Genomic DNA, 56,825 nt, shown 5'->3' on the forward strand with positions numbered 1-56,825 from the left:
GCTTCATCCGGTAGAGCAGCGACAGGATCATGGTGTTGATCGCCACCGACTTGCCGGAGCCGGTGGTGCCCGCCACCAGCAGGTGGGGCATCCGCGCCAGATCGGCGATGATCGGCTCGCCGCCGATGTTCTTGCCGAGGCAAAGCGCAAGGCTCTGCTTGGTCTCGGCGAAATCGGTAGAGGCGAGGAGTTCGCGAAGGTACACGGTCTCGCGCCGGGCATTCGGCAATTCGATGCCGATGGCGTTGCGGCCGGGGACCACGGCGACGCGGGCCGAGACCGCCGACATCGAACGGGCGATGTCGTCGGCCAGAGAGATCACCCGGCTCGACTTGGTGCCGGGCGCCGGCTCGAGTTCGTAGAGCGTCACCACGGGACCGGGGCGCACCGCGAGGATGTCGCCACGCACGCCGAAATCGCTGAGGGTGGCCTCGAGCAGCGTCGCGTTCTGCTCCAGGGCCTCCGAGGAAACCTGCGCCGAGGGCAATGGCCGCGGCGCCTCGGCCAGGAGTTCGAGGGCGGGAAGCCGATAATTCTCGGAATCAAGAGCGGCCGGCGCTCGGCGCGGGGCAGCCGGAGACGGTGTCTGGACCGGGGGCGCCACGCGTGAGCGCACCGGCGGCAGAACCGGCTCCTGACGATCGGTATCGTCGACGGAAGCGGCGCTTTCGTCGATCTCGTCGTCATGCACCACCGGCGCTGGGCGACGCTGGGGCGAAGCGGGCCGTGGCGCAGGCTCGGCCGGGTCTGTGTCGAAGACGGGTTCGCGCCGGCCGTCACCGGCGGGGATCCCGCGCGGGTCCGGCGCCTGCGTCGCCCAGGGGGCATCGTCCTCGGCCGCGAAGGCGCGCTTGGCGGCGAGCGCCGGGGAGGCTCCGGCATAGGCCAAGGCGGTGGCGGACGCGGCACGCTCCGCACGCCAGTCGGCGATCCGCGCCGCGAGGGCGGCACGACCGCCCATCAGGACCTGCGCCATGGTTCCGAGGGAGACGATGCCGAGGCTCGGCTCGTCGTCTTCGTAGCGCCCGTCATGGCTCGTCGACACTGCGCGGTTGCGGGTCGGCTGGACCGGCGGCGCGTAGGCATCCTCCTCCTCAATCCCCTCGCCGATCCGGCAGGCGCCGGTGAGGCACAGGATCGCGATGCCCGCGAAGACGAATCCGATGAGTCCGGTGAGCGGTGAGGCGACGATGCCGACCATGGTGCGCGCACCCTGCATCAGCGCATCTCCGGCGACCCCGCCAAGGCCCGTCGGCAGCGGCCAGCGGGCGGTGGATGGCAGGGCGCTGGCCACGGCGCTGGCCGCGAAGAAGCCCATGATCCACAAGGTGAGGCGCAGCCCGCCGCGCGGCAGGTCGCGTGAGCGCATGAGCTGGACGCCCCACAAGGCGGGGGGCAGCACGAAGGCCAGGGAGCCGAGGCCGAGAAGCTGCATCGCCAAATCCGACACCACGGCGCCCCCGGTCCCGAGCACGTTGTGCGCGGCATGGTCGGTGGCGTGGTTGAGGCTGGGATCGTCGATGGACCACGTCGCCAAGGCGACGGTGAGCGCAGTGGCTCCGGCAAACAGGACGAGACCGCCCAACTCCGTCATCCGCTTGGCCATGAAGGGGCGAAAGCTGTCGATGAAAGTGTCGTAGGGCGATGCGGAACGGCGGAGCGAGCGCATACGGGACCAGACGCGTTGGGAACGGTCCGGTAACGCTAACGGTCCTGAGGTTAATGGCGGTTTAAGTCACCGCCGAACCGGCTTCGCATCTGCGCCACAGCGCTGAAAATACAAGAAGACGGCGATGGTTACCCATCGCCGTCTTCTTGCAACGTGATCAGGATTTCCTGCCGTCATGCGGCCGGGGACGAGGGCAGGATCAGAAGGTGATACCCGTCTCGACCATGTAGCGCTCCTGCGAGGTCTTCAGGCCGGTGCGGCCGAAGCCGAGGCCGGGCGTGATGTCGTAGAGCTGCACGGTGGAGAACTCGCCGCGGAGGAAGTAGCGGTCGAAGGTGAAGGTCGGCGTGACCGTGAAGGACAGTGCCGAGCTGCCGGCTCCGTAGAGCAGGGAGGTCTGACCGAACGGGTTCCCGCGGTTGCCGCTCTGGGAGATGTATTCGAAGCGGCCGGCCAGGGCGAAGTTGTCGGTGAAGGAGTAGCTGGCGAGAAGCGCGCCGCCGAAGGTCTCGGCTCCGGCGAGGCCGAGCACGGCGTTGCTCTCGACGTTGGTGTACTGAATGTACGGCGTCACGATCCAGGGGCCGTCAGCGTAGGTATAGTTGGCGCTGACGATGCTGCTGTTCTGGAGCGCTGCAGGCGTGGCGAACTGGAAGCGAAGGCCGCGCGACGTGGTCGAGTCGAAGTTGGTGTAGCTGGTGAAATGGGTTCCACCGTTGATGCCGATCGTGTTGGCGGCGTCGATCTTATAGGTGATCGCGCCGGTGACCCAATTGATCTCGCCGGAATAGAATCCGTCGGTGGCGGCGAACGAGGCAGCCCAGGGGCCATCGGCCCAGTTCACCTGCACACCCTGGTTGATCACGTTCTCCTGGTTGAAGAGGAGGCCGCGGGAGATGTTGAGGTTCTGGAAGGTGAAGGGCGCCTCGGAGCCGATGAGCGTCGGCATACGGCCGCCCTGGATCGACCAATTGTCGTTGAACACGTACTTCCCGAACACGATCGGGATCGGCGAGTAGAGCAGGTCGGTCTGGTCGAAGCTGCTGTAGACCGGCAGGCCGAGGCCCGGGATCGTGTAGGCGCCGAAGGCTGCGTAGAACTGGAACGCGCCGTCTGCCTTCTGGATCGTGCCCATCAGGTTCGAGAAATCGACGCGGCCTGCCCGGTCGGCGGGAATGCCGGGAGGGGCGAAGGCGCCGGAGAACTGGTTGGTCTGGCTGTAAGCGTAACCGGTGACGGCACCGCCCACGTAGATGTCGCCGAAGGCGCCGAGGGTGAGGCAGGCCGGGTTCGGGTTCTGCTTGATGACGCCGCCCATGGCCGGGAAGCTGATGGCCGCCTTGCAGGCTTCCGGAACGGGGACGGGCGCGACGAGCTTCGACGGCATGTCGGCCGCGAACGCCTGGCTGGTGGCCAGCGTCGCGATCGTCGCCGCGGCAGCCAACGATGTCAGTCTGATGGTCATCTAGGTCAACCCCTGTTTGTCTTCTGGTTCCAAGGTGCCGAAGAGGTTCCACATGCGCAAAACCAAGTTTCGTGCATTTGCCTAATCCTTATGCAAAAACGGCCAAGCTCAGTCGTTACTGCCGCATTGTTGCTTCGGCGCCACATTTTGGTCGCTGCATTGCGAACGCAATGAGGCTGGGCGCATGGTTAATTTCTCATGAAAAAGGCCCCCGTTTCCGAAGAAACAGGAGCCTTTCCATTTGGTCACTCGCACCGGCAGTCTCCCGGCTCATCCGTGAAGGACGAGCCGGACCACCGCCGGGCCAAGTCTCTTAGTAGTTGTAGGCGCGCTCGCCGTGATCGGCGATGTCGAGGCCTTCGCGCTCCTCGTCCTGCGTGACGCGCAGGCCAATGGTGAGATCGACGACCTTGTACAGAATCGCCGAGCCGATGCCCGACCACAGGATGGTGAAGCCCACCGCCTTGGCCTGGGACAGCATCGCGGCCGCCATGTCGTAGGTACCGACGGCGAGTTCACCGGGCTTCGTGGAGTAGTCCGGCAGGCCGACGCCGCCGAAATCGACGTTCACCAGGATGCCGGTCGCCAGGGCGCCGATGATGCCGCCGATGCAGTGGACACCGAACACGTCGAGCGAGTCGTCGTAGCCGATGGCGTTCTTCACCGTGGAGCACATGATGAAGCAGACGGCGCCGGCGACGAGGCCGAGGACGATGGAGCCCATCGGGCCGGCGAAGCCCGAAGCCGGGGTGATCGCCACGAGACCGGCGATGGCACCGGACAGCATGCCGAGCAGCGACGGCTTGCCCTTCAGCACCCACTCGACGAACAGCCACGACAGGGCGGCGGCGGCGGTGGCGACGAAGGTGTTGAGCATCGTGAGGGCCGCAGTGCCGTTCGCCTCGAGGTTCGAGCCGGCGTTGAAGCCGAACCAACCGACCCACAGCAGCGAGGCGCCGATGGTGGTCATGGTCAGCGAGTGCGGGGCGAGCAGGTCACGGCCGTAGCCGATGCGCTTGCCGAGCATCAGGCAGCCGACGAAGCCGGCGATACCCGCATTGATGTGCACCACGGTGCCGCCGGCGAAGTCGAGGGCGCCCCACTTGAACATCAGGCCTGCATCGGCATTGACCGCGTCGAGAGCCGCCTGGGCGGTCGCCTTCGAGGCGTCGTCGGTGGCGGCAGCCAGCGCCTTGGCGGCGTTGCCGACCGCATCCGGGCCACCCCAATACCAGACCATGTGGGCCATCGGGAAGTAGATCAGCGTGACCCACAGAACCATGAACACCACCAGGGCGGAGAACTTCATCCGCTCGGCGAAGGCGCCGACGATGAGGGCCGGGGTGATCATCGCGAACGTCATCTGGAAGCAGATGTAGACGTATTCGGGAATCACGACGCCGTTGGAGAAGGTCGCAGCGGTGGAATTCGGATCGACGCCCTTGAGGAACGCCTTCGAGAAGCCGCCGACGAAGTCGTTGAGACCGCCGCCGTTGGTGAAGGACAGGCTGTAGCCGTAGAGCACGTAGAGAATGCAGACGAGGCAGGCGATGGCGAAGACCTGGGTCAGCACCGAGAGCATGTTCTTGGTGCGTACGAGGCCGCCGTAGAACAGGGCGAGGCCCGGCACGATCATCAACAGCACCAGGGCACTGGAGATGAGCATCCAGGCGGTGTCGCCCTTGTTCGGAACCGGCGCGACCACGGCCGCGGCCGGTGCGGCCTCAACGGTCGGCGTCTGCGCGAGGGATGGCTCGATGAACAGAAGGGCCAGGGCGGCGCCTCCCATCCCGAGCGCCAGGGCATTGCGAAGTTTCATGGAAACGGGACTCCCGATCGCGGTGCGGTGCTGATGTGAAGGAACTGGAGTGGGAGCAGCCGGGCGACGCCCGACCGGCATTGGAGCGCGGGGCTGGACCTAGAGCGCGTCTGCGTCGGTCTCGCCGGTGCGGATGCGGACGGCCTTCTCGAGGGGAAGGACGAAGATCTTGCCGTCACCGATCTGTCCGGTGCGGGCGGCCGCCGCGATGGCGTCGATCACGCTGCCGGTGAGATCGGCGGCGACAGCCACCTCGATCTTGAGCTTGGGCAGGAAGCTCACGGCGTATTCGGCGCCGCGGTAGATCTCGGTGTGGCCCTTCTGGCGGCCGTAGCCCTTGACCTCGGTGACGGTGAGACCGTGCACGCCGATACCGGTCAGCGCGTCGCGGACCTCCTCCAGCTTGAACGGCTTGATGATAGCCATCACGATTTTCATGGGCGGCGCCCCCTTGTACGATTGAAGACCTTGCGGACGGCGCGCTCTGCGTCGCGACCCGACCAGCGGGCGCGGATCGGAATGATCCCCGCGCTCGACCGCCTCATTCAAGGACTATGCCAAAGGGAACTTTTTCTCGCGGCGCCTACCTGCTCAGAAAGTGGCCGACCACTGATGCGCGCGAAGGCGTAATTACTGCCAAGTTTGCATCAACTCCGCGCATGATGGCGCGAAATTAATCATCTTGCGGCGTCCCTGAGCAACATCCAGACACGATGGGAAGGCCGCGTCGTCAGGCCTCGACCCGACGCGGGCGGATCATCCCCTCCTGCGCGACGGACGCCACCAGGATCCCGTCACGGGTGAAGATCTGGCCGCGGGCAAAGCCCCTGGCGCCCCCGGCACTGGGGGTATCCTGGGCATAGAGCAGCCACTCGTCGGCGCGGAAAGGCCGGTGAAACCACAGCGCATGGTCGAGGCTCGCCGACTGGATTTCGCCGTCGAACACCGTCTGGCCGTGGGGGACCAGGGTCGCATCGAGGAGCGTCATGTCGGAGGCGTAAGCGAGGACCGCGCGATGGATCGCCGGATCGTCCGGTAGACGGTCGACCGCACGCAGCCAGACATGGAAGCGCGGTTCAAGCGGCGCCCGCCGCAAGTAGCGTTCGATTTCTACCGGGCGCAGTTCGATCGGCCGCTGCCGCCCGAAATACGACAGGATCGGCGCAGGAATCACCGCGCCGCCCTGAACGGCGCGCGCGGCTGCCGCCGGAGCCTCGGCGACGTCCTCGGGAGCGGGCACGTCGGGCATCTCCGCCTGGTGGGAGACCCCGTCCTCGGCATCATGATAGGACACCGACATCGCGAAGATCGCGCGGCCATGCTGTTCGGCGACCACCCGACGGGTGGAGAAGCTGCGCCCGTCGCGAATTCGCTCCACCGCGTAGTCGATCGGCGCATTCGGGTCGCCACCGAGGAGGAAATAGGCATGCAGGGAGTGCGGTGGCCGGCTGTCCGGCACCGTGCGCGAGGCCGCCACCAGGGCCTGGGCGACGACCTGGCCGCCGAAGACCCGGAACCAGCCGGTCTGCAGGCTCTGCCCCCTGAACCGGTCCTGATCGAGACCGCTGAGATCGAGGACGTCGAGGAGTTCGGCGACGATGGCTGCCATGCGGTCTCTCTGACGTCGTTCGAGGTAGATCACTGCGCCAGTGTCGAGGGAGATTCGGACTGGCGAAGCCCGATACCGAAACCTGATGGCGTTCGGCCAACCGCCTTAGCAAGCCTGCTTTGGGCAAGTCCATCGGCGCACAAGCCCATCCACGTCCCATCGCCGAAGAGCCGCCAAACCGGTTCGCCGCGCCCTGCGGCGACGCGGTTCACCGCGGGCATCCGAGCGCGCGTTGCCCCGGACGGCGGGGAGTGGCACTCCGGCACGGAATGCAGCGTGAGGGGGTGTCAACCATGGGCGGATCGAAAGCGCATTTGGGTCGCCGCAGCGTGCGCATCGCGGGGGCGGGCATTCCCGGCCTGAGCCTGGCGCTCGCCCTGAAACAGGCCCATGGGGCCTCCCTCGACGTGACCGTGTGCGATCCCGGCATCGCCGAAAAGGGTGGCCGCCACCGCGGGCGGGCCTATGCCGTTGCCGCCGGGGGGCGCCGGATGCTGTCGCGATTGAGGGTTTGGGACACGGTCCTGCCCGCGGCCCAACCAATCCACGACATGGCGATCAGCGACAGCCGGCTTGCCGACCCGGTGCGGCCGGTCTTCCTGACCTTCAAAGCCGATCGAGACACCCGCGCGGACGGCGACGGCATCGACGCCCCCTTCGCCCATATGGTCGAGGCGCAGGAGCTGGTCGACGCCCTGATCGCCGCGAACGCGGCCAGTGGCGTCGTGCTCGATCCCACCGGCATCGCGCAAGCCCTCCCCGAGGGCAACGCCATAGCGGTGCGGATGGCCGATGGTCGAGAGACCCGCGATTCGCTTCTCGTGGCCGCGGACGGTGCCCGCTCGCGCCTACGCGAGGCCGCCCATATCGGCTGGGTCGGGTGGTCGTATCCGCAATCCGGCATCGTTGCGACCATCGGGCACGAACGCGATCACGGCGGCCGCGCCTATGAACACTTCCTGCCGAGCGGGCCGTTCGCGGTGCTGCCGTTGGTCGACGGCGGGGCGCTCGGCCACCGCTCGTCCATCGTCTGGACCGAGCGCGCCGCCGACGTGGCTGCGCTCCTGGGTGGCGACCCAAGCCAGACCCTGGCCGAGATCGAACGGCGCTTTGGGCTCGCCCTGGGCAAGCTGGTGCTGGAACGCGGTCCGAGCGCGCATCCCCTCGCCTTCGGCATCGCGCGCAGCTTCCGCGCCGAGCGCCTGGCGCTGCTCGGCGACGCGGCTCACGTCATCCACCCCATCGCCGGCCAGGGGCTGAATCTCGGGCTTGCCGACGCGGCGTCCCTCGCCGAAGCCGTGACCGATGCCCTCCGCCTCGGGCTCGATCCGGGTGCGACGGATGTCCTGCGCAGCTACGAGCGCAGCCGCCGCTTCGACACCCTGGCGATGGGTGCCGCCACCGACGGGCTCAATCGCCTGTTCTCCAACGACGCCTTGCCGGTGCGACTGGCCCGCGACCTCGGCCTCGGCCTCGTCGACCGATTGCCGGCGCTCAAGCGCTTGTTCATCGGCGAGGCGGCGGGGAACCGGGCAACGCCACGGCTGATGCGAGGCGAGGCACTGTGACGACAAAAGGCCCTCCCGTTTCCGGAAGGGCCTTCTGAACCGACTGGCGGTCTCGCGACCCGATACCGACCCTACTTGGCCTTGGCCGCCTTCTCGCGCTCGATCCCCTCGAGGATCAGGCGGTGGGCCTCGGCCTTGTCGCCCCAGCGCTTGATCTTGACCCACTTGCCGGGCTCGAGGTCCTTGTAGTGCTCGAAGAAGTGCTGGATCTGGTGGATCGTGATGTCGGGCAGGTCGGTATAGTTCTCGATCCGGTCGTAGCGCATGGTCAGATGGCGCGACGGCACGGCGATGATCTTCTCGTCCTCACCGGCATTGTCCTCCATTACAAGGACACCGACCGGGCGCACGCTCATGATGGCACCGGGTGCCACGGCGCGGGTATTGGCGACGAGCACGTCGCACGGATCGCCGTCACCCGAGAGGGTATGCGGGATGAAGCCGTAATTTCCCGGGTAATGCATCGCCGTATAGAGGAAACGGTCGACGACCAGGGCGCCGGCATCCTTGTCCATCTCGTACTTGATCGGCTCGCCACCGAGCGGCACTTCGATGATGACATTCACATCGTCGGGTGGATTCTTACCGATCGAGACCGCATCGATAATCATTGGGCTTGTCTCCCGCACAGCGTGGACCGTTCGATCCCGTTGCCGCGTGTCTTAGAACTCAATGCCCACGAAGGAAATCGGCAGGAACCACCGACCGCAACGTTTGGGCGAAAATGTCGTGCACTGTGCCTCGCGGTCTTGCCGCCTCCTCCGACGCGCCGTCGCAAGCGTTCCACACCGCGCTGCGGCAGCTTGCCGCTCGGACGCGCCACACGCGCACCCCAAACCTTGGGCCCACCCGTCAGGGTGCCCGTTCCATTAGATCGCGACCCCGACATGCGGGATCACGCGCATTGATGATTGGGAATAGGCGGCCCGGCACGGGCGCGGCAGACGATCACTCGAAGCGATATCCCACCTTCGGCAGGACCGATCCGGCAATGCGGTCGACGGACCGACCGGTGAGAACGCCGCCGAGCCCGGCATAGAAGTCACGGGCGCGGTCGTTCTCCTCCAGCGCCCACACCCCGATGCGGGCAAGGCCGTGGTCGTGCATGTCGTTGCTCACCGCCCGGAACAGGCGCCGCCCGAGCCCGAGGCCCTGGTGCGAGGGCAGGATGTAGAGTTCATCGATCTCGCCCGCCGCCTTCAGCGACCGGGCGCGGGCTGCTCCGTAGACCGCGTAGCCCACCACCCCGTCGCCGGTCTCCACCACCACCAGCGGACGGCTGCGCTGCGTGGCGCCGAGCCACCATTGAGAGCTGCGCTGAGAGATCATCCGCTCCAGCGACACCCCCGGGATGATCCCGCGATAGGCTTCGCGCCAAGCCGCGTCGAACACATCGCTGAGCGTGTCGGCATCCGTGCTGCGGGCGCGGCGAATACTGGTGGTGCTCGTGCTCATGACGGGTCCCCGCGCTCGTCTGTCGACTGGTGATCAGGTTCGGTAAACGTCCAGGTCAGGGTAACGGTGTCGGAAGCGCCATCGAAGATGACGATCCAGGCGGAGACAAGGCAAATGGGATGCCGATTTTCGGGGCCCTGTTTCGCTCCACCGGTTTGCCGCCGGTTCCCACGATGTTAGAGCCCGCAGATCGTCGTCCGCCACACCTTGCCAAGAGCGCCCGTGTTCAACCGCTTCCTCAAGCCAGAGACCCGCTACGCGCGGCGCATGGCGCGCATCGCCCGCTTCGAGCGGCCGATCGCCGGGACGGTCTCGCGCGCCAAGGCGTGGGCGAACATGCTGCTGGTGGACCACGGGGTCTTCCGTCTCGCCTATCTCAACCGACACCGGGTGGGTCAGGGCAAGCTGTGGCGCTCGGCCCAGCCGACCCCGCATCAGCTCGCCTGGTTCCGGCGCCAGGGCGTGCGCACGATCATCTCCCTGCGCGGCGGGCGCGAGCATGGCTCGTGGCCGCTCCAGCGCGAAGCCTGCGAGCGCCAGGGCCTCCACCTCGTCGAGTTCGTGCTGCGCTCGCGCGAAGCGCCCTCGCGGGAGACGATCCTGTCCGCCAAGGCGTTTTTCGATTCCGTCGCGTACCCGGCGATGATGCACTGCAAGTCGGGGGCGGACCGGGCCGGCCTCGGCGCGGTGCTCTACCTGATCCTGCACGAAGGAAGACCGGTGCGGGAGGCCATGAGCCAGCTCTCGGCCCGTTACGGCCATTTCCGCTTCGCCAAGACCGGCATCCTCGATGCGTTCTTCGACCTCTACCTGCGCGAAGGCGAAGCCCGCGGCCTCGATTTCCTGACCTGGGTCGAGACCGTTTACGATCCCGATGCGCTCAGGCGCGACTTCCGGCCGGGCTTCTGGTCCGACCTCGTCGTCGACCGGATCATCAAGCGCGAGTAGCGCGCGCCCGCATCATCGCGTCGCGAACTTGATGCTGATCGCCGCCTTGGCCACCAGCCCCGGGTTGGGAAGCGCGTTGAGATACTGGGTGTAGCGCTTGTCGAAGGCGTTCTGCAGGATGAAATCCGCCTTGATCCGGTCGTTGACGCGGTAAGACGCGAAGAAATCCACCAGGGCGTAGGCCTTGGTCGCCAGGATAGTGGCGCCGGTCGGCAGATCGGTGCGGGCCTCGACGAGGTTGAGGCGGCTGCCCACGGTGAGGCGGTCGTCGAGGAAGCGCAGGCCGAGGGTCGTGCTGATCCGGTCCGGCGGGACGGTGATCAGGCTTTGGCGGGTGGCCTTGTCGCGCCCTTCGGTGTGGGTGGCGGCGACCGACAGGAAGCCGCGGCCCCAATCGTAGGCGCCTTCCAGTTCCACGCCGGACAGCTCTGCCTGAGCGATGTTGAGGTACTGGAACGACTGGACCGGGATGACGCAGGGGAAGCGCCCCGGAATGCTGGCGCAGATCGAGGCCGGGATGCCGGCGATGGCCGGCACGAAATAGGTCGGGCCCACGGTCTGGATGTTGATGAAGTCGTCGATCTCGTTCTGGAAGACGTTGAGCTTGGCGCGGAACGCGTCGCCAGGCACGAAGACCTCGTTGTACTTCAGGTTAATTCCGCCCTCGACGGTGCGGGCCACCTCCGGGCGCAGGGTCGGGTTCGGCAGGATGTTGAAGGCCGGAAACGGGTGGATTCCCTGCACCAGGGTCTCGGTGATGGACGGCGCCCGGTAGCCCTCCGCATAGGTGCCGTAGAACTCGATTCCGGCGAAGGGCGAGATACCGACCGTGATCTTGGGTGAGACCCGGTCGCCGCTGGAGCGATAGACCCCGCCCGAGAGGTCGTAGCTGTCGTAGCGCAACGCGCCGATCACCCGAAGCCAGCTCGCGTAGCGGATTTCGTCCTGCACGAAGGCACCGGCGAGGCTGCGCTGGCCCGAGGGCGTGAACGCGCCGCCGAATCCGCCGGCATTGTCGGTGGTGCGCACGCTGTTCTGGACGAAATCACCCCCCACGGTCAGCGCGTGGCTCAGCGCCCAGGTGTCGAAACGGGCGGTGTTGTGGACGTCGAAGCCCGTGGTCTCGATGTCGTAGGTGAGCCGGCTGCCCGCCCGCGTGCCGAGGCGGCCGTAGAGCCCGCTCGCGGTATCCTGCAGGAAGGTCAGGTCATTATGCGTGGTGGTGTAATAGCCCTTGATGCTGAAATCGATCAGCGGCACGTCCGGTCGGGCAAAACGATAGCCCAGCGTGTAGGTGTCGGCCTGCACCGCGTTGGCGAACCGCGCCCCGGCATTGCTGGTGCCGGAATTGGCGAAATCGAAGCGCTGCAACAGCGCGGTGCCGCTGAACTCGTGCCCATCGGCGGGCCGGACGTTGAACTTGGCGAGGCCCGAGGTCAGTTCATTGCCGGTGTCGCGCACCGTCGTGCCGAGACCGTCGCGATACGGACCGTTGTTGCGGAAGACGAACTGGCCGAACACGTCCGCCGCCGTGCCGATGCGCGCGCCGAGCGCGGTGGAGTTGATGAACTTCTGGCCGTTGGTGCCGAAGCCCTGCTTCTGCACGGCGCCGGCGGTCTCGTCGGGCGCGAGAATGTCATCGATGGAGCGGGTGCGGAACGCGGCCACGCCACCGATGGCGCCCGAGCCGTAGATGGTCGCGGTCGGCCCGCGTGTGATGTCGACGCCGCCGACGAGTTCGGGATCGAGATAGAAGACCCCGTTGGCGCTGTGGCCCGAGGTTTGGAAGTCCTGGCGGGCGCCGTCGACCAGCACGTTGACGCGGCCGAAATCCTGCAGGCCGCGGATGTTGATCGCCTGGGCCGGATCGTTCTGATTCTCCTGCGTGGTGACGCCGGGGACATCGCGCAGAACGTCGGAGAGCCGACTGGGCTGGAGCCGCTCGATCTGCTCGGCGGTGATCACGCTGGTGCCCGACAGGGCATCGACCGCGGCACCCGGAGTCTTGGTCGAGGTGACCGAGATAGTGTCGAGGCTGATATCGGTATCGGCCGGCACCGGGCGCGCCGGTGGCGGCGTTTGCGCCATGGCGGCGGTGAGCGCCAGGAACGAGACGCCGAGCGCCAGACCGGCGCGACGAGACAGATAAGACATGGACGCAATCCACCAAGAGCACAGTCGATCGATTGGCTGGCTGGCAGAGGGCTGGCTGGCTGATCCTCACGTGCTCCGGTGGGCGCCGTGGGGTCAACAGCCCATAAATCGTTCCAGATTATTGCGATTCCGATCTGCCTTCACGGATTGTTGAAGTGCTTCCAGGCTACGGATTCACGGCCTTCGCCTGTGGCTCAACCGCAACGGTTCGTCGTGGCAGCAGGAAGGCCTGGCCGGCCTCCGGAACCCGTCCGACCGGCCAGGAGACTTGGAAGACACGCGCGATCAGGTCGTCACGCAACACCATCGCGGGTGGTCCGTCCGCCACCAGGCGGCCCGAATCCATCACCAGCAGCGTATCCGCATAGGCGGCGGCGAGGTTGAGGTCGTGCAGGATCGCCACCACGCCGACGCCGTCCCGGGACAGCGCGGCGGCGGCATCGAGCAGGGAGGCTTGGTGGCGCAGGTCGAGACTCGCGGTCGGCTCATCGAGGAACAGAACCTGCCGCCCGGCGATGGTCCGGCCGGCCGCCAATTGGCACAGCACGCGCGCGAATTGAACACGCGCCTGCTCGCCCCCCGAAAGGGTCTGGTAGGCGCGCTCGGCCAGATGCGCCACATCGGCTTGTTCGAGGGTGCGTGCGAGAATCGCGCTCCGATCCCGGCGCGTCAGGCCACGACCGATCCCGTCGAGGCCGATCCGGGCGACATCGGCGACCGAGAACGGAAAAGCGAGGCGCGCGGCCTGGGGCAACACCGCCCGCATGCCGGCGAGCCGCCAGGGCGGGATACTGGCGATCGGCTCCACACCGTAGGCCACCGAGCCACGGCTCGGATGGATCTCGCCGCAGAGCAGTCTCAGCAGGGTCGACTTGCCGGCGCCGTTCGGACCGACGATCACCTGAAGCGTACCGGGCGCCACCGTCAGAGAGACGTCGCGCACGAGGTCGCGTCCGGCGACCGTGTAGGTGAGGTCCGACGCAGTGAGAAGCGACTCAGGCATCGGCGAGCCGCGCCCGGCCAAGCAGCAGCCACAGGAATACCGGTGCGCCGACCATGGCGGTGACGATCCCGATCGGCAGTTCGGCTGGGGCCGCGACGATGCGGGCGATCACGTCGGCGAGGACGAGGAGTGCACCGCCGAGCAGAGCAGAGGCCGGCAGCAGCAGCCGGTGTTCGGGTCCGACCAGCAGGCGCAGGGCATGCGGCACTACGAGGCCGACGAAGCCAATGACGCCGGCCGCCGCCACGCCTGCGCCGACGGCGACCGCCACCAGCAGGATACAGGCGCGCTTGAGCCGCTCCACCGACACCCCGAGGTGGAAGGCTTCGGCCTCTCCGAGCACCAGGGCGTTGAGCCCGCGCCCCAAGAACGGCACCGCGACGAGCATGGGCAGGATCAGCGGGGCGCTGGACAGGACCTTGGTCCAGGTGGCGCCGCCGAGGCTGCCGAGCGACCAGAAGGTGAGATCGCGTAATTGCCTGTCGTCGCTGGCATAGACCAGCAGGCCGGTCAGCGCTCCGCTGAGCGCACCGAGCGCAATGCCGGCGAGCAGCATGGTCGCCACTGAGGTTCGGCCGGAGCGGGTCGCCAAACCATAGAGAACCAGCGTTGCCGTCAGGCCGCCGAGGAAGGCCCCGACGGGGAGGATCGCATACGGCACCGGGCCGGGCATGCCGAAATGGGCGATGAGCCGGTCGCCGAGGACGATCACGCTGGCTGCGGCGAGCCCGGCCCCCGCCGAGACCCCGACCAGAGCCGGATCGGCCAGGGGATTGCGAAACAGCCCCTGCATCAAGGCGCCCGATACGGCGAGCCCGGCGCCGACCATCAGTCCGAGCAGCGTGCGCGGCAGGCGGATGTTGAGGATGACCGTCGCGTCGCGGGCGAGCGCGGGGTCTTGTCCACCGAGGAGAACGTCGAGGACGCGCCCCGGAGGAATACGGATCGCTCCCATGCCGAGGGAGAGCAGCGCCACACCCAGCATCAATACCGCGAGCCCCGCGAGCACGAGCGCGCCCGACCGCTCGTGCTCACCCACGCGGCAGATCCGGATAGATCGCCCGCATCAGCTCACCCGCCGCTTCCGGCGTGCGCGGCCCGAAGCCGAGGAGGTAGAGGCCGTCCATGGTGACGAGGGATCGGCGGCCGGCAGCGGGTGTCCGACCCAACGCCGTCTCGGGGGCGAACACCGCCTCGGCTGTCGGCGGCTCGGCGCCGGTGCGCATCATCACGACCGTGTCGGGGGTAGCGGCGACGATGGCCTCGTCGGTCATCGGCTTGAAGCCCTGGAGCCCGGCGGCGGCGTTCTCGACGCCGGCGAGCTTGAGGATGCCGTCCGCCGTAGTGTCGAGCCCACCGACCATGGTGCGGCCACCTTGGAGCGAAAGCACCACCATGGCACGCGCCGGCCTTGCGATGCGGGCGCGCTGCGCCGCCAGATCGGCGAAATGCGCCCGGACCTCGGCGGCAAGCGCCTCGGCCTCCCGCTCGCTCCCGCTGAGGCGTCCAACGAGGGCGATCTTGTCGAGGACGCCGTCCGGGGTCGGCGGCTCCTTCACCATCTCCACCCGCACGCCGGCCTCGCGAATCAAGGTGAGGATTTCGGGCGGACCGGCCCCCTCCGCGGCGATGACGAGGTCTGGTCCGACGGAGAGCAGGCCTTCGGCGGACAGCGCACGCAGATAGCCGACATTCGCCTTCTCGCGCAGCGCCTCGGGCGGCTGCAGGCTCGTGGTGTCGACGGCGACGATCCGCGGGCCGGCGCCAAGGCGATACAGGATCTCGGTGACGGCACCGCCGAGGGACGCGATCCGGGTGGCGGGCCCGGCGGCCCATGCCGTACGCGGCGTGAGTGCGCCCACCGACGCAGCCAGCAGCAACCGGCGGCGATTCAGCAGCAGGGCGGGACGGGCCGTCATTTGGTGAGGATTAGCTTATCGTTGGCGGTGATCCGGAGGCGGTAGCGTTCACCTCCGTGAACGATCACGACCTCACGCCGGCCGTCCATCAGGACGGCCGAGGTGATTACCGCCTCGATCTGCGCACCGCGTGCGTCCGCCACAGAACGTGCCGCGAGACCTGCACTGGAAATTTCGGAGTCGAGCTTCGACATGTTGCCGATTCTAAAGAACCGCACCTTTGAATTGTTTTATTCTAAAGTACGGATACTGCATCTTCCCGCTCATAAGATTCTTTAGTCTGGTGTACAAGCAGACTTGATCACGCGACCTATCCACCAGGACCGCCGCTCAGCTGAACGCGGCGGCCGGGCCGATCCTCAAGCCGCGGGCTGCCAGCCGATCGATTGCCTCAGGAAACCGATGCCGAGGGCGAGGAAGGCGGCGGTCTCGGCGCTATCCTTGCCGTAGCCGTGGCCACCGGCGGCGGGCTCGTAGAAGGAAGCGGGATAACCCAGCGCATGGAGCTTGCGGGCCATCTTGCGGGCATGGCCCGGGTGGACGCGGTCGTCGCGCCGGCTCGTGGCGATGAGGATCGGCGGATAGGGGCGCCCGGCCTCGGCGACGTGATAGGCCGAGATGGCGCCGAGGAAGCGCCAATCCTCCGGGTCGTCGGGGTCGCCGTACTCGGCGATCCAACTCGCTCCGGCGAGCAGCTTGGCGTAGCGGCGCATGTCGATCAGCGGGATAGTGCAGAACAGGGCGCCGAAGCGTTCGGGATAGCGCGTCAGCATGTTGGCGATGAGGAGCCCGCCATTCGAACCGCCCTCGGCGGCGATGCGGCCCGGCCGGGTGATTCCGCGGGTGACGAGGTCGGCCGCGACGGCGGCGAAATCGTCATGCGCCAGGGCCTTGCCTTCGCGACGCCCGGCCTCGTGCCAGCGCGTGCCGAATTCGCCGCCGCCACGGATGTTGGCGACGACACTGGTCCCGCCGGGCTCGAGCCACAGCTTGCCAAGCACGGCCTGGTACGTCGGCAGCACCGAAACCTTGAAGCCGCCATAGGCGGACATGTGGACCGGAGCCTCTCCGGTCTCGCCCGCCGGCCCGACCTGGACGTAGGGGATGCGGGTGCCGTCCGCAGAGACGGCCTCATGCCGCGTCACGGCCAATCCGGATGCATCGAAGGCGGCCGGCATGGTGCGCAGGATTGTCGGGCTCGACAGGGCCGGTGGAATGGCGAGCAAGGTCGGCGGCGTCACCGGGTCCTGCACGACGGCGAGGAGTTCGCCATCGGCCTCCTCGGACTCGGCGTCGAACGGCCAGACCGAGACGCTACCGACCGTCGGCAGCCCGGGCACGCCGCGACGAATCCAGCCTTCGGTGTCCGGGGTGAAGACCTCGAAGGCGGGACGCAGGTCGTCGAGGGCGCCGATGACGAGGCGACCGTTCGACCAAAAGATCTCCTGGAGAGCGTTTTGCTCGCTCGGCTGCCACAGAACCGCGAAATCGCGGGCACCGGCGAGAAACGCCGAGAGTGCGATGACCAGCACGGTATCGGCCGCATGGGTGGCACCGCCGACGCTCCACGGGGTCCGCGGCCGCACGGCAAGCCAATCGCGATGCAGGTGAATTTCCGCGTCGGTGGGGATCGCCAGGAGCGTGCGCGCACCGGTCCGGTCACCGAGATGGATGGCGGCATCGAAAAAGCCGGTGCGTTCCGAAAACACGATGCGCTCGCTGCCGTCATGGCGCTCGACTTCGCCCCAGACGGCCATGTTCCCGGGCGCGGTCTCGAACAGAACCTGGGCGGACGACGGATCCGAGCCGCGCGGCCACAGTCGCACCGTGCGGGCATAGCCAGAGCGCGTCGCCATGCCCTCGCCAAAAGCACTCGACAGCAGCAGGGTGTCCCGATCGAGCCACGTTGCCCCGCCCTTGGCCTCTGGCAGGACGAAGCCGTCGGCGACGAAGCGGCAAGTGGTCAGGTCGAACTCACGCTGAACCGTGGCGTCACCGCCGCCCCGGCTCAGGCGCAGGAGCGCGCGGTCGTGGGCATGCGGGAGGACATCGGCGCCGGCCCAGACCCAATCCTCGCCTTCGGCCGCGGCGAGGGCATCGAGGTCGAGCAGAATCGCCCAGACCGGATTGCCGGCGCGGTAGCCCGGCTCATCCGTCCGACGCCACAGTCCGCGCGGGTGCTCCGCGTCTTTCCAGAGGTTGTGGAGAAAGTCGCCGCGGCGCTGGACCATAGGAATGCGGCCGGGCCGGTCGAGCAGCGCATGCACCGTGTCGCGGTCACGTGCGAAGGCGGCATCGGCGTAGCGCCCCAGGGTCTCGGCGTTCTGCGCCTCGACCCAGGCGACGGCCTCGAGCCCGTCGATTTCCTCGAGCCAGAGATGGGGGTCGTCATCCGGCTGAGCGAGCGTCGGGCGGGGATCGGGGGCAAGCGTCGTTGCGGTCATAGGCGAAGGTTAGGCGATATCGGCCAAGGAGGCACCGCCATCGGCTTGACGAAATGCCCAACCCGTCAGGTCACTCCGCCGCCATCCGGCTCGCCTCCCGATAGGGATGGGCCGGATAGGTCCCGATGATCCGCACTTCGCGCGAAAAATAGGCGAGTTCCTCGAGGGCACGGGCGAGGCCCGGATCCTCGGGATGGCCATCCACCTCGGCGTAAAACTGCGTCGCCGAGAATTGCCCGTCGACCATGTAGCTCTCGAGCTTCGACATGTTGACGCCGTTGGTGGCGAAGCCGCCCATCGCCTTGTAGAGCGCGGCCGGAATGTTGCGCACGCGGAAGATGAAGCTCGTCACCGCCGGGCCGGCATCGGCCGCCATCGGCTCGGGCTCGGGCGAGAACACCACGAAGCGCGTGGTGTTGTGGCTCTCGTCCTCCACGTCACGGGCGACGATGTCGAGCCCATAGACCTGTGCCGCAAGGGCGGGCGCCAGAGCGCCGCGGCTCGGATCTCCGGCCTCGGCGACCTCGCGCGCGGCACCGGCCGTGTCACCGGCGACGATCGCCTTCAGACCGAGGCGCCGGATGATCTTGCGGCACTGGCCGAGTGCATGGACGTGGCTGTGGACGCTCTTCAATGCCTCCACGGGCGTGCCGGGCAGCACCATCAGCTGAAAATGGATCGGCAGGAAATGTTCGGCGACGATGTGGAGCGCCGAGGTCGGGATGAGATGGTGGATGTCGGCGACCCGCCCGGCGATCGAGTTCTCGATAGGGATCATCGCCCGCGCTGCCCGGCCCTCGGTGACCGCCGCGAAGGCGTCCTCGAAGGTCGGGCAAGGCAGCGGCGTCCAGTCGGGATAGGCCTGGGCGCAGATGATGTGGGAGTTGGCGCCGGGCTCGCCCTGATAGGAGATCGTGCGGTGGGGCATGGCGGTCGATCTTTTTGCGGGGTGTCGGTGAGGATCAATTAAGGCGGCGGGCGCTGAGCAACGCGCGGGCCCGCTCCAGATCGGCGGGGGTATCCACGCCCAGCGGCAGGTCGTCGACGATCATCGCGTCGATGCGCATCCCGGCCTCCAAGGCGCGCAGTTGCTCCAGCTTCTCGCGGGTCTCGAGTTCCCCCGGCGGCAGGGCCATGAAGCGCGCGAGCGCCCGGCGGCGATAGGCGTAGAGGCCGATATGGTGGTGAAGAGGGCCCTCCCCCCAGGGGGCCGCAGCGCGAGTGAAGTAGAGCGCCCGCAACCGGCTCGGGCCGACGTGATGGCCGACGAGCTTGACCACGTTGGGGTCGTGGCGCTCCTCCTCGCGGGTAATGACCGCGCACAAGGTGGCGATATCCACAGATCGATCGGCCAAAGGCGCGATCGCCGCACCGATTGCGGCCGGATCGATAGTCGGAAGGTCGCCCTGCACGTTGACGACCACGTCGTGATTGCCGTGCGGATCGACGATCTCCAGGGCCTCCGCGAGCCGATCGGACCCGGTGGCATGGTCCGCCCGTGTCAGGACAGCGAGGCCGCCCGCGGCGGTGATCACATCGATGATGGCCGCGGTGTCGGTTGCCACCACCACCGGCCCGATGCCGGCTTCCACGGCGCGCCGCCAGACATGGACGATCATCGGTTCACCCGCGAGATCGGCGAGCGGCTTGTTCGGCAGGCGGGTCGCCGCCATGCGGGCAGGAATGAGGACAAGGGGATCGGACATCGGTCTGGCGTCGATCTTTCGGTTTCAGAACGGCCGCCATGTCATGAGGCCATTCCGTCACGCTCACGGCCTTAAGCTCGACCGAAGCCGAAGCGGTGCCGGTGGCAAAGCGGCTCTATCAGCCGGGGGACGCCTTGTCATCGCGAGGCGAAATCCCGGTCATCGCGAGGCGAACCCCTCCTTCCCGCGAAACGAAGCCCGCCTGGCCCTGTGCGTGCACGGGCGCGTGTCTGCGACTACGCGGTCCTGCACTCCGCCATTGTCAAGATCGGCCTTCAACGGCTAAGCACCCTCGATCCTTTCCAAAGTCCGGCGCGTGGCGCCACTGCCGGACCCATCCTGCGTACTTCCCCTGCCGGATACTTCGGAGTTGTCGAGAATGGACTCTTTCGAGCTGAACAAGGTCGCGGGTGCAGCGCTTGGCGCCGTCCTGTTCGCCGTCGGGTCGGGCTTCGTTGCCGAGCTGATCTACAATCCCAAGCCCGCCGGCACCGCCGGATATGCTCTACCCGAGCCGCAGGCCAAGGCCGCCGGCGCCTCCGCGGCGCCCGAGGCGCAGGCCGAGCCGCTGCCGATCCGGCTCGCCAGTGCCAGCGCGGACAAGGGCCAGTCGGGCGCCAAGAAGTGCACCTCCTGCCACAGCTTCGAGAAGGGTGGCCCGAACAAGGTCGGCCCGGACCTCTACGGCATCGTCGACCGGCAGCGCGCCCACCACGAGGGCTTCGAGTACTCGGCCGCGATGAAGGAGAAGGGTGGCAACTGGAGCTACGACGAGCTCGACAAGTTCCTGACCAATCCGAAGGTCTACATCGCCGGCACCAAGATGGCGTTCGCCGGCATCACCTCGCCCACCGAGCGGGCCGACGTCATCGCCTATCTGCGCACGCTGGCCGACACGCCGGCACCGCTCCCGGTGGCGGACAAGAAGGCCGAGGCCAAGCCTGTCGACGCCAAACCTGCCGAATCCAAGCCCGCCGAATCCAAGGCCGCCGCCGAATCCAAACCGACTGAGGGCAAGGCCGAGCCGAAGCCCGCAGCCCCTGCGGTGCCGAAAGCCGCGGAACCGAAGCCAGCGGACGCACCCCCGCCCGCTCCCGATGCGGCCCCGGCAGCCCCCGCCGAGAAGCCGGCGGAATAGGCGAGCGTCGTCAATCAGCGAGACGATCGGAAAGGCCGGGTATTCCCCGGCCTTTTTGTTTTGGACCCCGCTTCGAGGCTCACGCCTCTGCGCGAAAATCGCTCACTTGGCGTCGCCCGCCGGTCCGTCCTAGAACGGCGCCCTGCCGTCGCCGCTCAGGCGACGAAAACGCGCCGCCGACGGACCATTCGGAGACCGCCAGATCGTGATGCGACAAGCCCTGCTCGGACGCCTCCTCGCTGCCACCCTGGCCGTTCTCACCGTGGGATCGCGCGCCTGGGCGCAGGAACCGGCGCCTGCAGCGCCGAGCGGGCCGTGGCTTCACGCCGTCACGCTGATGGGGCAGCCCAAATACCCGGCCGATTTCAAGGCCTTCGACTATGCCGACCCGGCAGCCCCCAAGGGTGGCCTCGTGCGCCTCGGGGCGCAGGGCGGCTTCGACAATTTCAATGTCGTCGTGTCCGGCCTCAAGGGCGACCTCGAAGGCGGCATCGCGATCCTCTACGACACCCTGATGACCGAATCGGCCGATGAGCCGTTCACCTCCTACGGCCTGCTCGCCGATGGCGTGCGGCTCGCCGACGACCTCTCGGCGGTGTCCTACAGGCTCCGTGAGGGCGCCCACTGGCACGACGGCGCACCGATCACCGCCGAGGACGTGGTCTGGTCGTTCGATACACTGAAGGCCAACAGCCCGTTCTACGCCGCCTATTATCAAACGGTGACGAAAGCCGCGGTGACCGGTCCACGCGAAGTGACCTTTACCTTCGCCGAGAAGGGCAACCGCGAATTACCGCAGGTGATCGGCCAGCTCCGCGTGCTGCCCAAGCATTGGTGGACCGGCAAGGATGCGCAGGGACGCCCGCGCGACGCCACCCAAACCACCCTTGAGATCCCCCTCGGCTCCGGCCCCTACCGGCTCGCGAAGTTCGAGCCCGGCCGTAGCGCCACCTATGAGCGGGTGGCGGATTACTGGGGCAAGGATCTGCCGGTGAATGCCGGTCGGAACAATTTCGGCACGATGCGCTACGAATATTTTCGCGACTCCACCGTGCTGATCGAGGCACTGAAGGGCGACCTGTTCGACTTTCGCCAGGAGAACGTCGCGCGCAATTGGGCCACGGCCTACGATAATTTCCCGGCCGTGAAGGACGGTCGCCTGATCAAGGAGGAGTTCCCGGATCGCGGCAACGGCACGATGCAGGCTTTCGTATTCAACACCCGCCGGCCGAAATTCGCCGATCCGCGTGTCCGCCGGGCTTTCAACCTCGCGATGAACTTCGAGGAGATGAACCGCTCGCTGTTCTTCGGCCTCTACAAGCGGATCGACTCCTATTATTTCGGCTCCGAACTCGCGTCCTCCGGCCTTCCGCAAGGAGAGGAACTGGCGATCCTGGAGAGCGTGAAGTACAAGGTTCCGGCGAGCGTCTTCACCACGCCCTATACCAACCCGGTCAACGGCAACCCGGATGCGGTCCGGGCCAACCTGCGCGAGGCGGTCCGTCTCCTCAAGGAGGCCGGCTACGAGTTGCGCAACGGCCAGATGACCGATGTGAAAACCGGCGAGCCGCTCACCCTGGAATTCCTGGAATTCCAGAGTGTGTTCGAGCGGGTGGTGCTGCCGTTCGCGGCGCAGTTGAAGCTCATCGGCATCAACAGCAGCCTCCGGGTGATCGATCAGGCCCAGTACCAGAACCGCCTGCGCGCCTTCGATTTCGACGTCACCACCAGTTCGTGGGGTGAATCGTTGTCGCCCGGCAACGAGCAGCGCGAGTATTGGGGCTCGGCCGCTGCCGACAAGGCTGGTTCGCGCAACCTGATCGGCATCAAGGATCCGGCCATCGACGCGCTGATCGAGCGGGTGATCTACGCAGCGGATCGGCCCGGCGTGCTCGCGGCGACGCATGCCCTCGACCGGGTGTTGCTCGCCCATGATTACGTGGTGCCGCAATGGGCCTCCAACGTCGCGCGGACCCTGCGCTGGAATCGCTTCGCCCACCCCAAAACTCTGCCGCTCTACGGAAGCTCGGGCTTTCCCACCACGTGGTGGTACGACGAGGCACTGGCCGCCAAGACCGGGGCGCCGCGGTGAGTGCTGCGCCGAGCCGGCGCACCCTGGTCCTCGGGGCCGGGGTCATCGCCGCCTCGGCGGCGTTGCCCGGCTCGAGCCGGGCGGATGGTCCCAGGACCAGCCACGGGCTGTCGAGCTTCGGCGAGCTGAAATACCCCGCCGATTTTCCGAACTTCGCCTATGTAAACCCGGAAGCGCCGCGCGGCGGCCGGTTCTCGGCGCAGCTCGCCTCCACAATGGGCAACCAGGCGTCGGACACCTTCAACACCCTCAACATCTACGTGCTGCGCGGCGATGGCGCCGCGGGCATGAACCTCACCTTCGACTCCCTGATGGTGCGCGCCCTCGACGAACCCGACGCGCTCTACGGGCTCCTCGCCCGCTCGGTGGAGATCGCGCAGGACGGGCTGACCTATCGGTTCGCCCTGCGTCCGCAGGCCCGCTTCCACGACGGTTCGCGCCTGACGGCAAAGGACGTCGCCGCCTCGCTGATGCTCCTGAAGGAGAAGGGCCATCCCGAGATCGCGCAGGTGATCCGCGATATGACCGAGGCTGTGGCCGAGGGCGACGAGACCGTCGTGGTGCGCTTCGCGCCTGGTCGCAGCCGCGACTTGCCACTGTTCGTGACGACGCTGCCGATCTTCTCTCAGGCCTATTATGAAAAACGCGACTTCGAGGCGTCGTCGTTGGAGCCACCACTCGGGTCGGGCCCTTACCGGGTCGGGCGTATCGAGGCCGGCCGATTCATCGAGTTCGAACGGGTAGCCGATTACTGGGCCGCCGATCTGCCGGTGACGATCGGCCAGAACAATTTTGACGCCATCCGCTACGAGTATTTCCGCGATCGGCAGGTGGCGTTCGAGGCGTTCAAGGGCGGCGCGTTCACCTTTCGCGAGGAGTTCACCTCGCGGGTCTGGGCGACCGGCTACGACTTTCCCGCTGTCACCGAGGGACGGGTGCGCAAGGAGGTCGTGCCCGACGCGCGCCCCTCGGGCACTCAGGGCTGGTGGATCAACACCCGCCGCGAGGCGTTTCGCGATGCGCGCATCCGCGAGGCGATCGGCCTGTGCTTCGACTTCACTTGGTCGAACAAGAACCTGATGTTCGGCGCCTATCAGCGCACCGCGTCGTTCTTCGAGAATTCCGAGCTCAAGGCCACCGGCAAGCCGGGGCGGGAGGAACTCGCCCTGCTCGATCCCATGCGCGCCGACTTGCCGGCGGATGTCTTCGGCGAGCCCTGGAGCCCACCGGATTCGGACGGCACCGGTCAGGACCGGGCATTGCTGAGCCGCGCCGTAGCCCTGCTGCGCGAGGCCGGCTGTACCCGTGAGGGCGGCACGATCCGCCTCCCCTCAGGCAAGCCGCTCGAGATCGAGTTCCTCGACAACGATCCGGTGTTCGAGCCGGTGACGCATCCCTTCATCCGCAACCTCGGGCTGATCGGGATCAAGGGCCGCATACGGCTCGTCGATGCCTCGCAGTATCAGGCGCGGCTCAAGGATTTCGACTTCGACGTGACCTCGCGCCGCTATGCCGGCGGCATGACGCCCGGCCCCGAACTGCGCGAGATCTACGGCTCGCGCGCCGCCGACACCCCGGGCTCCAACAACCTCTCGGGCATCGCCAACCCGGCGGTGGATACGCTCATCGCCAAAGTCGTCGACGCCACCTCGCGCATCGAGATGGTCCATGCCGCTCGCGCCCTCGACCGGGTGCTGCGCGCGGGCCGCTACTGGGTGCCGATGTGGTACAAGGCCGATCACCGGCTCGCGCTGTGGGATGTCTATGGCCGTCCGGCACAGGGTCCGGCCTACGACCTCGGCGTACCGGGTGTGTGGTGGTACGATGCCGCGAAAGCCCGGCGCATCGGCCGCAACTGAGGATACTCGCCTTTGCTCGGCTACATCCTGCGACGCCTCGCCCTGATGATCCCGACCATCTTCGGGATCATGCTCATTACCTTCGTCATCGTTCAGTTCGCCCCCGGCGGCCCGGTGGAGCGCGTACTGGCGCAGCTTCAGGGTCAGAGCGAGGGCAGCCTGTCGCGGGTGACCGGCGGTGCCGGCGATCTCGGCGGCTCGGCTCGATCCTCTGGCGGCGGCGAGGCCAGTTCCCGCTATCGCGGCGCCCAGGGGCTCGACCCGGCCTTCATCAAGAAACTCGAACAGCAATTCGGCTTCGACAAGCCGGCGCCCGAGCGCTTCGCCAAAATGATCTGGGACTACGCCCGGTTCGATTTCGGCAACAGCTACTTTCGCGATGTCTCGGTGCTGCAACTGATCCGCGAGCGGCTGCCGGTTTCGATCTCGCTGGGTCTGTGGATGACACTGATCTCCTACGCGATTTCGATTCCGCTCGGCATCCGTAAGGCGGTGAGCGACGGTTCGCGCTTCGACCTGTGGACCTCGGCTGTCGTGATCGTCGGCTACGCGATCCCGAGCTTCCTGTTCGGTATCGCGCTGATCATCCTGTTCGCCGGCGGCTCGTTCGTCCAGATCTTCCCGATCCGCGGCTTGACCAGCGAGAATTTCGAGACCCTCAGCCTGTGGGGGAAGCTGGTGGACTACGCTTGGCACATGACGCTGCCGCTCACCGCCCTGGTGCTGGGCGCCTTCGCAACCTCGACGCTGCTCACCAAGAACTCGTTCCTCGATGAGATCCGCAAGCAATACGTGCTGACCGCTCGGATGAAGGGCCTCTCCGAGCGGAGGGTGCTCTACGGGCACGTGTTTCGCAACGCCATGCTCATCGTCATCGCGGGCTTTCCCGCGGCCTTCATCTCGGCGTTCTTCACCGGCTCGCTCCTGATCGAGACGATCTTCTCGCTCGATGGCCTCGGACTCCTGTCCTTCACCTCCATCGTCGGGCGCGACTATCCTGTGGTCTTCGCGACGCTGTACATCTTCTCGCTCCTCGGGCTCGCGGTGAACCTGCTGTCCGATCTGATCTACACCTGGATCGATCCACGCATCGATTTTTCGGCGCGCGCCACATGACCACCCTGCCCCTGGTCATTCGGCTGGAACGCCCAGGGGACGTCGCCGCCATCGATCGCCTGCATGCCCGCGCCTTCGGGCCGGGGCGCTTCGCCCGCACCGCCTATCGCCTTCGCGAAGGGACGCATCCCCTGGCCGAGCTGTGCTTCACGGCATTGGTCGGCACCTATCTGGTCGGCTCGATCCGCATCGGGCCGGCCGAAGCAAGCGGGCCACTCCTCGTGCTCGGGCCGCTGACCGTCGATCCGAGTTTCGAGAAGCGCGGCATCGGCGCAGCGTTGATGCAGACCAGCCTGGATGCGGCGGTGGCCACGGGCCACAGCCTCGTCGTTCTGGTGGGCGACGGCCCCTATTACCGGCGCTTCGGCTTCACGCCGGTGCCCCCCGGACGCCTCGTGCCGCCCGGCCCCGTCGATCCGTCACGCTTCCTATGGCGCGAATTGAAGCCCGGCGCCTGCGAAACCGTCTCAGGCAGCGTCAGCGCCACCCGCAGCCGCTGACGCGTCGATCACGGGACGGGCGGATTGCGAAGACCGCGGATTGATCCGTCGACGTCCCTCAAGCCACGCTGCCGCGCCGACCCTCCACCAGCCACATCGCCAGCACGGCTCCAGCGAGGGCAGCCAACGCCCAGAGGCCGAGCGCCAGCGGGTAGACCTCGACGCCGCGGATATTGGCGCTGTCGCTCGGGCGGAACCCGATCCAATCGGCGCCGGCGAGGCGTCCACTCCGGACTGCCTGGAGCCGGGGGACGGCAGTGCCGCCATTGGCCTCGGCGATACGCCGGATCGAGCCGCCGGTGGCCTCCGCCAGGGCCTTGAGGCGCTCCGTGTCGCTGAACACGTCCGCCAGTTCGCGCGGGTTCGGCGGCCCGACGCTGACGAAGGCGACGAGGTTGCCCGAACGCAGGGTGTGCAGCCCGAGTTCCGTCGCCTCGAAGGTCGTGGAGAACAGGCCGGGTTCGCCCTGCGCGAGGGTCAATGTGCGTTCCGTGCCGGTCGGACCGGTGACGCGGACCGGCTCGATCGTGTCGGCCATCGTCTGGCGCTCGACGCGAATCTCGCGACCGTGTCCGGTGGTCTGCGCCCGCAGCGCCTCTTCCTCGAGCGCCGGCTCTTTCATCAGCCAATGGCCGAGGCGGCGCAGCAGATCGAGATAGGGACCGCCATCCTGATAGCCGCGCGCCCACAGCCAGGCATGGTCCGACAGCAGCAGCGCGACACGACCTTTCTCCTCGCGCGACAGGGCGAGAAGCGGCAGGGCGTTCGGGCCCTGGAGGATCGGCTGGATCCCGGGCTTCACCTGGGCCGAGACGATCCGCAACCAGTCGCCCCAGGCTGGCGGCGATACCTCGGAGCCCGGCAGCGCCCGTGTCACCGGGTGGCGGTTACCGGTTGCGGTCAACGCTGCCTTGTAGGGCTGCTCGACGACACGGCCGTTGGGCTCACCCGGCAGAATCTGAGCGAGTCGGGTTCGGGCGAGACTGGATGAAGATGCGAATTCGGGTCCGGCCGCGATCAGCAGCGCACCGCCTTCGCGGACGTAGCGGACGATGTTGTCGAAATAGGCCGACGGCAGGACGCTCTGGTTGGCGTACCGGTCGAAGATGATCAGGTCGAAGTCCTTGATCTTCTGAACGAACAATTCACGCGTCGGGAAGGCGATCAGCGAAAGCTCCGAGATCGGCGTGCCGTCCTGCTTCTCCGGCGGCCGCAGAATCGTGAAGTGGACGAGATCGACGTTGGCGTCCGATTTCAGGAGGTTGCGCCACGTACGCTCGCCCTGGTGCGGCTCACCCGAAACGAGGAGCACCCGCAGCTTTTCGCGAATGCCCTCGATGGGAAGGACGGCGCGGTTGTTGACCTTGGTGAGCTCACCGGCAAGGGGCTCAACCTCGATCTCGACCACGTTGGGACCGCCATGGTCGATCCGCATGGTCAACGAGAACGGTTGTCCGGTGGGGAAGGCGCGCCGACCGACCTCTTCGCCGTCGCGGCGAACGGTCACCACGGCATTGCCGGTGCCGCCGCGCTCCATCACCTCGGCGCGGATCGTCAGGTCGCGCCCGACGATGCCGAACCGCGGCGCCTCGATCAGCTTGATCTGACGATCGCGCTCGTCCGGGTGCCCGGTGACGAGCACGTGGAGCGGTCCTTTAATTCCCAATGCCGCCACCGAGGCGGGGATATCGTGAACGACCCCGTCGGTGAGCATGACCACGCCGGCGAGGCGCTCAGGGGGGACGTCGGCCAGGGTCTGGGACAGAGCGGTGAACAGCTTGGTGCCATCATCGCTGTCCTTGGCATCGGGCACATCGATGAAGCGCGGCTCGATCTCGGCCAGTGCACCGAAGCGGCGCTGAAGCTCCGCCCGCACCGCGTCGGTCATTGCCGGCCTGTCGCCGAGCGCCTGCGAGCCCGAGCGGTCGACCACCACCGCGACGATGTCCTTGACCGGCTCACGATCCTCGCGGACCAGCGACGGGTTGGCGATGGCGAGCAGCACAAGCGCAAGCGCTACGCTGCGCAGGAGCGCTGTGCGTCCGCGCGCCAGCAGCGCCAGGACGCAGAAGATCGCCACGACGATCCCGAATCCGGCCAGGACCGGCCAGGGCACCAGGGGAGTGAAGCTGAGGCTCAGCATCGGCGTGTGGCCTCTAAATTCGCTGTGATGTCGGTTTGTCCCCTTACGGCGTCTTCCACCTCAGTAGCTCGCCAAATCGGTGCGGAAGAAGGCCTCCAGTTTCTCAGCGGAATGCTGAGAGAACCTTGAGATGAATCCGCGGCGCGCAGCCACTTTAGAGCGAAGGCCGCTATTTCGATCGTTGGCATCGCTACGATCGTCACTGTCCGAGCCGCTCCAGCAAAGCCGGTACGTGGACCTGATCCGCCTTGTAGTTCCCGGTCAGGGTGTAGATCACGAAGTTGATTCCGCCGCGAAACGCCATCTCACGCTGGCGCTGGTCGCCACCGACGATGGGGTAGAGCGGCTCGCCGCGCTTGCCCACCGCCCAGGCCGCGGCGAGGTCGTTGCCGGTGATGATGATCGGCGAGACGCCGTCTCCGGCCCGTGCCGGCCGGCGCTCGGTTCCCTCGGCGGCCGGCGGCAGGGTCTCGACCCAGGTCTGACCGGTGGCATAGCGGCCAGGGAAATCATCGACGAGGTAGAACGCCTTCGTCAGCACGTGGTCGGCCGGCACCGGCTCCAGTTCCGGGACCTCAAGGGTGGACAGCATCTTGCGCAGGTAGGCGCCTTCCGGCGTCGGCGGCCCGCCTGGACGTGCGGTGAGCGCGTCCCGGGTATCGAACAGGACTGTGCCGCCATTGCGCATGAAGGCGTCGATACGGCGGATCGCGGCCTCGCTCGGCTGCGGCCGGCCGGCGACGATGGGCCAGTAGATCAGCGGGTAGAACGCGAGTTCGTCCTTGGCCGGATCGATACCGATCGGCTCTCCGGGTTCGAGCGCGGTGCGGCTCGCGAGCATCTGAGTCAGGCCCGACAGGCCAGCCCGACTCGCGGCATCGGCCGCCTCGTCACCGGTGACGACGAAAGCGAGCCTGGTCGCAAGCGCAGATTCAATCCCGTTGGGTCGAGACGCCGCCGTCTGCGCCTGGACCGGCGTCGGAAGCAGTGCCGGCGCGACGAGGATCATCGCCAGAAGCGCAGCGGTGGCGGAGCGCCCGAAGCCGCCACGGCGGCGGAGGAACCCGCCGAGCCAGAGGCCGGCGAGCGTATCGAGAATGAGAAGCATCAGGGCCAGGGTGAAAAGGGTGGCGCGCAGATCGAGGGTCTCCGCCCCCGCGAGGGAGCCGGTGCGGGCCGCCTTGAGGGGCGCAAAGTCGAGGGGCTTGAGGCGGTCGTCGGCCTTGAGCGCGTTCACCGCGAGACCGCCATCAGCCGGCCCGTAGAAACCGGGTGGGTGCTCGAACGATCCCCGCTCGGAATAATCAGCCGCAACCGCAGTGGCGCCGGCCGGCGGGCTGCCGAGAGCGCTGAACCCATCGAGGGTGAGGCGTGGCGCCAGCACCGCGGCGGGCTTGGCCGATGTTTCTCCGGCCGGCGCCGCAGTGGAGCCGGCAAGCGCCACCACACGGCGCAGCATGTCGATGAACAGGCCCGACAATGGCAGGTTCGACCACGTCGTATCGGCGGTGACGTGGAACAGCACCACGAGCCCTTTTTCCCGCTTCTGTGCGGTGACGATGGGCGTACCGTCCTGCAGCGACGCCCATGTGCGGCCCGGCAGATCGCCATCGGGCTCCGCTAAGATCTGGCGTCGCACACCGATATCCGCAGGCGGGACGAGGCCCGCGAACGGGCTTTCCGGGGCGAAGGCGGCCAGTGTCTTGGGGCTATCCCAGGACAGTGTGCCGCCAAGCGTGCGACCACCCCGGCGAAGGCGGACCGGCACCAGAGGATCGTTACCGGCGGCCAGACGCGGGCCAGCGAAACGCAGCAGCAACCCGCCGTCGTCCACGAACGATTCCACGCGAGCCAGGGTCGGCGCGTCGAGGGCCCCGACATCGGCCAGCACGAGCACCGAAACCTGGGCGTCGAGCATCTGCGCCACGGAATCGGCGACACCCTTGGCGCCGCGTGGCTCCTGCACATCGGCGAAGGGGGTAAGCGCCCGCGACAGGTAGTAGGTCGGGGCCAGCAACGGCTGGGCCTGGTCGCTGGTGCCGCCGAAGACGAGGCCGACGCGACGGCGCTTCCCGCGCTCGTCCATGAGCGTGACGGCGCCGGCAGAACGCTCGGCGAGAATTTCGAGCCGGCTGATGCCGTTGCGCAGCTCCACCGGCAGATCGAAGCCGATCTCGGCCTCGGTCGCGCCATCTCCAAACGTAAAATCGTGCTCTGCGAGGGGCAGACCCTTCTGATCGAGGGCGCGCACGAGGCCAGTATCGCGCCCGTTCGGAGCGGCACGCAGGACACGAGCGGTGAGCCGACCCGCCGATTCGGCAGCCGAGAGCGCCAAGGCCGTCGGCCGGTCGGCCGTCAGGATAGTGAGCCCGGCGCCGTATTTTGCCGTGAGATCGGCCAGCCCCTTGGCGAACGTCTCCTCACCCGGCCCGGTAACGCCGTCGCTGATCCAGATCAACGATGCATTGGGGGTACGCTCGAGAAAGGCGCTGATTCCGTTCAGGTGCGCTGAGCGATCCGCCAGATGCGGTCGCGGCGCAATGGCACGCAGGCGATCGAGAGCCGCCGCCGGCACCTTGGCCTCGAAGGCTGCCGCCGGTTCGGCCAACGCCACGACGGCCACGGGGCGCCCGTCGCGCGCCGCGGCCTCGATGGCGTCAGTGGCGACGCGCAGGCGATCGCGCCAATCGTGGGCGGCGGAGAAGCCGTTGTCGATCAGCACGAGAAGCGGCGTGCGGCCGGACGCGGCGACGATGCCGGACGGATTCCAGACCGGGCCGGACACCGCGAGGACGAGACAGGCGGCGGCGAGAATCCGAAGAATGAGGAGCCACGGCGGGGTGCGGGCCGGCGTCTCGCGCTTGGCCAACAGGTCGGCCATGATCCGCAGGGGCGGAAACTCGATCCGCTGCGGACGCGGCGGCGTCACCCGCAGCAGGAACCACAGGGCCGGCAAGGCAACAAGGGCCGCGAGAGCGAGAGGAGCGGCGAAAGTCAGGGGCAATCCGAACACGCGATGATCCTCAGCCGGTCCCGCGCGCCGCAGCGACGAGGGTCAGGAGGCGAAGGGCGGCTTCGCTGGCCGGTCGGTCGGTGCGGTGGATGGTCAGCGTCCAGCCTTGTGCGCGGGCGATCTCCGAGAGGCCGGCCCGATGCGCGGCGATTCGCGTGCGGTAGGCCTCGCCCCACGCGCCGGCATCGCCAATGGCGAGGCTGGTACGCGATTCCGGATCGTGCAGTACCGCCTGGCCCGAGAACGGGAACGTCTCTTCGACCGGGTCTACGATCATCACGAGGTGGCCGTGCGTGCCATGTCCGGCGATGCGATCGACGGCGGCTTTCACCTCGGCCAGCGGCGACAGAAAATCGCTGATCAGGATCGCCTCGTCGAAACGCCCCGGCGCGGCAGCGGGTGGCATATCGCCATCGAGCCCGGCGGTATCGGCGACGAGCGCCTGGGCCAAGGTCTCGACGATGCGGCGGGACGTCACCGCGCGGGTGAGACCGAGGAGGCCGGTGCGCTCGCCACCCTCCACCAAAGCGTCCGCCAGCGCGAAGCCCAGGACCAGGGCACGTTCCACCTTCGGCGCCTGAGCGAGTTGGGAGGCAAAGCCCATGGAGGCCGAGCGGTCGATCCAGAACCAGATGTTGTGGGCGGCCTCCCACTCGCGTTCACGCACGTAGAGCCGGTCGTCGCGGGCCGACCGGCGCCAATCGATCCGCGCAGCCGCCTCGCCGGCCACGAACGGGCGAAACTGCCAGAAGCTCTCGCCCGGGCCGGCCCGGCGGCGACCATGGAGGCCATGCGCGAGGGTGGTCGAAACGCGCCGCGCCTCGAGGATCAGGCGGGGCATCCGCTCGGCGAGCGACAGCGCCGTTTCAGTCTCGCGTCGCCCGGGAGAGCGGGCGGCGGCGGGAAGAACCCGCGTGGTGGCCATGGCCATCCGGCGCCTAGAGCTTCGCGGAGAGTTGGGCGATCAGACCCGGAACGGTCTCGCCATCGGCGCGCGCGGCGAAGCTCAGCGCCATGCGGTGTTTGAGGACGGGCTCGGCCAACGCCTTCACGTCGGCGATCGACGGCGCGACGCGTCCCTCGATGAGGGCGCGGGCCCGCACGGCCAGCGTCAGCGCCTGGCTGGCGCGCGGGCCGGGTCCCCACAGCAGCTTGCCCTTCAGCAATGGGTCGCCGCCCTCGGGACGGGCCGAGCGGACGAGGTCGAGGATCGCGTCGACCACGGCGTCGCCCACCGGCAAGCGGCGCACGAGACGCTGCGCGGTGAGGAGGCTTTCCGTCGACATCACCGCCTGCGGCTTGTGCTCATCGACGCCGGTGGTCTCGATGAGGATGCGGCGCTCGGCGGCGCGGTCGGGATAACCGACGTCGATTTCCAGCAGGAACCGGTCGAGCTGCGCCTCGGGCAGCGGATAGGTGCCCTCCTGCTCGATCGGGTTCTGAGTGGCGAGCACGTGGAACGGGCGCGGCAGATCGTGGCGCTCGCCGGCCACCGAGACGAAATGCTCCTGCATCGCTTGAAGCAGGGCCGACTGGGTGCGTGGGCTCGCGCGGTTGATCTCATCGGCCATTAACAGCTGCGTGAAGACCGGCCCCTTCACGAAGCGGAACGAACGATGACGATCGGCATCCTCGTCGAGGATTTCGGTGCCGAGGATATCCGAGGGCATCAGGTCCGGCGTGAACTGGACACGGCGTCCGTCGAGCCCGAGCACGATGCCGAGCGTCTCGACGAGCTTGGTCTTTGCCAAGCCGGGAAGGCCAACGAGGAGGCCGTGGCCGCCGGCCAGGATGGTGATCAGCGAAAGGTCGACCACCTGCTCCTGGCCGAAGATGACCTTGTGGACCGCCTCACGCGCCTGCTCCACCGCACCGAGACAGGCTTCCGCCGTGGCGACGATACCGTCCTCGAGGGTCACGGCTGGCTGGGAGCCCTGAATCATGCGTTGTCTGTCCTCAGCGTCTCGCTTCGACTTCCGGCGGTCGATCGCGGCGGCATCTCGGAGGCGGCCGGACACCATCTGGTCCTCGGGCCGCCGGGGGAAGAGTGTGGCGCCGTTTGCGCCGCCCTGGCAAGGTCGACGCGACGCCGCAGGTCCGACTCGCATTTGACAGCGGCGCCCGGGCGGCGAAACACCGATGCCACAGACACGTTCCCAAGCGATACGCAGCCGCTATGTAATGAGGCCATGACGCAGACGGATTCCGCCCCCTCAGACCCGATGCTCCCCGACCCGACGATCGCCCGCCTCAGCGCAGCGCTCGGTGACCTCCCCAGGCGCGGGCCGCCCCCGGTGGAGCGCTGGAATCCGCCCTATTGCGGACCGATCGACATGCGGATCGCCTCCGACGGGACGTGGTTCCACGATGGGGCGCCGATCCGGCGTCCGGCTCTAGTAAAGCTGTTCGCCTCGATCCTGCGCTGCGAGCCCGACGGCCGTGTGGTGCTGGTGACACCGGTGGAAAGCGTCGGGATCACCGTGGACGATGCCGCCTTCATCGCCGTCGAGATGGCGGTGGAGGGTGACGGCGATCACCGTCATATCGCGTTCCGGACCAACGTCGACGACCTCGTGGCGGTCGGCCCCGATCATGCTCTGCGCTTTGCACAGGATGAGGCGGGGGGCCTGCGGCCTTATATTCACGTACGGCGCGGCCTTTGGGCTCTGGTAACGCGGGCGCTCACCTACGATCTCGTCGCCCTGGCCGAAGAGCGCGACGGCTGGCTCGGTCTCGGCGCCGGAGGCGCCTTCCACCGCATCGCGGCCGTCGAACCGGCATGAGCCGCGACGACGCCCTGGACGACCTGATCGCGCGCGCATCGGCCCATCTCTCCGCCGATCCGCCGGAGCCCGGGGACCCGACGTCGAATCCGCGCGGCGACCACGATCTCGATTCCGACGACGCGTTCGTTCCGCCCGGCCCGCATCGCCAGGCAGCCGTGCTGGTGCCGGTGGTACCGCGCGACGACGGACTTGGAGTGCTCTTCACCTTGCGCGCCGCGCACCTGCGCGACCATTCCGGGCAGATCGCCTTTCCCGGCGGTAAGATCGACCCAGCCGACGCCACGCCCGCCGACGCGGCCTTGCGCGAGGCCCACGAAGAGGTCGGCTTGGATGCTGCCGCCATCCGGCTCCTGGGATATCTCGACCCCTACCTGTCGGCTACAGGCTTCCTCGTGATGCCGGTCCTCGGTCTCGTCGACCCAGCCGCTCCCTTGCGTCTCAATCCAGACGAGGTCGCCGATACCTTCGAGGCGCCGCTCGCCTACCTCCTCGACCGCTCCCGGCGCCGGATCGAAAGCGGGACGTGGCGTGGCCGGACTCGCCGCTACTATGCGATTTCCTATGGACCCCACCGGATCTGGGGTGTGACGGCGGGGATCGTGAACAATCTCCACGAGCGCCTGTTTCCGTGACATGACGCGGTGCACGCTATTCCGGTCCCCTCCCCGATGAGAGCACCATGATCCGCAGACTCGCCGAGGAGCTCCTGATCTTCCTCCTGCCGTTCCTCATGTTTGCGATCTATCTTGCGGTGAGTGGACGGCACCCGAAGAACCGCGAGCATTGGGAGGGTCAGGTCTTCCGCCTGACGCTCGGCGGAATCATCCTCGTCATCGTCACGCTGGTGGCCACGGGACTTTTGGGTGAGCGGCATCGCGGCGGCTACGTCCCGCCGCATCTGGAGAATGGGGAGGTGGTGCCGGGACGTTTCCAATGAGCGTTCGCTCCCTCGATCGGGACGCCCCCGGACGCCTCCTGGCGGAACCTGGCGTCGCCATCGTACTGGCCGCACTCGCCATGGACGGCGAGGAGACCCGGCTAGTCGGCGGCTGCGTCCGCGACGCCCTGCTCGGCACCCCGATCAGCGACATCGACCTCGCCACCACCCTTCCCCCCGCGACGATCATCGCTCGGGTAAAGGCGGCAGGATTGCGTAGCATCCCCACCGGGATCGAGCACGGCACGGTCACGGTGCTTGCCGCCGACACCACCTTCGAGGTCACGACCCTGCGTGAGGACATCGAAACCGATGGGCGCCATGCGGTGGTGCGCTTCGGCCGAGACTTCACCCTCGACGCCGCCCGGCGCGACTTCACGATCAATGCCATGTCGGTGGGCGGCGATGGCCGGCTCAACGACACCACTGATGGTTTTGCCGATCTGGCGGCCGCTCGGGTGCGCTTCATCGGCGATGCCCCGACCCGAATTCGTGAGGATGCTCTGCGCATCCTGCGCTTCTTTCGGTTTCACGCTCGCTACGGCATCGGGGAGCCGGACCGCGATGGACTCGCTGCCTGTATCGCGGCGCGCGATACACTCGACGGCCTGTCGCGTGAGCGCGTTCGGGCGGAGTTCCTGAACCTGCTGCTGGCGCCAGGTGCCCTGGCCGCGGTAACGACCTTGAGCGAGACCGGCCTGCTGCTGCGACTGATCGGAGGCGTGGGCGACGTCGAGCGCCTGAGGCGGGCCTCCGCGCGACGCGAAGACGCCCTTCCTATCGCTCCGAACTCACGGACCGATGCCATCGATCGACTGGCGGCGCTGGCGGTGTTCTCGACCGACGACGCCGACCGGCTCCGAATCGGATTGCGGCTTTCGAAAGCCGAACATGTGCGGCTATCCGACTACGCACCGGCGATCGCAGCACTGCACGACATATCGAGCATCGACAGTCCGTGCATGCGCCGTCTTGCGGCGATCCACGGCGTTCCCAGTCTAGCGCTGGCACTCCGTGTCACGCACGGCGAACCACATCCCCGCGTCGATGCCGCAGCGCTTGAAATACTCGGACGGATGGTTCTGGGAGAGGTGGCGCCGCCGGTCATGCCGCTTGCAGGAGCGGACCTCGTCGCGCGCGGGGTGCCGCCGGGTCCGCAGATCGGACGCAGGCTTGCACTGGCACGGGCGCTCTGGCTGGAAAAGGGCTGTCCGGAAGGCAGCGCGGCGCGCGACGCCTTGATCGAACGCGCGCTGGCCGAACCTTAGAAGTTCAGCGCGACCTTGGCGTCCTGGAGCTGGACGATCTGGCCGTTGAGCTCATCCCTCTTGGCATAATCTTCCGTGGCATCGCGCTGGAGTTCGACGGCGGCGATATCGCGGTCGAGAGATTCCGGCGTGATCTCCTCGAACGGATTGGCACGCTCTGCGATCACAGTGACGGAGGTCGGCCCGATATCGGCAAAGCCGCCGCGCACCAGGACGCGCTTACCGGCATGCCCGGCCTCGTTGATCACGATGATTCCGACCTTGAGGGCGGTGAGAACCGGGGCGTGACCTGGAAGCACGGTCATCTCGCCCTCGGCGCCGGGAAGCTGCACGGCCTCGACCTGGCCGGAATACAGCGTCCGCTCGGGGCCGACGAAATCGAACTGGAAGGTGGCCATAACGTCGCGAGTCCCGATTCGGATTGTCGTCTCTAGAACTGACGGCACAGCGGCCTGAGCCGTGCGCCGTCCTGTGTATCAGGCTCTGCGGCGCCCGGCGACGAAGCCGACCCCGAGACCGAGTGCTGCACCGATGACGGCGAAGATGCCGATATGCTGCATCTGGCCGGTGGTGAGGGAGCCGCCACTTGCCCCTGCCGGCCGGTCGCCTTGCACTTCAAGGCTGAACGAACCGACCTTGATCTCGGCGGCCTCGGGCCGGGTGAGATACCCGGCGAGGCCACCGACCACGAGGCCGACGAGGAGGAGACCGATCTTGGAGTTCAAGATCAGGCCGCCGCAGCGATCTTCTTCGCCTTTTCCTTGGCGTCTTCGATGGTACCGACCATGTAGAACGCCGCCTCCGGCAGGTCGTCGTAGTCGCCGTTCACGAGGCCCTTGAAGCCCTTGATCGTATCGGCCAGCGGCACCTGGATGCCCGGCGAGCCGGTGAAGATCTCGGCCACCGAGAAGGGCTGCGAGAAGAAGCGCTCGATCTTGCGAGCGCGAGCGACGGTGAGCTTGTCCTCTTCGGAGAGCTCATCCATGCCCAGGATCGCGATGATGTCCTGAAGCGCCTTGTAGCGCTGCAAGGTCTGCTGGACCTGACGGGCGACACTGTAATGCTCCTCGCCCAGCACGGCGGGGTTGAGCATACGCGAGGTCGAGTCGAGCGGATCCACCGCCGGGTAGATGCCCTTCTCGGCGATGGAGCGCGACAGCACGGTGGTCGCGTCCAAGTGGGCGAACGAGGCGGCAGGCGCCGGATCGGTCAGATCGTCGGCGGGCACGTAGATGGCCTGCACCGAAGTGATCGACCCCTTCGTGGTGGTGGTGATGCGCTCTTGGAGAGCGCCCATGTCGGTGGCGAGTGTCGGCTGGTAGCCCACCGCCGACGGAATGCGGCCGAGCAGAGCCGACACTTCCGAACCGGCCTGGGTGAAGCGGAAGATGTTGTCCACGAAGAACAGCACGTCCTGGCCCTGATCGCGGAAGTCCTCGGCGATGGTGAGGCCGGTGAGGGCCACGCGCGAGCGGGCGCCGGGCGACTCGTTCATCTGGCCGTAGACCAGCGCGCACTTGGAGCCCTCGGCCGAGCCGCCATTCTCCTTGGGGTCCATATTGACCTTGGACTCGATCATCTCGTGGTAGAGATCGTTGCCCTCGCGGGTGCGCTCACCGACGCCGGCGAACACCGAATAGCCGGAGTGCACCTTGGCGATGTTGTTGATCAGCTCCATGATCAGAACGGTCTTGCCGACGCCGGCTCCGCCGAACAAGCCGATCTTTCCACCCTTGGCGTAGGGGGCGAGAAGATCGACCACCTTGATGCCGGTGACGAGAATCTGCGACTCGGTGGACTGCTCGGCATAGGACGGAGCAGGCTGGTGGATGGCGCGCAGGGTATCCGACACGATCGGACCGGCCTCGTCGATCGGCTCACCGATCACGTTCATGATGCGGCCGAGGGTGTTGAAGCCCACCGGGACCATGATGGCCTGACCGGTATCGGTCACTTCCTGGCCGCGTACGAGACCTTCCGAGGTGTCCATAGCAACGCAGCGCACGGTGCTCTCGCCAAGCTGCATGGCGACTTCGAGGACAAGGCGATTGCCGTTGTTCTTGGTCTCAAGGGCATTCAGAATCTCGGGCAGGTGGCCTTCGAAGTGAACGTCGACCACGGGGCCGATGACCTGGGTGATGCGGCCGACCTTGCTGGAGCCGGCGCCGGGGGTAGCGGTGTTCGCCATGATACGGTCCTTCGATATGTTGCGGTCAGGGTGCCGGAAAGCCCTAGAGGGCTTCGGCGCCCGAGATGATCTCGATGAGTTCCTTGGTGATCATGGCCTGACGCGTACGGTTGTAGATCTGCGTCTGCTTCTTGATCATTTCGCCGGCGTTTCGCGTGGCGGAATCCATGGCGCCGGTTCGGGCGCCCTGCTCGGAAGCCGCGTTCTCGAGGAGTGCGCGGAACACCTGGACGGTGAGGTTGCGGGGCAGCAGCGTGTCGAGGATCGCCTCCTCGCTCGGCTCGAATTCGAGAGCCGCATCCGGTGCCGTAGCGCCAGTCTCGGGCAATTCGGCCGGGATCAGCTTCTGCGCGGTCGGCACCTGGGCGATCACCGAACGGAAGCGCGAGTAGAATAACGTCGCGACGTCGAACTCGCCGGCATCGAAGCGGGCGATGATGCTCTCGGCGATCTCGGCGGCGAAGTCGTAGTCCACAGGCTTGTTGCCACGCAGGTCACCGTTCTCGACGATCTGATCGCGATACTGGCGGCGCAGGAGGTCATAGCCCTTCTTGCCGACGGTGATGATCTTCACCGTCTTGCCTTCTGCAGTCAGTCTGCGGATGTGCTCGCGGGCCAGACGCGAGATCGAGGAATTGAAACCGCCGCACAGGCCGCGATCAGCGGTGCAGACGACGAGCAGATGAGTCTGCTCCGATCCGGTGCCGGAAAGAAGCTTCGGACCCTGCACGCCACCGACCAGGTTGGCGGCGAGGTTGCCGAGCACCTGGGACATCTTCTCGGCATAAGGGCGCGCGCTCTCGGCGGCCATCTGGGCGCGCCGCAGCTTGGCGGCGGCGACCATCTGCATCGCCTTGGTGATCTTCTGCGTACCCTTCACCGAAGCGATGCGGTTACGCAGATCCTTCAAACTCGCCATGGGGTGACTTCCAGATCCATCCGCTGCGGCTCAAGACGCGGCGCCCGGCTCACCGGGCGCCTGCATTCGCTGACGTTCGATCGGCCTAGACGGACCGATCGTGCCTCTCAGGCCATCGACTTGGCGACGCCCTCGACGACGCCCTTCAGCGTCTTGGCGCTCTCGTCGGAGAGATCCTTCGAGTCGCGGATCTTGGTCAGCAGATCGGCGTGCTTGGTACGCAGGGTCGAGAGCAAGGCGTCCTCGAACGGACGGACCTTGGAAACCGGCAGAGCGTCGAGGTAGCCATTGACGCCGGCATAGATCACCGCGACCTGCTCTTCCATCTTCAGCGGCGAGAATTGCGGCTGCTTGAGGAGCTCGGTGAGGCGCGAACCGCGGTTCAGAAGCTTCTGGGTCGAGGCGTCGAGGTCCGAGCCGAACTGTGCAAACGCCGCCATCTCGCGGTACTGCGCCAGCTCACCCTTGATCTTGCCGGCGACCTTCTTCATCGCCTTCGTCTGGGCCGAGGAGCCCACGCGCGAGACCGAGAGGCCGACGTTCACCGCCGGGCGGATGCCCTGATAGAACAGGTCGGTCTCGAGGAAGATCTGACCGTCGGTGATCGAGATCACGTTGGTGGGAATGTACGCCGAGACGTCGTTGGCCTGGGTTTCGATGACCGGAAGCGCGGTCAGCGAGCCGTTGCCGGCGGCGTCGCCCATCTTGGCGGCGCGCTCGAGCAGGCGCGAATGCAGATAGAACACGTCGCCCGGATAAGCTTCGCGGCCCGGCGGCCGGCGAAGCAGCAGCGACATCTGGCGGTAGGCCACCGCCTGCTTGGAGAGATCGTCATACACGATCACGGCGTGCATGCCGTTATCGCGGAAATACTCGCCCATGGCGCAGCCGGCGAAGGGGGCGATGAACTGCATCGGAGCGGCGTCCGAAGCGGTGGCAGCGATGACGATGGAGTATTCCAGGGCGCCGTTGTCCTCGAGGGACTTCACGAACTGCGCGACGGTGGAGCGCTTCTGGCCGATGGCGACGTAGACGCAATAAAGCTTGGCGTTCTCGTCGGTGCCCGCATGGGCCGGCTTCTGGTTGAGGATCGTGTCGAGGGCGATGGCGGTCTTGCCGGTCTGGCGATCGCCGATGATCAGCTCGCGCTGGCCGCGACCGACCGGGATCAGCGCATCGATGGCCTTGAGGCCGGTGGCCATCGGCTCATGGACCGACTTGCGCGGGATGATGCCGGGGGCCTTCACGTCGACGCGGCGACGCTCGGTGGTGGCAATGGGGCCCTTGCCGTCGATGGGATTGCCGAGTGCGTCGACGACGCGTCCGAGAAGCGCCTTGCCGACCGGAACGTCCACGATGGCGCCCGTGCGCTTGACGGTCTGGCCTTCCTTGATGTCACGATCGGATCCGAAGATCACGATGCCGACGTTGTCCTGCTCGAGGTTGAGGGCCATGCCACGCACGCCCGACTCGAACTCGACCATCTCGCCGGCCTGAACGCTGTCGAGGCCGTAGGCGCGGGCGATGCCGTCACCCACGGAGAGGACCTGGCCCACCTCGGTGACTTCGGCTTCCTGGCCAAAATTCTTGATCTGATCCTTCAGGATCGCGGAGATCTCGGCGGCGCGGATGTCCATCGTCGGGCCTCTTGTCGTTTTAAGAATGAATGGGGTCTGGAACGGGAGCGGTCGAGCCTGACGAGGCCGTTACCGGGCTTCCCGCATCGCAAGGCGAATTCCGTTGAGCTTGGTCCGCAGGGACGCGTCGACCATGCGACTGCCGATCTTCACAACGAGTCCGCCGATCAGGCTCGGGTCGATGCGCAGGTCGAGATCGATCTCGGCGCGGGCGACGTCGCGCAGGCTGGCCTTGATCTCTTCCAGGACTGCGTCGGACGGACGCTCGGCGACGCTCACCTCGGCGCGCACGATGCCCTTCGATTCGCGCACCAGAACCCGGAACGCGCGGATCATGTCGGGCAGCGCGAACAAGCGACGGTTCGCTGCCGCCAAGCGGATGAAATTGGCACCGAGACCGGACATCTCAGCCTTATCGAGGATGGCGCCGACGGCGGCTTCCTGCTCTGCGCCGGAGAAAACCGGGCTGCGCACGAGGCGGCGGAGATCGGCACTCTCCTTGAGCATCGCGTCGAACCGCTCGAGGCTCTGCGCAACGCCATCGACATCGCGCTCGTCGCGCGCCAGCTCGAACAGAGCGGACGCGTAGCGTGCCGCTACGCCTGCAACCGGGGAACCCGCCTCGGAACCGTTCTGCGCCACGCGCCGCTCTCTCTTTAAATCCGGCCTTAGGGTTCCGGCCTGGTCGCGCCTCATTCGGCGTGGGCTCTAAAACCGTCAGGATTGGGAACGTGCCGGTCTGCGCGAGTCATGAAAAACCCGCCCTTCCGGCGCGGCGAGGGCCTAGCATGCGTGTCCGGGGGGCGCAAGACGAAGAGGCCCGCGGCGAAGCTTTGCGCGACGCGGCGTGGAACGGTGCCAGATTCGGTGAGATCAAACGGTGGCGAAGGTGAGGCGCGGGAGCGCGCCTCAGCAGGCGATCCGATCACAGCGCCGCGAGGCGGCGATCATACGGGCAAGCGCCTTCGGGCCGGGGTGCCCCAGCAATCCGGTGTTGCCCAGCACGTAGGACGGCGTCGCGGTGAGCCCGAGATCGGCGGCCATTCGCATCTGCGCCTTGAGAGCGAGGCGGACCTCGTCGCTGTCTGCGATGGTTTCGAGTTCGGCCGCTGGAACCCCGAGCGTCGACGCTGCCTTCAGGGCGCCGAGTCCATCGATCTGGCCGGGTTTTGCCAACATTGTGCGATAGAGCGTCCAGGCCGCGGCAGAGCCGAGCTTGCGCTGAATCGCGAGTGCCACCTTCGCGGCCTGCGCCGATTGCGGCGACAGGATCGGGTTGTTGATAAGTCCGATCCGCAAGGCGGAATCGCTGCCCGCGAGCGACGCCATGTCGGCAGCGGCTTTCCGGCAATAGGGGCAGTTGTAGTCGAAAAACTCGTAGAGCGTGATCTCGGCTTCCGCCGGCCCGATATAGGTGACCCCGCGCAGAGCGGGAATCTCGCCGACGATCTCGCCGGGCAGGCGGGTGTTGGCGATGGGCCGGCCTTCGTCGTTGTCGACCTTGAAGGCCTGGCCGTAGCCCTGGGCGAGCGCGGCGCCGCCCATTCCAAAGGACGATGCCGCGGAAATCGCGAGGAAACGACGGCGGTCGATGCTCATGGGGCGGCCTGACAAACGATGGGGAACGGGGCGGGTTCTAGACCCGCCGGCTCCGTCAAGCCAGCCTCACCGCATCGCGCCGGGGCGATCGCCGACGGCCCAGGCCAGAGCCTGCTCCAGACGGTCGTTCCCCCAGAACAATTCGCCGTCGCTGGTCAGAAAGGTCGGTGCACCGAAGATGCCGCGCGAGCGCGCCTCCTCGCCGTTGACGCGCAGGCGTCCCTTGTTCGTTTCGGCCGCCGCCTGCTTGAGGATGATCGTCCCATCGAGACCGAGCCCGTCCAAGAGCGCTACCACCGCAGGCGGCTCGGCGATGGACTGCCCGCGCCCGAACTCAGCCTCGTAGACCGCTTTCGAGAACGGCACGAGCCAGTCGTGATCCATTCCGTAAGTGGCCGCACGGGTGGCGCTGAGGCTGTTTTGCGGGAACGGATCGGGCCGCTTCGGAGGCTCGAGCCCGAGGCGGGCGGCCTCGCGCTCCAGGTCGCGCCACATGTGTCGGCCCTTAGCCGGATAGAGATTGAATGGCGACGAATTCCAGCCCTGGGCGGCGAAGATCGGACCGACGAGGAACGGACGCCACCGAATCTCAACGTCCGCATCGGCCGCCAGCGACTCGATCCGCATGGCGGAGAGGTAGGAATAGGTGGAGGCGAACTCGTACCAGAATTCGAGGGTCGGCCGGCGCGGCATACGTCGAAACTCCGGGATTATGAGTAGGGGCAAGCTTCGCCCTTGGCGATGGTTCCGGCAAGACCGCCTGCTCTGGCAAGACCGCCTGTTGCCGCGTCCACCCGGTTCGAACGCGCCCGCGGCATGCCGGTTGCACCGATCGGCGCTCCGCTGGTAAGCCGCGATCGACCCCGCGCCCATGCCGCTCCAACGTAAGCGAGACCGATGACCGACGCGAACCCGAAGCCCGTCACCAAGGTCGTCCTCGCCTATTCGGGCGGCCTCGACACCTCGATCATCCTGAAGTGGCTGCAGACCACCTATGGCTGCGAGGTCATCACCTTCACGGCCGATCTCGGCCAGGGCGAGGAACTGGAGCCCGCCCGCAAGAAGGCTGAGCTCCTCGGCATCAAACCCGAGAACATCTTTATCGAGGATCTGCGCGAGGAATTCGTGCGGGACTACGTTTTCCCGATGTTCCGCGCCAATGCCGTCTACGAAGGCGTCTATCTCCTCGGCACCTCCATCGCCCGGCCGCTCATCGCCAAGAAGCAGATCGAGATTGCGGAACGGCTTGGCGCCGATGCCGTCTGTCACGGCGCAACCGGCAAGGGCAACGACCAGGTCCGTTTCGAGCTCGGCTACTACGCGCTCAAGCCCGACGTCACCGTCATTGCCCCGTGGCGCGAATGGGACCTGAAGAGCCGCGAGCAGCTCATCGCCTTCGCCGAGCAGCACCAAATCCCGATTTCCAAGGACAAGCGCGGCGAGAGCCCGTTCTCGGTGGACGCCAACCTCCTCCATGCGTCCTCGGAGGGCAAAGTTCTGGAAGACCCGGCCGACGAGGTCCCGGACTATGTCTATTCCCGGACGCTCTCGCCGGAAGAGGCGCCGGACACCCCGACCATCGTCACCATCGGCTTCGAGAAGGGCGACGCGGTGTCCATCGACGGGGTTGCGATGTCGCCGGCGACGTTGTTGGCCAAACTCAACGAGCTCGGCCACGACAACGGCATCGGCCGGCTCGATCTGGTCGAGAACCGCTTCGTCGGCATGAAGAGCCGCGGCATGTACGAGACACCCGGCGGCACGATCCTGTTACCCGCCCATCGCGCCATCGAGTCGATCACCCTCGACCGGGGTGCGGCGCATCTCAAGGATCAGATCATGCCGCAATACGCGGAGCTGATCTACAACGGCTTCTGGTTCAGCCCGGAGCGAGAGATGCTCCAGGCCCTCATCGACAAGAGCCAGGAGATGGTCACCGGCGAGGTGCGGCTGAAGCTCTACAAGGGCGGCATCCACGTCATCGGCCGCACGAGCCCGTACTCGCTCTACGACCAGGACCTCGTCACCTTCGAGGAAGGCGCGGTGGCCTACGACCATCGCGATGCGGCGGGCTTCATCAAGCTCAACGCGTTGCGGCTGCGGACCCTGGCGCAGCGGAAGAAGAAGCTGGGAGCGTAAGTCTCATCACTGAGCCCCTCTCCCCAATATGGGAGAGGGTCGCCCTTGCGATAGGGTCAGGGAACGAGAGCGTCATATCCGGAAAGGTTGACCGTTTTCTGGTCGTCCTGTCCGTTTCCGTCGGAAAATTGGGAGGGATTCGAGCCTGGAGTTACTCCGCAATCCAGGCGTCCCCAGATTGTGAAAACATCCCCGGCCCGAGATCGGCATACCGCAGGAAGATCTGCAGAGCCGGCTGCATCTCGTGGTGCAAGGTTGGTGTTTCGGTGGCACCACCATACGGATGAGCGATATCGATCGCCGGGATGTCGCGGGCGGCATCCCACACCACCTGGAGTGACTGGACGAGTGCGATATGCTCCGCGGTCACGTCGAAGGTGACGTGCTCGGGCGTCTCGCCGGTGGTCTCGTCGCGAAACACGTCGCCGACATCTGTGGAATCGAGCTTGGCCAGCGTGTTGTGATAGGCGTACCGCCCCGGCTTCAGCACGGCATTCGCCAAGAACGCGGCCAGCCCGTCGCCGAGGGCGCGATGCTCCTCGTCGGCGCCGTCATCGTCGCCTGTGACATTGAAGATATCGCCATCGCGGTCGGTGCTGCCGTAGGGCGCGTCCGGGTGGACGATGGGGGCGCCGTTCCCCTCTCGGTTCCAGGCGATCACCATCCGGCGGATCAGCGCGATGCGCTCGAGGGTGAGTTCGAAAGTCGCTGAGTTGGCCAAGTCGTGGTCGCCTTCGTAGTGCCTGTCCGGGGTTTTTCGAACGGCTCTATGGCACGAGTCGACGGGATGCGACACGCTCCTCAGCGTAAGCAGCCCATCAGGCCGGTGACGCCATTCGTCCGCGCCTGGATTCGTCCGGCGGCAGCGCGCACGCCTCGCGAGGGCAAGGCGGGGTTGCGCTGGATCGGGTTCGGCAGAACGGCAGCGAGCAGGGCCGCCTCGCCGCGCGTCAGGTCGCGAGCGGATTTGCCGAACCAGCGGCGTGCGGCGGCCTCGGCCCCGAACACCCCATCCCCCCACTCGGCGACGTTCAGATAAATTTCCATCATCCGGCGCTTGCCCCAGAGCGCATCGGCGACGAGGGCCAGGGGAATTTCCAAGGCCTTGCGGATGAACGAGCGGCCGGGCCACAGGAAGACGTTCTTCACCGTCTGCATCGAGATCGTCGAAGCGCCGCGGCTCGGCCCTTCGTCATCGTCGACGACATCGCGCAGCGCGCTCCAATCGACCCCGTTGTGCAGGCAATAGCGCTGATCCTCGGAGGCGATCACCGCCTGGACGAGGTGGGGCGAGATCGCCGACAGACCGACCGGATCCCGCTCCACGGGCCGCAGCGTCAACCATCGTCCGAGCATCAGGGTTGAGGGCGGGGTCAGCGCGCTATAGACGAGCGCAAGAACCAGCATGAAGGCAAGTGCGATGACGGGCAGGAGCATGACGAGGCCGACGATCCGGCGCGCACCCCACCCACGTCGCCGCTCGGCCCTTCGCGGCACAGTTGCCTGTCGCCCGGAGAGCTGCTTGCCCGAGACTTGTCGCAACGGCCGCTCAGCGCTCTCGTCCCTGTCCTGAATTCGAACCTCCCCCGCCCTCGACACGATCATCTTCCGAAGGCCCACCCGACGATGACTTCAACGCAAGGATCACACGCTTCGGTCAAGGCGGATGCCTCAGGCGATGCGTTTTCCCACAGGCTTGGTGCGGTAGCCGACACGGTGGAGGCCTATCTGGCCGACCGGCTCACTCCCGAGACGCAGGCGGGCGAGATCACGCGGCCGGTCCGCCTGATGGAGGCGATGCGCCATGCCGTGCTCGGCGGCGGCAAGCGTCTGCGCCCGTTCCTCGCCATCGAGACGGCACGGATGCTCGGCGGCGCGGAAGCCGGGGCGCTCGCCGCCGGCGCGGCGATCGAGTTGGTGCATTGCTACTCGCTGGTCCACGACGACATGCCGGCCATGGACGACGACGACCTGCGTCGGGGCAAGCCCACCGTGCACAAGGCCTATGACGAGGCCACGGCGATCCTGGTCGGCGACGCGCTCCAGACCCTCGCCTTCGAGCTCCTGGCCGATTCGACCTGGCAGCCGGACCCGTCCGTCCGGGCCGACCTCGTCCTCGGCCTCGCCAAGGCCTCAGGCCTCGGCGGCATGGTCGGCGGGCAGCTCCTCGATCTCGGTGCGGAGGGGCGGTTCGGCCCGGTCTCCCTCGACGTCGACGACACGCTCCAGCTGCAGGCGATGAAGACCGGCGCGATCCTGGCGTTCTCGGTGGAGGCCGGCGCCATCGTCGGCGGTGCGAGCGCCGACCAGCGCAAGGCGCTGCTGCGCTACGGCCACGCGCTGGGACAAGCCTTCCAGATCGCCGACGACATCCTCGACCGCGAGGCGTCTTCGGAGGCCATGGGCAAGGCCACCGGCAAGGACAAGGACGCCGGCAAGGCCACCCTCGTCGACCGTCTCGGTCTCGATGGGGCCCGCGCCGAGTGTGACCGGTTGGTGGGCGTGTGTGACGAGGCGGTGTCTTCCTGGGGTGCCAAGGCCGAGATTCTGCGCGAGGCCGCACGGTTCACAGTGGCGCGTAAGGTCTGAGACGTCTTCCCCGCCTCTGTCGCGGAGGGGCGAAGCTCAATATCGATGGCGCGGCGTGATAAACAGTGTCCGCTCGGACGCGAAACCTAAACGAGTTGATCCCATGACCACCTATAAGCTTCTCCTCCTGCCCGGCGACGGAATCGGCCCCGAGGTGATGGTTCAGGTCGAGAAGGTGATCGGCGCGCTCGCGGAAGCCGGTCTCGCGCATTTCGAGACCGAGCACGACCTCGTCGGCGGCTGTGCCATCGATGCGCACGGTGTGCCGCTCACCGATGCGGCCCTGGCGCGGGCGGATGCCGCGGACGCGATCCTGCTCGGGGCGGTCGGCGGCCCGAAATGGGCGGACGTCGCTTACGAGATCCGTCCCGAGGCCGGGCTGCTGCGCCTGCGTAAGGATCTGGGACTGTTCGCGAATCTGCGCCCGGCGATCTGCTACCCGGCGCTTGCCGACGCCTCGGCCCTCAAGCGCGAACTGGTCGAGGGTCTCGACATCATGATCGTGCGCGAGCTCACCGGCGGCGTCTATTTCGGCGAGCCCAAGGAGATCACCACCCTGCCCGACGGCACCAAGCGCGCCGTGGACACCCAGGTGTACACCACCGGGGAGATCGAGCGGATCGCCCATGTGGCCTTCGATCTCGCGCGCAAACGTTCGGGCCGGGTCGCCTCGGCCGAAAAGCACAACGTCATGAAGTCCGGGGTGCTGTGGAAGGAAGTGGTCACGGACGTCCACGCCGCGCATTACAGCGATGTCGCTCTCGAACACGTGCTCGCCGACAATTGCGCGATGCAGCTGGTCCGCCGCCCCAAGCAATTCGACGTGCTGGTGACCGACAACCTGTTCGGCGATGTGCTGTCCGACGTGGCCGCGATGCTCACCGGCTCTCTCGGAATGCTGCCTTCGGCATCACTCGGCGCGGTTGATGCGAAGGGTTCGCGCAAGGCGCTCTACGAGCCGGTGCACGGCTCGGCCCCCGATATCGCCGGTAAGGGCTATGCCAACCCCATCGCGATGATCGGCTCTCTGGCGATGTGCCTACGGTATTCGTTCGGGCTCGGTGACGCTGCCGATCTCGTCGATTCCGCGATCACCCGCACCTTGGCCGCCGGCATTCGGACCCGAGACATCGCTTCCGACGGCATGGAGGTGATCAGCACCGATGCCATGGGCGATGCCATCGTGCGCGAACTCGAACAGGCCACCGCCTGAGCCACCGCGGCGATGCAACAGTGACGCAAGACTGAAACGAAAACGGGCCCCGAAGGGCCCGTTCCGCTGCAGATCACTGGGTTGATCAGTACGGGTTGCCGTTACGCGACACATACGAGGTCGGGTCGATGGCGTCGACGGCCGAAAAGTCGACATTGTGGATGGCACTCGACCGGGCGCCAATGAACGGGCCGTTGGTGATCGGGTCGGACAGGATGCCACCGCCAAAACGATCGTTGCGGCCGTAGGGCGGCGAGTTCAGGTAGCTCGCCGTGATGAATTGCGGGTTCGTCGCCGGGTTGCTCACCGAGCCGTTGTTGGCTTCGACCACATTGCCGGCATCGAGCCAGCTACGCGGGCGAATGCGGATCGGCAGCGGCTGGCTGACGCGGTAGCCGGCGGGGGCATAGCGGCCCTGGGCTTCGGCACCGGTGTTGGCAGCAACGCCGACGAGGGTGAGGGCGCCCATCAGGGCAATCGTAGCAGAGCGCATGACGCACCTTGGTGTGAGTTCGGAGTGTTCTAGGCCGGGCTTCCTTAAGAAACTCGGCCTGTCCTATGGATTGAAGACGTGCGAGCGGGGCCGTTGTTCCCGCATTATGGCCGCGCTTGCGCAGTTCGCCGCAGTTCGGCCTTAATTTTTCGTGCGCGGCGCTTGTCGATCGATCCGGTCTGGCCGCCGATCTCGCGCGGCATCGCACCGGCGGCCGTGGCGCAACCTGGATCGCGCCGCGTTTCGACAGTCCGGAAGGCGGTCTCGAAGCCGGCGGCGGGCGGCCCGTTCAGAATCAGCGCGTCGAGGGCGCAGGCGATGGCGCGGGGCTCCGGCGGCTGGCCGAGGGGCGCGCACAACCATCCGTCGACACGGATCGCCGCGGCCCCGAGCGTCGCGAAGCCGGTGCAGATTCGACGGCCGTTTCCGCTCAGGGTGGCTTCCAAGGTTTCGACCGGGCCGAACTTGGTATCGAGGCGGCCGCGCTCGCCGGTCTTGATCACCGACAATCCCGGTCCGTCGGCGCCGCGCCGGACAAGGGTGACGAACAGGCCGGGCGGCGGTTCGGAGGCTGCGCCGTCCGTGACGGTGATGCGCAGATACGGCGCTTCGATGGCGGCGAAGTCGCCGCGCGCCAGACCGTCCTCGCGGCGCCCGGTGGCGGGATTGAGCCGGGCCGGCTCGGACCGCACCGAATCGCCGCCCTCGGGATCGTCGAGGCGAAACCGCGGCCCGGTACTGGCCACCGGCACCACCGGTCGTGCGGCGAGACTGGCCGACGGCACGAAGGCCGCTGCCGCGATAGTGTCCGGCTGGGGAGGCGGCACAGCCGGACGCGAGACCATTGCCTCGCGCGCGAACAGACTGAGCAGCGCGATCAGGGCCACCGCCCCGGCGACCTGACCGAGGGCGCGCAGGCGACGAAACGGACGCGCACGGCGCAGCCCCGTGATCGGGCGGGCATCGTCTGAAGCGAGGTCGGGATCTGAAACCATCGTCGGATTGCGCGCTCCTACTAGCGCACGATCCTCGCAGGGGCGGCGGCACCATCCGGTTTCGATGGCGGAGATCGGCCCGGCTTTCGGCCATCAGGGTAAAGCGTTCGTTGCTCGCGGCTCCACACTCATGCGCTGGCGGCATACCTCCGGCGCGCTTGCGGTGGAGCCGGTGCGACGCGATCTCTCGGTCAGCGGCGGCCTGGGCCGGCGCTCGGGAGTCTCAATCGCGCCATGGTGCCTCTGTCGGTCCTCGATCTCGCCCTGGTGCCGCACGGCTTCACGCCGGCGGACGCCCTGCGCAACACCCTCGACCTCGCCCGGAACGCCGAAGCGCTCGGCTACCAGCGTTATTGGCTCGCCGAGCACCACAACATGGTCGGCATCGCCAGCGCCGCCACGGCAGTGGTGATCGGCCATGTCGCCGCCGGCACGCGGACCATTCGGGTCGGAGCGGGTGGGATCATGCTGCCCAACCACGCGCCGCTGGTCATCGCCGAACAGTTCGGCACCCTGGAGACCCTGTTTCCCGGCCGGATCGACCTCGGGCTCGGGCGCGCGCCTGGAACCGACCAGCGGACGATGCGGGCGCTCCGCCGCGTCCCCGACACCGCCGACACCTTCCCGCAGGATGTCCTCGAACTGCAGGCCCTGTTCGGAGACCTGCAGCCGGGTCAGGCGATCCAGGCGGTGCCGGGGACCGGCCTGAAGGTGCCGCTGTGGATTCTCGGATCGAGCCTGTTCGGCGCACAACTCGCAGCCATGCTCGGGCTGCCCTATGCGTTCGCCTCGCATTTCGCGCCCGACGCATTGCTGTCGGCGCTCACCACCTACCGCGCGCGCTTCGCGCCCTCGGCTCAGGCTGAGGTCCCGCACGCCATGGTGGGGGTGAACGTCGTCGTCGCCGAGACCGATGCGGAGGCCCGCCGCCTGTTCACCTCGGCCCAGCAGCAATTCACCAATCTGTTTCGCGGCACCCGCGGCCTGCTGCGGCCGCCCCTCGACGACATCGAGACCTACTGGTCGCCCGCCGAGAAAGCCCAGGCCTCCGCCATGCTGAAACGCTCGTTCGTCGGGTCCCGCGAGACGGTGAAGCGCGGCCTTCAGGCCTTCCTCGCAGAAACCGGCGCCGACGAGCTGTTGGTGGCCTCGGCGATCCACGACCACGCCGCACGGGTGCACTCCTATGCGCTCCTTGCCGAGATTGGACGGGATCTGCACCGGCCGGAGGCGGCGGAGCCGGTGGCGTTGCGGGTGGCCTGATCACCGGTTCGGCGGCGGCGAAAGTCTGTATTTGGCAACATAGACGTCGACCAGCGATGCCGACATGTTCGCGCTCTACCTGGTCTGGTACAACTTCGTGAAGAAGCACCAGGTGAGTGCAGCTATGGTCGCTGGCGCGTCTGATAGGCCTCGGAGATGGAAGACATAGCGGCGATGGTAGAGGCCGCTGCGGAGGCCGCCAGCAAATATAGCTTCGGTAAAAAGTCTTCAAACCTCGGCGACGACAGCGAGTGCTTTTTTGATCGAACATTGGCGGCGCATCCAGCGGCGCAGCGAGAAGGGACCGTAGGGGTGTTGACAGTCGTTAACAGCGGTGTACATTGGCTTCGCTGATGGGAGCAAGGCCCCGTCACCCAAACAAGGAGATAGAAGCCGCTGTCGATGCCGCGATAAGTGCTGGTTGGACCTGGACCAAAGTGTCAGGCCATGCCTGGGGTCGCCTGTGGTGCCCTCATAACGATCGCGACGGTTGTCGGATTTCTGTCTGGTCCACTCCAAAACACCCGACCGCGCACGCTAACGATATCGCGCGCGCCGTCATGCGCTGTAACCACTGCGGTGAGGAGCCTGATGATGAAGGCGTTTGAGTTCACGATCATAGCATCTGGGCTGGACCCCTTCGCTGACGATTTCGAAAATCGTTTCTTCGAGGCGGGCTGCGATGACGCGACCATTTCCTTTCAAAAAGGCGTGATCCTACTCGACTTTACCCGAGAGCAAGCTTCGTTTGGTGCCGCCGTCAAAAGCGCAATTGCGAACATCGAAGCCGCAGGCGCTTGCGTGCTACGCGTCGAACCTGACCACCTCGTCAGCTTGGCTGATATCGCAAAACGATCTGGCCTGACCAAGGCGGCTATCTCGCTTTATGCAAAGGGTGATCGCCGCGAGGACTTTCCGTGCCCTGTGGCCTGCCTCACTTCGAACCATGCCCTGTGGGATTGGGCTGACGTGGCGTCTTGGCTTTACGTTAAAGGAACTGTTGCTGAAGAAATATGTACCCAGGCTCGATTTGTAAGATCTATGAACTACGATCTCGAAAGCCGTATTTTATCTGAGAAGAATTCGTACTGCGATGCAGCTGCCTAATATAAATTCCGCTCTGGCGGGGTTTGTATTAGATTTTTTGATGACCTAAACTCATTTTAGAGCGTTTGATGAAGTCGCTCACCCAGCTCCCACCCACGTGACTAACGATAATGCTGTAATTGGGGCACTATGACTATGCCGATGATACGCAGCAGGTGGGCTACCGAATTATCTGGACGCGCTTAAAAGGCACTATCCGAGCCCGAGGTCCTGCGCGAATCCCCGCACCAGTGAAGAAAGTCCGACACTGAGTACCCGCTGGCAGCGTGCGGGTTCGACCTTCAGCAAAAACTGTGAATTCAGGACTTTTGCATCAGCCGTGAGGGCCAGCCCACGCGGACGAGAAGGCCATCGGGCCCGGATACACCGAACTCATAGAGGCCCCATTCGCGGTGACAAAGGATGCCGCCGGGGCGGATGATCAGATCGTCTACCCGTGCGGCGATGGTTTCGACGTCAGGGGTGCGGATGAAAATGCCGAACGGGTTGTGCGCTGCTGGCACTGACCAGGGACCGTCCTCTGCTTGAGTCAGGTGAACCTCGCAGCCCCAGCCGGCCATGATGATATAGTTGCTTTCGCCACCTGCGCGCGTGAAGCCCAGACGCTCCCAGAACGGGATGGCGGCTTGCAAGTCGTTATTGGGTACAATGGCGAAAGCGCCGACGGTCGGGGTCTCAAGCATGGCGGGAGGGTAACACGGGGTCGTGCTCAAATCAGAAGTATGGAACGGGTTCTCTAGTCACCCCGGCCTCTGCCTTCCACCGCCTCGCGGACCCGCTGCGCGTGTAGGGACCAAGCATCAGATTTCGACCACTGGCTGAGATTGACGTCCTCATGGCCCTCCCTCGACAGCAAGGGTGGGGCGAGAACCGGGGGCCCTGGATTTCAAACCGACCCACTGCTGCGCGCCGCGTGCACTTGACAGCAAACGAGCCTCGGCGTCTTGCTCCCGCCCTTCAATCGATCCGCGTCGCCGTCTGCGCCGTGGATGACGGGGCGTGCCGCGTGTCGCGGTCCGCAATCCCTGCTTCGCCGACAGGCCGCCGTCCTTTTCACGGGGAGCGGTGCCGGGCAGGAGGGGCCCTAACCGGACGCGCGGGACCGAAGGACGCCGCGAACACCGCGCGCCACTCCGGCCCTGGCGCGCCCAAGCGGAGTGGTGAGACATGGGTTACAAGGTCGCCGTCGTCGGCGCGACGGGCAATGTGGGCCGCGAGATGCTCGACATCCTGGCCGAGCGGGCATTCCCCGCCGACGAGGTGGTGGCGCTCGCCTCGCGCCGCTCCATGGGTCAGGAAGTCTCCTTCGGCGACGCGATCCTGAAGGTGAAGGCGCTCGATTCCTACGATTTCTCCGACACCGACATCTGCCTGATGTCGGCGGGCGGCGAGATTTCGAAGGAATGGTCGCCGCGCATCGGCCAGGCCGGCTGCGTCGTGATCGATAACTCGTCGGCGTTCCGCTACCATCAGGACGTGCCGCTGATCGTGCCGGAGGTGAACCCCGAGGCGATCGTGGGCTTCTCCAAGCTCAACATCATCGCCAACCCGAACTGCTCGACGGCGCAGTTGGTAGTGGCGCTGAAGCCTCTCCACGACGTCTCCCGGATCAAGCGCGTGGTGGTGGCGACCTATCAGTCGGTGTCCGGCGCCGGCAAGGACGCCATGGACGAGCTGTTCCAGCAGACCCGCTCGGTCTTCACCGCCGGACAGATGACCATGGAGAAGTTTCCCAAGCGCATCGCCTTCAACGTGATCCCGCAGATCGACGTGTTCCTCGACGACGGCTCCACCAAGGAAGAGTGGAAGATGGTCGCCGAGACCAAGAAGATGCTCGATCCCAAGATCAAGCTCACGGCCACCTGCGTGCGCGTGCCGGTGTTCATCGGCCATGCCGAGGCGGTGAATGTCGAGTTCGAGGAGCCGATGACCGCCGAGCAGGCCACCGCGATCCTGCGCTCGGCGCCGGGCATCCTGGTGGTCGATAAGCGCGAGCCCGGCGGCTACATGACCCCGCACGAGGCGGCGGGCGAGGATGCCACCTACGTTTCGCGCATCCGCGAGGATTCTACCGTGGAGAACGGCCTGTCGTTCTGGTGCGTCGCCGACAACCTGCGCAAGGGCGCCGCGCTCAACACCGTGCAGATCGCCGAGATGCTGGTGAACCGCAAGCTACTGAAGCGCCGGTCCGCCGCCTGAGGCAGCTCGCCCCCTGTCCGCATCGGACCGGGGCCCTGTCCGACAATCGACGCCGTCCCGCTCGCGGGGCGGCGTTTTGCGTTCGGGACCCTCCGCGCCGTAAGGGTGCCGGCGCGCATTTATCTTGAATTTTTTCCTATATTCCCGTATCCGTCAATGGAACAGAACGTGAACGTAGGAGACCCCGATGTCAGAGCCCGACCGCCGCAGCGTTGCCGCAACGGCGCATGACATCGCCGCGATGCGCCACCTCCTGGCGCTGCTGTCGGCGGAAACGAAGCTGGTCCGGGTCCGTCACCTGCTGCGCAAGTACAGCCCCGATCAGCTTCGCGTACCAGCCGGCCAGAGCGATGGGGGGCAGTGGGTCTCGCCGGGAGGCGGTTCGGACGGCGGGTCGCTTGCGCGAATCGCCGGTGGCCGCGGGCAATGGGCTTCCCTTGTGGACGGTGATTCGGCCGTGCAGCGCACGCTGTTGGCAGGCGGCGGCGAAGTTCTGTCCATCCGGGTCCGCTCCGGACCTGGCGAGTGGGACGAACACCACAGGGTCACCACGCCGGATGGGGAGATCCGGGTCTTCGAGAATTCAGGGCCCCTCCAGACGATCCGTGACGGGCAGACGGGCGAGGTGCTGTCGCGCAGTACGTTCAGGCCGTCGGGCATCGAGGCTGATGCGACTGTCCAGCCGGCCTTTCTGCCGGGAACGGTCGTCGTCCCGCCGGTCATCAAGGCCACGATCGAAGCAGCGCTGCTGCTCTTCACCGTCCTGGCTGGGAAAGGTCCGAAATTCGGCGAGGATCCCGGCACCGAAGCGCTCCGTTTTGATTTCGATCCAGCAGAAAAGATGGAATTTCCGACCGTCTGGGTTGGCCGAGTCGATAACGCGACACTCGACCAAGTGTGTCCGCACCACCAGGAAGTCCAAGCCGTGACAGATGAGGCCACAAAGCGGCTGACGGCACTGAACCCAAATCTCAACAAGAGGGCGCTCGGAAGTGTCATTCATTTCGATATTGCTGAGACATTCCGCAAGCGGAACTACCCCGAAATCAAGGTTGAGTTTTCTCTGGACAAAACAACTGGAAAAATAGCAGATTACGGCAACCCAAATTCGGCGCGACTCGATATCTATGAGCTGGGGCCAGATCAGATGGTCTGCGTGTACGATCCCAAGACAAGTCTAGCAGGACTTTACTGGGAACGAGCCCTCGTCTTGGCCAGAGCCGCCAAGCGACATTTCCCCACCTCGCGAGGTATCATCATGATTCAGGTTCGGCCCCGACCATGACGACCGCCCGACAGATCAAAGGCCTGTCCGCGCCGCTTCTCGCGCGCAACCCCGATCTCGTGGATTCCGGACGGAAGACTTTATGGCTCGCACCGATCGATCACGTCGGGCGGAAGATCTTGATCGATCGAACGTCCAACCCAGACTGTTGTGTCGTCAGCTGGCATGTCGTCGAACTATTCATGCCTGATGCCAGATCATGGTACGGCCTGGGACGCTGCGGCGGTGACGTTTCCCGGTCCGAGCATTTCCCGGGCGGAAGAGGCTGGTATTGGTCCGATCCGACGATCTACGAGGATTTCGTCGATCGCGTCGAGGCGGACGCGTTGCCGTTGCTCCGGTCCCTGGACACGACGCGCAAGTGTCTCGAATTCCAGCGCAGCGACCCGCAGCGAAGCGGTTATCTGAATCATCATTGGCATCTGGGTGCCTGCATCGCGCTCGGCGAGATCGAAAGGGCGCAGGAGCTTTGGTCCGAGCTGAGACGGAGCGACGTCGCGGAGCGGACTTACGAAAACCCAGCGGAACAGTTCGTTGAAATGCGCCTTCGCGCGCTCGAAAGGCCGCTGCGGTCCGGGGACCGCGAAG

51 protein-coding genes (1 of these 51 running past the window's edge) are annotated in these 56,825 nt (G+C 66.6%); 19 read left to right on the forward strand and 32 right to left on the reverse strand.

Going from position 1 to position 56,825, the window contains the following annotated elements:
• From G3T14_RS09555 to tesB, 5 genes are all read right to left on the reverse strand, one after another.
• The coding region (locus G3T14_RS09555; protein WP_163642085.1) for a DNA translocase FtsK 4TM domain-containing protein at positions 1-1,669 on the reverse strand (1,669 nt) is incomplete at its 3' end.
• Positions 1,670-1,868: 199 nt separating this feature from the next.
• A complete protein-coding gene (locus G3T14_RS09560; protein ID WP_163642087.1) occupies positions 1,869-3,134 on the reverse strand; it encodes an outer membrane beta-barrel protein in 1,266 nt (421 codons plus the stop codon).
• A gap of 313 nt (positions 3,135-3,447) precedes the next feature.
• Complete coding sequence (locus G3T14_RS09565) at positions 3,448-4,953, reverse strand: ammonium transporter (protein WP_163642088.1); 1,506 nt, start codon at positions 4,951-4,953, stop codon at positions 3,448-3,450.
• A gap of 99 nt (positions 4,954-5,052) precedes the next feature.
• The gene (locus G3T14_RS09570) at positions 5,053-5,391 is read right to left on the reverse strand and encodes a P-II family nitrogen regulator (RefSeq protein ID WP_163642090.1); all 339 of its coding nucleotides are present in this window, start codon (positions 5,389-5,391) and stop codon (positions 5,053-5,055) included.
• 292 nt (positions 5,392-5,683) lie between these two features.
• Complete coding sequence (gene tesB, locus G3T14_RS09575) at positions 5,684-6,562, reverse strand: acyl-CoA thioesterase II (protein ID WP_163642092.1); 879 nt, start codon at positions 6,560-6,562, stop codon at positions 5,684-5,686.
• Positions 6,563-6,855: 293 nt separating this feature from the next.
• Between tesB and G3T14_RS09580 the strand changes: the two genes are divergently transcribed.
• Positions 6,856-8,130: an FAD-dependent monooxygenase gene (locus tag G3T14_RS09580; protein ID WP_163642093.1), complete on the forward strand. Its 1,275-nt coding sequence runs from the start codon at positions 6,856-6,858 to the stop codon at positions 8,128-8,130.
• Between the two features lie 71 nt (positions 8,131-8,201).
• On the opposite strand, the gene ppa is transcribed toward G3T14_RS09580, so the two are convergent.
• Entirely contained in the window at positions 8,202-8,741 is a 540-nt protein-coding gene (gene ppa / locus G3T14_RS09585) for an inorganic diphosphatase (protein ID WP_163642095.1), read from the reverse strand.
• A 337-nt stretch (positions 8,742-9,078) separates the two neighbouring features.
• Complete coding sequence (locus G3T14_RS09590) at positions 9,079-9,585, reverse strand: GNAT family N-acetyltransferase (protein WP_163642097.1); 507 nt, start codon at positions 9,583-9,585, stop codon at positions 9,079-9,081.
• A gap of 222 nt (positions 9,586-9,807) precedes the next feature.
• On the opposite strand from G3T14_RS09590, the gene G3T14_RS09595 reads away from it, so the two are divergent.
• Positions 9,808-10,533 carry a tyrosine-protein phosphatase gene (locus tag G3T14_RS09595; RefSeq protein ID WP_163642099.1) on the forward strand — a complete coding sequence of 242 codons (726 nt, stop codon included), beginning with the start codon at positions 9,808-9,810 and terminating at the stop codon, positions 10,531-10,533.
• A gap of 12 nt (positions 10,534-10,545) precedes the next feature.
• Here the strand turns inward: G3T14_RS09595 and G3T14_RS09600 are convergent, their stop codons facing one another.
• From G3T14_RS09600 to G3T14_RS09635, 8 genes are all read right to left on the reverse strand, one after another.
• Positions 10,546-12,687 carry a TonB-dependent hemoglobin/transferrin/lactoferrin family receptor gene (locus G3T14_RS09600; RefSeq protein WP_163642101.1) on the reverse strand — a complete coding sequence of 714 codons (2,142 nt, stop codon included), beginning with the start codon at positions 12,685-12,687 and terminating at the stop codon, positions 10,546-10,548.
• Between the two features lie 166 nt (positions 12,688-12,853).
• Positions 12,854-13,690, reverse strand: a complete 837-nt coding sequence (locus tag G3T14_RS09605; protein WP_163642102.1) for a heme ABC transporter ATP-binding protein — start codon at positions 13,688-13,690, stop codon at positions 12,854-12,856.
• Positions 13,683-14,675 (reverse strand): iron ABC transporter permease, encoded by a 993-nt coding sequence (locus tag G3T14_RS09610; protein ID WP_163642299.1) that lies wholly within the window; start codon positions 14,673-14,675, stop codon positions 13,683-13,685. Before G3T14_RS09610 ends, G3T14_RS09605 begins: the two co-directional genes overlap by 8 nt.
• Positions 14,676-14,721: 46 nt before the next feature.
• Positions 14,722-15,609, reverse strand: a complete 888-nt coding sequence (locus tag G3T14_RS09615) for an ABC transporter substrate-binding protein (RefSeq protein ID WP_163642104.1) — start codon at positions 15,607-15,609, stop codon at positions 14,722-14,724.
• On the reverse strand, positions 15,606-15,803 hold the full coding sequence (locus G3T14_RS09620) for a hemin uptake protein HemP (protein WP_163642106.1): 198 nt from the start codon (positions 15,801-15,803) through the stop codon (positions 15,606-15,608). Before G3T14_RS09620 ends, G3T14_RS09615 begins: the two co-directional genes overlap by 4 nt.
• 165 nt (positions 15,804-15,968) lie before the next feature.
• Positions 15,969-18,053 carry a prolyl oligopeptidase family serine peptidase gene (locus G3T14_RS09625; protein ID WP_163642108.1) on the reverse strand — a complete coding sequence of 695 codons (2,085 nt, stop codon included), beginning with the start codon at positions 18,051-18,053 and terminating at the stop codon, positions 15,969-15,971.
• 70 nt (positions 18,054-18,123) lie between these two features.
• Positions 18,124-18,981 (reverse strand): prephenate dehydratase, encoded by an 858-nt coding sequence (locus G3T14_RS09630; RefSeq protein WP_163642110.1) that lies wholly within the window; start codon positions 18,979-18,981, stop codon positions 18,124-18,126.
• Between the two features lie 34 nt (positions 18,982-19,015).
• On the reverse strand, positions 19,016-19,759 hold the full coding sequence (locus G3T14_RS09635) for a 3-deoxy-manno-octulosonate cytidylyltransferase (RefSeq protein ID WP_163642112.1): 744 nt from the start codon (positions 19,757-19,759) through the stop codon (positions 19,016-19,018).
• A gap of 379 nt (positions 19,760-20,138) precedes the next feature.
• On the opposite strand from G3T14_RS09635, the gene G3T14_RS09640 reads away from it, so the two are divergent.
• The 5 genes from G3T14_RS09640 (at position 20,139) to G3T14_RS09660 (ending at position 26,464) form a co-directional block, all read left to right on the forward strand.
• A complete protein-coding gene (locus G3T14_RS09640) occupies positions 20,139-20,897 on the forward strand; it encodes a cytochrome c family protein (RefSeq protein ID WP_163642113.1) in 759 nt (252 codons plus the stop codon).
• A gap of 208 nt (positions 20,898-21,105) precedes the next feature.
• Entirely contained in the window at positions 21,106-22,989 is a 1,884-nt protein-coding gene (locus G3T14_RS09645) for an extracellular solute-binding protein (RefSeq protein WP_163642300.1), read from the forward strand.
• Positions 22,986-24,848: an extracellular solute-binding protein gene (locus G3T14_RS09650; RefSeq protein ID WP_163642115.1), complete on the forward strand. Its 1,863-nt coding sequence runs from the start codon at positions 22,986-22,988 to the stop codon at positions 24,846-24,848. The genes G3T14_RS09645 and G3T14_RS09650 overlap by 4 nt, the downstream gene beginning before the upstream one ends.
• 12 nt (positions 24,849-24,860) lie before the next feature.
• Complete coding sequence (locus G3T14_RS09655; RefSeq protein WP_163642117.1) at positions 24,861-25,964, forward strand: microcin C ABC transporter permease YejB; 1,104 nt, start codon at positions 24,861-24,863, stop codon at positions 25,962-25,964.
• Positions 25,961-26,464, forward strand: coding sequence for an N-acetyltransferase (locus tag G3T14_RS09660; RefSeq protein WP_163642119.1), 504 nt, complete (start codon positions 25,961-25,963; stop codon positions 26,462-26,464). The genes G3T14_RS09655 and G3T14_RS09660 overlap by 4 nt, the downstream gene beginning before the upstream one ends.
• Before the next feature lie 58 nt (positions 26,465-26,522).
• On the opposite strand, the gene G3T14_RS09665 is transcribed toward G3T14_RS09660, so the two are convergent.
• From G3T14_RS09665 to G3T14_RS09680, 4 genes are all read right to left on the reverse strand, one after another.
• The gene (locus tag G3T14_RS09665) at positions 26,523-28,607 is read right to left on the reverse strand and encodes a hypothetical protein (protein ID WP_163642121.1); all 2,085 of its coding nucleotides are present in this window, start codon (positions 28,605-28,607) and stop codon (positions 26,523-26,525) included.
• 199 nt (positions 28,608-28,806) lie between these two features.
• Entirely contained in the window at positions 28,807-31,620 is a 2,814-nt protein-coding gene (locus G3T14_RS09670; protein ID WP_163642123.1) for a DUF4159 domain-containing protein, read from the reverse strand.
• A gap of 10 nt (positions 31,621-31,630) precedes the next feature.
• Complete coding sequence (locus G3T14_RS09675) at positions 31,631-32,545, reverse strand: DUF58 domain-containing protein (protein WP_163642125.1); 915 nt, start codon at positions 32,543-32,545, stop codon at positions 31,631-31,633.
• Positions 32,546-32,558: 13 nt separating this feature from the next.
• Complete coding sequence (locus tag G3T14_RS09680; protein WP_163642126.1) at positions 32,559-33,563, reverse strand: MoxR family ATPase; 1,005 nt, start codon at positions 33,561-33,563, stop codon at positions 32,559-32,561.
• Between the two features lie 246 nt (positions 33,564-33,809).
• Here G3T14_RS09680 and G3T14_RS09685 point away from each other — a divergent pair, with 246 nt between their 5' ends.
• From G3T14_RS09685 to G3T14_RS09700, 4 genes are read left to right on the forward strand one after another with little or no spacing between them, the layout of a single operon-like run.
• Positions 33,810-34,403 carry a DUF1285 domain-containing protein gene (locus tag G3T14_RS09685; RefSeq protein WP_163642128.1) on the forward strand — a complete coding sequence of 198 codons (594 nt, stop codon included), beginning with the start codon at positions 33,810-33,812 and terminating at the stop codon, positions 34,401-34,403.
• Positions 34,400-35,038 carry a CoA pyrophosphatase gene (locus G3T14_RS09690; protein ID WP_163642129.1) on the forward strand — a complete coding sequence of 213 codons (639 nt, stop codon included), beginning with the start codon at positions 34,400-34,402 and terminating at the stop codon, positions 35,036-35,038. The genes G3T14_RS09685 and G3T14_RS09690 overlap by 4 nt, the downstream gene beginning before the upstream one ends.
• 47 nt (positions 35,039-35,085) lie before the next feature.
• Positions 35,086-35,343: a DUF6111 family protein gene (locus G3T14_RS09695; protein WP_163642131.1), complete on the forward strand. Its 258-nt coding sequence runs from the start codon at positions 35,086-35,088 to the stop codon at positions 35,341-35,343.
• Positions 35,340-36,611 (forward strand): CCA tRNA nucleotidyltransferase, encoded by a 1,272-nt coding sequence (locus G3T14_RS09700; protein WP_163642133.1) that lies wholly within the window; start codon positions 35,340-35,342, stop codon positions 36,609-36,611. Before G3T14_RS09695 ends, G3T14_RS09700 begins: the two co-directional genes overlap by 4 nt.
• Here G3T14_RS09700 and atpC read toward each other — a convergent pair.
• The 8 genes from atpC to G3T14_RS09740 all read right to left on the reverse strand — a co-directional run bounded on the left by atpC (position 36,608) and on the right by G3T14_RS09740 (position 43,647).
• On the reverse strand, positions 36,608-37,009 hold the full coding sequence (gene atpC, locus G3T14_RS09705) for an ATP synthase F1 subunit epsilon (protein ID WP_163642135.1): 402 nt from the start codon (positions 37,007-37,009) through the stop codon (positions 36,608-36,610). The two genes, G3T14_RS09700 and atpC, sit on opposite strands and share 4 nt — an antisense overlap.
• A 78-nt stretch (positions 37,010-37,087) precedes the next feature.
• On the reverse strand, positions 37,088-37,336 hold the full coding sequence (locus G3T14_RS09710) for a hypothetical protein (RefSeq protein WP_163642137.1): 249 nt from the start codon (positions 37,334-37,336) through the stop codon (positions 37,088-37,090).
• Between the two features lie 2 nt (positions 37,337-37,338).
• On the reverse strand, positions 37,339-38,799 hold the full coding sequence (gene atpD, locus G3T14_RS09715; protein ID WP_163642138.1) for a F0F1 ATP synthase subunit beta: 1,461 nt from the start codon (positions 38,797-38,799) through the stop codon (positions 37,339-37,341).
• 43 nt (positions 38,800-38,842) lie between these two features.
• Complete coding sequence (locus tag G3T14_RS09720; protein WP_163642140.1) at positions 38,843-39,718, reverse strand: F0F1 ATP synthase subunit gamma; 876 nt, start codon at positions 39,716-39,718, stop codon at positions 38,843-38,845.
• A gap of 107 nt (positions 39,719-39,825) precedes the next feature.
• A complete protein-coding gene (gene atpA, locus G3T14_RS09725) occupies positions 39,826-41,355 on the reverse strand; it encodes a F0F1 ATP synthase subunit alpha (RefSeq protein WP_163642142.1) in 1,530 nt (509 codons plus the stop codon).
• A gap of 69 nt (positions 41,356-41,424) precedes the next feature.
• Positions 41,425-41,997, reverse strand: a complete 573-nt coding sequence (locus G3T14_RS09730) for a F0F1 ATP synthase subunit delta (protein WP_163642144.1) — start codon at positions 41,995-41,997, stop codon at positions 41,425-41,427.
• Positions 41,998-42,264: 267 nt separating this feature from the next.
• The gene (locus G3T14_RS09735; RefSeq protein ID WP_163642146.1) at positions 42,265-42,954 is read right to left on the reverse strand and encodes a DsbA family protein; all 690 of its coding nucleotides are present in this window, start codon (positions 42,952-42,954) and stop codon (positions 42,265-42,267) included.
• 66 nt (positions 42,955-43,020) lie between these two features.
• On the reverse strand, positions 43,021-43,647 hold the full coding sequence (locus G3T14_RS09740; protein WP_163642148.1) for a 2-hydroxychromene-2-carboxylate isomerase: 627 nt from the start codon (positions 43,645-43,647) through the stop codon (positions 43,021-43,023).
• 204 nt (positions 43,648-43,851) lie between these two features.
• Here G3T14_RS09740 and G3T14_RS09745 point away from each other — a divergent pair, with 204 nt between their 5' ends.
• Entirely contained in the window at positions 43,852-45,093 is a 1,242-nt protein-coding gene (locus G3T14_RS09745; protein ID WP_163642150.1) for an argininosuccinate synthase, read from the forward strand.
• Between the two features lie 151 nt (positions 45,094-45,244).
• Here G3T14_RS09745 and G3T14_RS09750 read toward each other — a convergent pair whose 3' ends face one another.
• Both G3T14_RS09750 and mtgA read right to left on the reverse strand, forming a co-directional pair.
• Positions 45,245-45,814 (reverse strand): hypothetical protein, encoded by a 570-nt coding sequence (locus G3T14_RS09750; RefSeq protein WP_163642152.1) that lies wholly within the window; start codon positions 45,812-45,814, stop codon positions 45,245-45,247.
• An 80-nt stretch (positions 45,815-45,894) separates the two neighbouring features.
• Complete coding sequence (gene mtgA, locus G3T14_RS09755; RefSeq protein ID WP_246733162.1) at positions 45,895-46,530, reverse strand: monofunctional biosynthetic peptidoglycan transglycosylase; 636 nt, start codon at positions 46,528-46,530, stop codon at positions 45,895-45,897.
• A 189-nt stretch (positions 46,531-46,719) separates the two neighbouring features.
• On the opposite strand from mtgA, the gene G3T14_RS09760 reads away from it, so the two are divergent.
• On the forward strand, positions 46,720-47,682 hold the full coding sequence (locus G3T14_RS09760; RefSeq protein ID WP_163642156.1) for a polyprenyl synthetase family protein: 963 nt from the start codon (positions 46,720-46,722) through the stop codon (positions 47,680-47,682).
• 103 nt (positions 47,683-47,785) lie between these two features.
• Complete coding sequence (gene leuB / locus G3T14_RS09765; protein ID WP_163642157.1) at positions 47,786-48,895, forward strand: 3-isopropylmalate dehydrogenase; 1,110 nt, start codon at positions 47,786-47,788, stop codon at positions 48,893-48,895.
• An 85-nt stretch (positions 48,896-48,980) separates the two neighbouring features.
• Here leuB and G3T14_RS09770 read toward each other — a convergent pair whose 3' ends face one another.
• Together G3T14_RS09770 and G3T14_RS09775 are read right to left on the reverse strand one after the other, a co-directional pair.
• A complete protein-coding gene (locus G3T14_RS09770) occupies positions 48,981-49,388 on the reverse strand; it encodes a hypothetical protein (protein ID WP_163642159.1) in 408 nt (135 codons plus the stop codon).
• A 104-nt stretch (positions 49,389-49,492) separates the two neighbouring features.
• Positions 49,493-50,383: a hypothetical protein gene (locus tag G3T14_RS09775; RefSeq protein ID WP_246733164.1), complete on the reverse strand. Its 891-nt coding sequence runs from the start codon at positions 50,381-50,383 to the stop codon at positions 49,493-49,495.
• A gap of 234 nt (positions 50,384-50,617) precedes the next feature.
• Between G3T14_RS09775 and G3T14_RS09780 the strand changes: the two genes are divergently transcribed.
• Both G3T14_RS09780 and G3T14_RS09785 read left to right on the forward strand, forming a co-directional pair.
• Positions 50,618-51,646: an LLM class flavin-dependent oxidoreductase gene (locus tag G3T14_RS09780; RefSeq protein WP_163642160.1), complete on the forward strand. Its 1,029-nt coding sequence runs from the start codon at positions 50,618-50,620 to the stop codon at positions 51,644-51,646.
• Between the two features lie 591 nt (positions 51,647-52,237).
• Positions 52,238-52,753 carry a hypothetical protein gene (locus G3T14_RS09785; RefSeq protein WP_163642162.1) on the forward strand — a complete coding sequence of 172 codons (516 nt, stop codon included), beginning with the start codon at positions 52,238-52,240 and terminating at the stop codon, positions 52,751-52,753.
• Between the two features lie 299 nt (positions 52,754-53,052).
• On the opposite strand, the gene G3T14_RS09790 is transcribed toward G3T14_RS09785, so the two are convergent.
• Positions 53,053-53,436 (reverse strand): VOC family protein, encoded by a 384-nt coding sequence (locus G3T14_RS09790; protein ID WP_163642164.1) that lies wholly within the window; start codon positions 53,434-53,436, stop codon positions 53,053-53,055.
• Positions 53,437-53,920: 484 nt separating this feature from the next.
• Here G3T14_RS09790 and G3T14_RS09795 point away from each other — a divergent pair, with 484 nt between their 5' ends.
• The 3 genes from G3T14_RS09795 to G3T14_RS09805 all read left to right on the forward strand — a co-directional run.
• The gene (locus G3T14_RS09795) at positions 53,921-54,952 is read left to right on the forward strand and encodes an aspartate-semialdehyde dehydrogenase (protein ID WP_163642173.1); all 1,032 of its coding nucleotides are present in this window, start codon (positions 53,921-53,923) and stop codon (positions 54,950-54,952) included.
• Between the two features lie 187 nt (positions 54,953-55,139).
• Positions 55,140-56,237 carry a hypothetical protein gene (locus G3T14_RS09800; protein ID WP_163642083.1) on the forward strand — a complete coding sequence of 366 codons (1,098 nt, stop codon included), beginning with the start codon at positions 55,140-55,142 and terminating at the stop codon, positions 56,235-56,237.
• Positions 56,234-56,825: the 5' portion of a hypothetical protein gene (locus tag G3T14_RS09805; RefSeq protein WP_163642175.1), read on the forward strand. Its footprint extends 104 nt past the window's final position; 592 of the gene's 696 nt are visible here — the first part of the coding sequence; its start codon is at positions 56,234-56,236; its stop codon lies beyond the right edge, outside the window. Before G3T14_RS09800 ends, G3T14_RS09805 begins: the two co-directional genes overlap by 4 nt.

The sequence above is a fragment of the Methylobacterium sp. BTF04 genome, from assembly GCF_010692745.1.
Lineage (GTDB): Bacteria > Pseudomonadota > Alphaproteobacteria > Rhizobiales > Beijerinckiaceae > Methylobacterium.

Coding starts and splice junctions, on each gene's coding strand:
- atpD (WP_163642138.1), bottom strand. CDS start 38,799: ATGGCGAACACCGCTACCCCCGGCGCCGGCTCCAGCAAGGTCGGCCGC.
- leuB (WP_163642157.1), top strand. CDS start 47,786: ATGACCACCTATAAGCTTCTCCTCCTGCCCGGCGACGGAATCGGCCCC.
- G3T14_RS09685 (WP_163642128.1), top strand. CDS start 33,810: ATGACGCAGACGGATTCCGCCCCCTCAGACCCGATGCTCCCCGACCCG.
- G3T14_RS09570 (WP_163642090.1), bottom strand. CDS start 5,391: ATGAAAATCGTGATGGCTATCATCAAGCCGTTCAAGCTGGAGGAGGTC.
- G3T14_RS09690 (WP_163642129.1), top strand. CDS start 34,400: ATGAGCCGCGACGACGCCCTGGACGACCTGATCGCGCGCGCATCGGCC.
- G3T14_RS09795 (WP_163642173.1), top strand. CDS start 53,921: ATGGGTTACAAGGTCGCCGTCGTCGGCGCGACGGGCAATGTGGGCCGC.
- G3T14_RS09785 (WP_163642162.1), top strand. CDS start 52,238: ATGATGAAGGCGTTTGAGTTCACGATCATAGCATCTGGGCTGGACCCC.
- G3T14_RS09665 (WP_163642121.1), bottom strand. CDS start 28,607: ATGCTGAGCCTCAGCTTCACTCCCCTGGTGCCCTGGCCGGTCCTGGCC.
- G3T14_RS09735 (WP_163642146.1), bottom strand. CDS start 42,954: ATGAGCATCGACCGCCGTCGTTTCCTCGCGATTTCCGCGGCATCGTCC.
- G3T14_RS09800 (WP_163642083.1), top strand. CDS start 55,140: ATGTCAGAGCCCGACCGCCGCAGCGTTGCCGCAACGGCGCATGACATC.
- ppa (WP_163642095.1), bottom strand. CDS start 8,741: ATGATTATCGATGCGGTCTCGATCGGTAAGAATCCACCCGACGATGTG.
- G3T14_RS09695 (WP_163642131.1), top strand. CDS start 35,086: ATGATCCGCAGACTCGCCGAGGAGCTCCTGATCTTCCTCCTGCCGTTC.
- G3T14_RS09635 (WP_163642112.1), bottom strand. CDS start 19,759: ATGTCCGATCCCCTTGTCCTCATTCCTGCCCGCATGGCGGCGACCCGC.
- G3T14_RS09740 (WP_163642148.1), bottom strand. CDS start 43,647: ATGCCGCGCCGGCCGACCCTCGAATTCTGGTACGAGTTCGCCTCCACC.
- atpA (WP_163642142.1), bottom strand. CDS start 41,355: ATGGACATCCGCGCCGCCGAGATCTCCGCGATCCTGAAGGATCAGATC.
- G3T14_RS09590 (WP_163642097.1), bottom strand. CDS start 9,585: ATGAGCACGAGCACCACCAGTATTCGCCGCGCCCGCAGCACGGATGCC.
- G3T14_RS09620 (WP_163642106.1), bottom strand. CDS start 15,803: ATGTCGAAGCTCGACTCCGAAATTTCCAGTGCAGGTCTCGCGGCACGT.
- G3T14_RS09760 (WP_163642156.1), top strand. CDS start 46,720: ATGACTTCAACGCAAGGATCACACGCTTCGGTCAAGGCGGATGCCTCA.
- G3T14_RS09610 (WP_163642299.1), bottom strand. CDS start 14,675: ATGCTGGGTGTGGCGCTGCTCTCCCTCGGCATGGGAGCGATCCGTATT.
- G3T14_RS09605 (WP_163642102.1), bottom strand. CDS start 13,690: ATGCCTGAGTCGCTTCTCACTGCGTCGGACCTCACCTACACGGTCGCC.
- G3T14_RS09720 (WP_163642140.1), bottom strand. CDS start 39,718: ATGGCGAGTTTGAAGGATCTGCGTAACCGCATCGCTTCGGTGAAGGGT.
- G3T14_RS09560 (WP_163642087.1), bottom strand. CDS start 3,134: ATGACCATCAGACTGACATCGTTGGCTGCCGCGGCGACGATCGCGACG.
- G3T14_RS09745 (WP_163642150.1), top strand. CDS start 43,852: ATGACCGACGCGAACCCGAAGCCCGTCACCAAGGTCGTCCTCGCCTAT.
- G3T14_RS09565 (WP_163642088.1), bottom strand. CDS start 4,953: ATGAAACTTCGCAATGCCCTGGCGCTCGGGATGGGAGGCGCCGCCCTG.
- G3T14_RS09580 (WP_163642093.1), top strand. CDS start 6,856: ATGGGCGGATCGAAAGCGCATTTGGGTCGCCGCAGCGTGCGCATCGCG.
- tesB (WP_163642092.1), bottom strand. CDS start 6,562: ATGGCAGCCATCGTCGCCGAACTCCTCGACGTCCTCGATCTCAGCGGT.
- G3T14_RS09770 (WP_163642159.1), bottom strand. CDS start 49,388: ATGCGCTCTGCTACGATTGCCCTGATGGGCGCCCTCACCCTCGTCGGC.
- G3T14_RS09680 (WP_163642126.1), bottom strand. CDS start 33,563: ATGATTCAGGGCTCCCAGCCAGCCGTGACCCTCGAGGACGGTATCGTC.
- G3T14_RS09625 (WP_163642108.1), bottom strand. CDS start 18,053: ATGACCGCAACGACGCTTGCCCCCGATCCCCGCCCGACGCTCGCTCAG.
- G3T14_RS09675 (WP_163642125.1), bottom strand. CDS start 32,545: ATGGCCACCACGCGGGTTCTTCCCGCCGCCGCCCGCTCTCCCGGGCGA.
- G3T14_RS09780 (WP_163642160.1), top strand. CDS start 50,618: ATGGTGCCTCTGTCGGTCCTCGATCTCGCCCTGGTGCCGCACGGCTTC.
- G3T14_RS09660 (WP_163642119.1), top strand. CDS start 25,961: ATGACCACCCTGCCCCTGGTCATTCGGCTGGAACGCCCAGGGGACGTC.
- atpC (WP_163642135.1), bottom strand. CDS start 37,009: ATGGCCACCTTCCAGTTCGATTTCGTCGGCCCCGAGCGGACGCTGTAT.
- G3T14_RS09600 (WP_163642101.1), bottom strand. CDS start 12,687: ATGTCTTATCTGTCTCGTCGCGCCGGTCTGGCGCTCGGCGTCTCGTTC.
- G3T14_RS09645 (WP_163642300.1), top strand. CDS start 21,106: ATGCGACAAGCCCTGCTCGGACGCCTCCTCGCTGCCACCCTGGCCGTT.
- mtgA (WP_246733162.1), bottom strand. CDS start 46,530: ATGCTCCTGCCCGTCATCGCACTTGCCTTCATGCTGGTTCTTGCGCTC.
- G3T14_RS09700 (WP_163642133.1), top strand. CDS start 35,340: ATGAGCGTTCGCTCCCTCGATCGGGACGCCCCCGGACGCCTCCTGGCG.
- G3T14_RS09775 (WP_246733164.1), bottom strand. CDS start 50,383: ATGGTTTCAGATCCCGACCTCGCTTCAGACGATGCCCGCCCGATCACG.
- G3T14_RS09640 (WP_163642113.1), top strand. CDS start 20,139: ATGGACTCTTTCGAGCTGAACAAGGTCGCGGGTGCAGCGCTTGGCGCC.
- G3T14_RS09615 (WP_163642104.1), bottom strand. CDS start 15,609: ATGACGGCCCGTCCCGCCCTGCTGCTGAATCGCCGCCGGTTGCTGCTG.
- G3T14_RS09790 (WP_163642164.1), bottom strand. CDS start 53,436: ATGCTTGAGACCCCGACCGTCGGCGCTTTCGCCATTGTACCCAATAAC.
- G3T14_RS09630 (WP_163642110.1), bottom strand. CDS start 18,981: ATGCCCCACCGCACGATCTCCTATCAGGGCGAGCCCGGCGCCAACTCC.